Source organism: Nocardiopsis sp. CNT312, from assembly GCF_000515115.1.
GTDB lineage: Bacteria > Actinomycetota > Actinomycetes > Streptosporangiales > Streptosporangiaceae > Nocardiopsis.
The window spans coordinates 110,721-168,267 of sequence record NZ_AZXF01000005.1 but is presented as its reverse complement, the minus strand read 5'-3'; the positions used below and the strand labels follow the sequence as shown (position 1 = coordinate 168,267).

55 protein-coding genes (2 of these 55 only partly in view) are annotated in these 57,547 nt (G+C 70.0%); 45 read left to right on the top strand and 10 right to left on the bottom strand.

Annotated elements, in window-relative coordinates; genetic code table 11:
• From lysX to B042_RS0100875, 7 genes are all read left to right on the top strand, one after another.
• A protein-coding gene (gene lysX, locus B042_RS0100905) for a bifunctional lysylphosphatidylglycerol synthetase/lysine--tRNA ligase LysX (protein ID WP_028646636.1) crosses the window boundary here: on the top strand, nucleotides 1–646 show its end. 851 nt of this gene lie to the left of the window's left edge; only the last 646 of its 1,497 coding nucleotides appear in the window; its start codon lies off the left edge, out of view; its stop codon occupies nucleotides 644–646.
• Nucleotides 647–1,277: 631 nt separating this feature from the next.
• Entirely contained in the window at nucleotides 1,278–1,601 is a 324-nt protein-coding gene (locus B042_RS0100900) for a LuxR C-terminal-related transcriptional regulator (RefSeq protein WP_028646635.1), read from the top strand.
• Nucleotides 1,602–1,725: 124 nt separating this feature from the next.
• Nucleotides 1,726–2,298, top strand: coding sequence for an amino-acid N-acetyltransferase (locus B042_RS0100895; protein WP_028646634.1), 573 nt, complete (start codon nucleotides 1,726–1,728; stop codon nucleotides 2,296–2,298).
• Between the two features lie 408 nt (nucleotides 2,299–2,706).
• Complete coding sequence (locus B042_RS0100890) at nucleotides 2,707–2,982, top strand: hypothetical protein (protein ID WP_028646633.1); 276 nt, start codon at nucleotides 2,707–2,709, stop codon at nucleotides 2,980–2,982.
• A 209-nt stretch (nucleotides 2,983–3,191) separates the two neighbouring features.
• Entirely contained in the window at nucleotides 3,192–3,530 is a 339-nt protein-coding gene (locus B042_RS0100885; protein ID WP_028646632.1) for an Lsr2 family protein, read from the top strand.
• 734 nt (nucleotides 3,531–4,264) lie between these two features.
• The gene (locus B042_RS0100880; RefSeq protein WP_081748527.1) at nucleotides 4,265–6,775 is read left to right on the top strand and encodes an ATP-dependent Clp protease ATP-binding subunit; all 2,511 of its coding nucleotides are present in this window, start codon (nucleotides 4,265–4,267) and stop codon (nucleotides 6,773–6,775) included.
• 102 nt (nucleotides 6,776–6,877) lie between these two features.
• The gene (locus tag B042_RS0100875; RefSeq protein WP_197024140.1) at nucleotides 6,878–7,669 is read left to right on the top strand and encodes a DUF3105 domain-containing protein; all 792 of its coding nucleotides are present in this window, start codon (nucleotides 6,878–6,880) and stop codon (nucleotides 7,667–7,669) included.
• Nucleotides 7,670–7,725: 56 nt separating this feature from the next.
• On the opposite strand, the gene B042_RS0100870 is transcribed toward B042_RS0100875, so the two are convergent.
• Nucleotides 7,726–8,601 (bottom strand): A/G-specific adenine glycosylase, encoded by an 876-nt coding sequence (locus tag B042_RS0100870; protein WP_028646629.1) that lies wholly within the window; start codon nucleotides 8,599–8,601, stop codon nucleotides 7,726–7,728.
• A 63-nt stretch (nucleotides 8,602–8,664) separates the two neighbouring features.
• On the opposite strand from B042_RS0100870, the gene B042_RS0100865 reads away from it, so the two are divergent.
• A complete protein-coding gene (locus tag B042_RS0100865; protein WP_036553514.1) occupies nucleotides 8,665–9,441 on the top strand; it encodes a hypothetical protein in 777 nt (258 codons plus the stop codon).
• Between the two features lie 110 nt (nucleotides 9,442–9,551).
• Nucleotides 9,552–10,010, top strand: coding sequence for an SSI family serine proteinase inhibitor (locus B042_RS21545; protein ID WP_051415372.1), 459 nt, complete (start codon nucleotides 9,552–9,554; stop codon nucleotides 10,008–10,010).
• Nucleotides 10,011–10,016: 6 nt separating this feature from the next.
• On the opposite strand, the gene radA is transcribed toward B042_RS21545, so the two are convergent.
• The gene (gene radA, locus B042_RS0100855) at nucleotides 10,017–11,384 is read right to left on the bottom strand and encodes a DNA repair protein RadA (RefSeq protein WP_028646627.1); all 1,368 of its coding nucleotides are present in this window, start codon (nucleotides 11,382–11,384) and stop codon (nucleotides 10,017–10,019) included.
• Nucleotides 11,385–11,543: 159 nt separating this feature from the next.
• Between radA and B042_RS0100850 the strand changes: the two genes are divergently transcribed.
• The 12 genes from B042_RS0100850 to ccsB all read left to right on the top strand — a co-directional run bounded on the left by B042_RS0100850 (nucleotide 11,544) and on the right by ccsB (nucleotide 24,213).
• A complete protein-coding gene (locus tag B042_RS0100850) occupies nucleotides 11,544–12,449 on the top strand; it encodes an SGNH/GDSL hydrolase family protein (RefSeq protein ID WP_028646626.1) in 906 nt (301 codons plus the stop codon).
• A gap of 227 nt (nucleotides 12,450–12,676) precedes the next feature.
• Nucleotides 12,677–13,240, top strand: coding sequence for a C40 family peptidase (locus B042_RS0100845; protein WP_028646625.1), 564 nt, complete (start codon nucleotides 12,677–12,679; stop codon nucleotides 13,238–13,240).
• Nucleotides 13,241–13,325: 85 nt separating this feature from the next.
• The gene (locus tag B042_RS0100840; protein ID WP_028646624.1) at nucleotides 13,326–14,270 is read left to right on the top strand and encodes a sugar phosphate isomerase/epimerase; all 945 of its coding nucleotides are present in this window, start codon (nucleotides 13,326–13,328) and stop codon (nucleotides 14,268–14,270) included.
• An 89-nt stretch (nucleotides 14,271–14,359) separates the two neighbouring features.
• Entirely contained in the window at nucleotides 14,360–15,154 is a 795-nt protein-coding gene (gene proC, locus B042_RS0100835) for a pyrroline-5-carboxylate reductase (RefSeq protein WP_028646623.1), read from the top strand.
• 488 nt (nucleotides 15,155–15,642) lie between these two features.
• A complete protein-coding gene (locus B042_RS0100830; protein ID WP_028646622.1) occupies nucleotides 15,643–17,163 on the top strand; it encodes a hypothetical protein in 1,521 nt (506 codons plus the stop codon).
• Nucleotides 17,164–17,310: 147 nt separating this feature from the next.
• Nucleotides 17,311–18,471, top strand: coding sequence for an acetoin utilization protein AcuC (locus tag B042_RS0100825; RefSeq protein WP_028646621.1), 1,161 nt, complete (start codon nucleotides 17,311–17,313; stop codon nucleotides 18,469–18,471).
• Nucleotides 18,472–18,626: 155 nt separating this feature from the next.
• Complete coding sequence (locus tag B042_RS0100820) at nucleotides 18,627–19,424, top strand: phosphatase (protein ID WP_028646620.1); 798 nt, start codon at nucleotides 18,627–18,629, stop codon at nucleotides 19,422–19,424.
• Nucleotides 19,425–19,679: 255 nt separating this feature from the next.
• Nucleotides 19,680–19,883 (top strand): helix-turn-helix domain-containing protein, encoded by a 204-nt coding sequence (locus B042_RS0100815; RefSeq protein WP_028646619.1) that lies wholly within the window; start codon nucleotides 19,680–19,682, stop codon nucleotides 19,881–19,883.
• Between the two features lie 220 nt (nucleotides 19,884–20,103).
• On the top strand, nucleotides 20,104–20,829 hold the full coding sequence (locus tag B042_RS0100810) for a TlpA disulfide reductase family protein (protein ID WP_051415370.1): 726 nt from the start codon (nucleotides 20,104–20,106) through the stop codon (nucleotides 20,827–20,829).
• Nucleotides 20,829–21,620: a cytochrome c biogenesis CcdA family protein gene (locus B042_RS0100805; protein WP_028646617.1), complete on the top strand. Its 792-nt coding sequence runs from the start codon at nucleotides 20,829–20,831 to the stop codon at nucleotides 21,618–21,620. The genes B042_RS0100810 and B042_RS0100805 overlap by 1 nt, the downstream gene beginning before the upstream one ends.
• Nucleotides 21,620–23,221 carry a cytochrome c biogenesis protein ResB gene (locus tag B042_RS0100800; protein WP_028646616.1) on the top strand — a complete coding sequence of 534 codons (1,602 nt, stop codon included), beginning with the start codon at nucleotides 21,620–21,622 and terminating at the stop codon, nucleotides 23,219–23,221. Before B042_RS0100805 ends, B042_RS0100800 begins: the two co-directional genes overlap by 1 nt.
• Nucleotides 23,218–24,213, top strand: a complete 996-nt coding sequence (gene ccsB, locus B042_RS0100795; protein WP_028646615.1) for a c-type cytochrome biogenesis protein CcsB — start codon at nucleotides 23,218–23,220, stop codon at nucleotides 24,211–24,213. The genes B042_RS0100800 and ccsB overlap by 4 nt, the downstream gene beginning before the upstream one ends.
• 266 nt (nucleotides 24,214–24,479) lie before the next feature.
• Here ccsB and B042_RS0100790 read toward each other — a convergent pair whose 3' ends face one another.
• Both B042_RS0100790 and B042_RS0100785 read right to left on the bottom strand, forming a co-directional pair.
• The gene (locus tag B042_RS0100790; RefSeq protein WP_028646614.1) at nucleotides 24,480–24,827 is read right to left on the bottom strand and encodes a PLD nuclease N-terminal domain-containing protein; all 348 of its coding nucleotides are present in this window, start codon (nucleotides 24,825–24,827) and stop codon (nucleotides 24,480–24,482) included.
• 133 nt (nucleotides 24,828–24,960) lie between these two features.
• Nucleotides 24,961–25,161 carry a BldC family transcriptional regulator gene (locus tag B042_RS0100785; RefSeq protein WP_028646613.1) on the bottom strand — a complete coding sequence of 67 codons (201 nt, stop codon included), beginning with the start codon at nucleotides 25,159–25,161 and terminating at the stop codon, nucleotides 24,961–24,963.
• 433 nt (nucleotides 25,162–25,594) lie between these two features.
• On the opposite strand from B042_RS0100785, the gene B042_RS0100780 reads away from it, so the two are divergent.
• Nucleotides 25,595–25,948 carry a DUF4229 domain-containing protein gene (locus tag B042_RS0100780; RefSeq protein WP_028646612.1) on the top strand — a complete coding sequence of 118 codons (354 nt, stop codon included), beginning with the start codon at nucleotides 25,595–25,597 and terminating at the stop codon, nucleotides 25,946–25,948.
• 69 nt (nucleotides 25,949–26,017) lie between these two features.
• On the opposite strand, the gene B042_RS0100775 is transcribed toward B042_RS0100780, so the two are convergent.
• The 3 genes from B042_RS0100775 to B042_RS0100765 all read right to left on the bottom strand — a co-directional run bounded on the left by B042_RS0100775 (nucleotide 26,018) and on the right by B042_RS0100765 (nucleotide 28,606).
• Entirely contained in the window at nucleotides 26,018–27,226 is a 1,209-nt protein-coding gene (locus B042_RS0100775) for an FAD-dependent monooxygenase (protein ID WP_028646611.1), read from the bottom strand.
• 256 nt (nucleotides 27,227–27,482) lie between these two features.
• Entirely contained in the window at nucleotides 27,483–27,812 is a 330-nt protein-coding gene (locus B042_RS0100770; protein ID WP_028646610.1) for an antibiotic biosynthesis monooxygenase, read from the bottom strand.
• A 398-nt stretch (nucleotides 27,813–28,210) separates the two neighbouring features.
• Nucleotides 28,211–28,606, bottom strand: a complete 396-nt coding sequence (locus B042_RS0100765; protein ID WP_028646609.1) for a VOC family protein — start codon at nucleotides 28,604–28,606, stop codon at nucleotides 28,211–28,213.
• 624 nt (nucleotides 28,607–29,230) lie between these two features.
• On the opposite strand from B042_RS0100765, the gene B042_RS26905 reads away from it, so the two are divergent.
• The 8 genes from B042_RS26905 (at nucleotide 29,231) to B042_RS0100725 (ending at nucleotide 37,719) form a co-directional block, all read left to right on the top strand.
• A complete protein-coding gene (locus tag B042_RS26905) occupies nucleotides 29,231–30,148 on the top strand; it encodes a ParB/RepB/Spo0J family partition protein (RefSeq protein ID WP_304412541.1) in 918 nt (305 codons plus the stop codon).
• Nucleotides 30,149–30,226: 78 nt separating this feature from the next.
• Nucleotides 30,227–30,715, top strand: coding sequence for a PhzA/PhzB family protein (locus B042_RS0100755; RefSeq protein ID WP_028646607.1), 489 nt, complete (start codon nucleotides 30,227–30,229; stop codon nucleotides 30,713–30,715).
• Between the two features lie 83 nt (nucleotides 30,716–30,798).
• The gene (locus B042_RS21540) at nucleotides 30,799–31,998 is read left to right on the top strand and encodes a 3-deoxy-7-phosphoheptulonate synthase (RefSeq protein ID WP_036553510.1); all 1,200 of its coding nucleotides are present in this window, start codon (nucleotides 30,799–30,801) and stop codon (nucleotides 31,996–31,998) included.
• Nucleotides 31,999–32,006: 8 nt separating this feature from the next.
• A complete protein-coding gene (locus B042_RS0100745; RefSeq protein ID WP_028646606.1) occupies nucleotides 32,007–32,633 on the top strand; it encodes an isochorismatase family protein in 627 nt (208 codons plus the stop codon).
• Entirely contained in the window at nucleotides 32,630–34,546 is a 1,917-nt protein-coding gene (locus tag B042_RS0100740) for an anthranilate synthase family protein (protein WP_028646605.1), read from the top strand. Before B042_RS0100745 ends, B042_RS0100740 begins: the two co-directional genes overlap by 4 nt.
• The gene (locus tag B042_RS0100735) at nucleotides 34,543–35,409 is read left to right on the top strand and encodes a PhzF family phenazine biosynthesis protein (RefSeq protein ID WP_028646604.1); all 867 of its coding nucleotides are present in this window, start codon (nucleotides 34,543–34,545) and stop codon (nucleotides 35,407–35,409) included. The genes B042_RS0100740 and B042_RS0100735 overlap by 4 nt, the downstream gene beginning before the upstream one ends.
• Nucleotides 35,410–35,419: 10 nt before the next feature.
• On the top strand, nucleotides 35,420–36,049 hold the full coding sequence (phzG, locus tag B042_RS0100730; protein WP_028646603.1) for a phenazine biosynthesis FMN-dependent oxidase PhzG: 630 nt from the start codon (nucleotides 35,420–35,422) through the stop codon (nucleotides 36,047–36,049).
• A 44-nt stretch (nucleotides 36,050–36,093) separates the two neighbouring features.
• Complete coding sequence (locus B042_RS0100725) at nucleotides 36,094–37,719, top strand: NAD(P)/FAD-dependent oxidoreductase (RefSeq protein ID WP_028646602.1); 1,626 nt, start codon at nucleotides 36,094–36,096, stop codon at nucleotides 37,717–37,719.
• Between the two features lie 60 nt (nucleotides 37,720–37,779).
• Here B042_RS0100725 and B042_RS0100720 read toward each other — a convergent pair whose 3' ends face one another.
• From B042_RS0100720 to B042_RS0100710, 3 genes are all read right to left on the bottom strand, one after another.
• Nucleotides 37,780–38,481 (bottom strand): FMN-dependent NADH-azoreductase, encoded by a 702-nt coding sequence (locus B042_RS0100720; RefSeq protein ID WP_028646601.1) that lies wholly within the window; start codon nucleotides 38,479–38,481, stop codon nucleotides 37,780–37,782.
• A 107-nt stretch (nucleotides 38,482–38,588) separates the two neighbouring features.
• On the bottom strand, nucleotides 38,589–39,482 hold the full coding sequence (locus B042_RS0100715; protein WP_028646600.1) for a sigma-70 family RNA polymerase sigma factor: 894 nt from the start codon (nucleotides 39,480–39,482) through the stop codon (nucleotides 38,589–38,591).
• 134 nt (nucleotides 39,483–39,616) lie between these two features.
• A complete protein-coding gene (locus B042_RS0100710; RefSeq protein ID WP_028646599.1) occupies nucleotides 39,617–40,888 on the bottom strand; it encodes a delta-60 repeat domain-containing protein in 1,272 nt (423 codons plus the stop codon).
• Between the two features lie 498 nt (nucleotides 40,889–41,386).
• Between B042_RS0100710 and B042_RS0100700 the strand changes: the two genes are divergently transcribed.
• From B042_RS0100700 to B042_RS0100630, 15 genes are all read left to right on the top strand, one after another.
• On the top strand, nucleotides 41,387–42,097 hold the full coding sequence (locus B042_RS0100700; RefSeq protein WP_028646598.1) for a demethylmenaquinone methyltransferase: 711 nt from the start codon (nucleotides 41,387–41,389) through the stop codon (nucleotides 42,095–42,097).
• A 399-nt stretch (nucleotides 42,098–42,496) separates the two neighbouring features.
• A complete protein-coding gene (locus tag B042_RS0100695; protein WP_028646597.1) occupies nucleotides 42,497–43,801 on the top strand; it encodes a geranylgeranyl reductase family protein in 1,305 nt (434 codons plus the stop codon).
• Between the two features lie 128 nt (nucleotides 43,802–43,929).
• Nucleotides 43,930–44,289, top strand: coding sequence for an NADH-quinone oxidoreductase subunit A (locus tag B042_RS0100690; protein ID WP_028646596.1), 360 nt, complete (start codon nucleotides 43,930–43,932; stop codon nucleotides 44,287–44,289).
• 52 nt (nucleotides 44,290–44,341) lie between these two features.
• Nucleotides 44,342–44,887, top strand: coding sequence for an NADH-quinone oxidoreductase subunit B family protein (locus tag B042_RS0100685; RefSeq protein ID WP_028646595.1), 546 nt, complete (start codon nucleotides 44,342–44,344; stop codon nucleotides 44,885–44,887).
• Between the two features lie 5 nt (nucleotides 44,888–44,892).
• Nucleotides 44,893–45,636: an NADH-quinone oxidoreductase subunit C gene (locus B042_RS0100680; protein ID WP_028646594.1), complete on the top strand. Its 744-nt coding sequence runs from the start codon at nucleotides 44,893–44,895 to the stop codon at nucleotides 45,634–45,636.
• A 43-nt stretch (nucleotides 45,637–45,679) separates the two neighbouring features.
• Nucleotides 45,680–46,975, top strand: a complete 1,296-nt coding sequence (locus B042_RS0100675) for an NADH-quinone oxidoreductase subunit D (protein WP_028646593.1) — start codon at nucleotides 45,680–45,682, stop codon at nucleotides 46,973–46,975.
• On the top strand, nucleotides 46,972–47,718 hold the full coding sequence (nuoE, locus tag B042_RS0100670; protein WP_028646592.1) for an NADH-quinone oxidoreductase subunit NuoE: 747 nt from the start codon (nucleotides 46,972–46,974) through the stop codon (nucleotides 47,716–47,718). Before B042_RS0100675 ends, nuoE begins: the two co-directional genes overlap by 4 nt.
• Nucleotides 47,715–49,040 carry an NADH-quinone oxidoreductase subunit NuoF gene (gene nuoF, locus B042_RS0100665; RefSeq protein WP_028646591.1) on the top strand — a complete coding sequence of 442 codons (1,326 nt, stop codon included), beginning with the start codon at nucleotides 47,715–47,717 and terminating at the stop codon, nucleotides 49,038–49,040. Before nuoE ends, nuoF begins: the two co-directional genes overlap by 4 nt.
• Entirely contained in the window at nucleotides 49,037–51,499 is a 2,463-nt protein-coding gene (locus B042_RS0100660; protein ID WP_028646590.1) for an NADH-quinone oxidoreductase subunit G, read from the top strand. Before nuoF ends, B042_RS0100660 begins: the two co-directional genes overlap by 4 nt.
• Entirely contained in the window at nucleotides 51,496–52,866 is a 1,371-nt protein-coding gene (gene nuoH, locus B042_RS0100655) for an NADH-quinone oxidoreductase subunit NuoH (protein WP_028646589.1), read from the top strand. The genes B042_RS0100660 and nuoH overlap by 4 nt, the downstream gene beginning before the upstream one ends.
• Entirely contained in the window at nucleotides 52,859–53,398 is a 540-nt protein-coding gene (nuoI, locus tag B042_RS0100650) for an NADH-quinone oxidoreductase subunit NuoI (protein ID WP_028646588.1), read from the top strand. Before nuoH ends, nuoI begins: the two co-directional genes overlap by 8 nt.
• Complete coding sequence (locus B042_RS0100645) at nucleotides 53,395–54,324, top strand: NADH-quinone oxidoreductase subunit J (protein ID WP_028646587.1); 930 nt, start codon at nucleotides 53,395–53,397, stop codon at nucleotides 54,322–54,324. The genes nuoI and B042_RS0100645 overlap by 4 nt, the downstream gene beginning before the upstream one ends.
• Complete coding sequence (nuoK, locus tag B042_RS0100640) at nucleotides 54,312–54,611, top strand: NADH-quinone oxidoreductase subunit NuoK (protein ID WP_028646586.1); 300 nt, start codon at nucleotides 54,312–54,314, stop codon at nucleotides 54,609–54,611. Before B042_RS0100645 ends, nuoK begins: the two co-directional genes overlap by 13 nt.
• 14 nt (nucleotides 54,612–54,625) lie before the next feature.
• Entirely contained in the window at nucleotides 54,626–56,569 is a 1,944-nt protein-coding gene (nuoL, locus tag B042_RS0100635; RefSeq protein ID WP_028646585.1) for an NADH-quinone oxidoreductase subunit L, read from the top strand.
• 3 nt (nucleotides 56,570–56,572) lie between these two features.
• Nucleotides 56,573–57,547, top strand: the 5' portion of a protein-coding gene (locus B042_RS0100630; protein ID WP_028646584.1) for an NADH-quinone oxidoreductase subunit M. It continues 561 nt past the right edge of the window; the window shows 975 of its 1,536 coding nt (coding positions 1–975); the start codon lies at nucleotides 56,573–56,575; its stop codon lies off the right edge, out of view.

Sequence of the window (57,547 nt, the reverse complement as noted above, 5' to 3'; positions counted from 1 at the left end):
CGTCATGGCGAACATCACCCGAGAGCTCATCCAGGACGCGGCGCGGGCCGTGTTCGGCACCACGGTGATCGAGCGCGACGGCCAGAGCTTCGACCTGTCGGGGGAGTGGCCGCAGGTCACCCTCTACGGCACCGTGTCCGAGGCGCTGGGCACCGAGGTCACCCCGCGTACCCCGGCGGAGGAGCTCCGACGCCTGGCCGAGAAGCGGGGCATCGAGTTCGACCGGGGCTGGGGGCCGGGCAAGCTGGCCGAGCACCTCTTCGAGGAGCTGGTGGAGCACACCCTCGTCCAGCCCACGTTCGTCAGGGACTTCCCGCTGGAGACGAGCCCGCTCACCCGCCAGCACCGCGAGGACCCGCTGCTGACCGAGAAGTGGGACCTGATCGGCTTCGGTATGGAGCTGGGCACGGGATACTCGGAACTGGTGGACCCTGTGGAGCAGCGCCGCCGCCTCACCGAGCAGTCGCTGATGGCGGCCGAGGGCGACCCGGAGGCCATGCAGTTGGACGAGGACTTCCTCCGCGCCCTGGAGTACGGTATGCCGCCGTCGGGCGGGGTGGGGGTCGGTATCGACCGGCTTCTGATGGCCTTCACCGGAAAGAACATCCGGGAGACCGTCCTCTTTCCGATCGTCAAGGACGAGTGATCCGGGACGGGTCTCGGGGAGACTAACGGCCCGAACGGCCGGGCGGGGGCGCCGCGTGCCGACGCGGCGCCCCCGCGCGCCTTCCGGAGTGTGGCGTCCGACACTGTGCCGGGTCCGTCACCGAGCGAACCGGTCCGAACGCGCCGCCCCACCGGGATATCTCTGGCGATACTGTTGCGTTTCCCGTGCGGGGGTGTTTCCCAGGTCACTAGCGTGTGAAGTGGGTGGTCGACGCAGGGTGGTGCGCCGCAGGTCGGTTCCCTGCATCCCCTCGGCCACCGAAGAGGGCTCGGTTGCTACACATGGTGATTTGCCAGGTCTTGACGGTATCCGTGCCGACGCCTAGCGTGCACATGCGGACCTTGGTCCGTGATCATCGAAGTGGATCGGATCCGACAGCGAACGAGGGAGGCCGCACCGCGGTCTGAGAATCCCGTACGTACGCGCACTCCTCGCCGCGGCCTGACCGTCCCGGGCCGCCAGGAGCCGGTGCGTGCGACTCGTGTGCCCCTGCCCCGCCCCCTGTGCCAGAGGGGGCCGACGGCGGCAGACGGGGTTCGCGCCCTTTGGGGCATCCGGTCCGCCCAGGTGAGGAGGTTGTTCCGCACTCACATGGATGAGGGAGGACGGAGTGGAACAGGCCGTACTCGCACGACGCGACGTCGAGGACCAGGACGTTCTACAGGAGCGGGAGCACCGGCCGGGTGTGGTCCCCTTGCAGGGCGGCTCGCGTGACGCGGCGCTCAACGGCGTCTACGCCCCGCCCGAACTGGACCGCGAGGACCTGGAGCTGCTCGCGGAGATCGCCACCGGTGTCACCACCGAGGTGGCCGCACGGCACCTCGAACTCAGTGCCCGGACTCTGCGTCGCCGTATCCGCAACATCTGCGACGTGCTCGGGGTGAACACGTCCATCGAGGCGGTCGTGTGGGCGGCCCGCCGCCACCTGATCTGAACCGCGGAGCCCCGGGCCGCCGGGGTCCCGCGTGGGGCCCACCCGGTCTGGGCGGGCGGACCGCACCCACCGGAAGGTGTTCCGGTGGGTGCGTGGACCCGGTGAGGCGTAGTCTGGTGCGGCTATGTCCGTTCGCCATGTCCGAGTGCGTCGAGCCAGAACGCGCGACGTATTCCATATCCGCCGTCTCGTCGACACGTACACGGTCGATCGCCGTGTGCTCTCCAAGAGCACGGTCAACCTCTACGAGGACGTCCAGGAGTTCTGGGTGGCCGAGACGGAGGCCGACGCGCTGCCACCGGACCCGTCGGCGGCTGCGACGGAGGGCGGGCCGGCTCCACGGGTCGTGGGATGCGGTGCCCTGCACGTCCTCTGGGAGGACCTCGCTGAGGTGCGCACCGTCGCGGTCGACCCCTCTTTGCGCGGATTCGGGGTCGGTCACCGAATCGTGACCGAGTTGCTCGACACAGCGCGTGAGTTGGGGGTCCGCCGTGTGTTCTGTCTGACATTCGAGACCGGATTCTTCGCCAAACATGGCTTTGCCCCTATCCAAGGAACCCCGGTGTCGGCCCGGGTGTACGAGGAACTCCTCCGCTCCTACGACGAGGGTGTCGCCGAATTCCTGGATCTGGAGAGGGTTAAGCCCAACACCCTCGGGAACACGCGGATGCTCGTGCACCTGGACGACGGTCCCTGAAGCGCCTTGCCTAAAGGCTTTCGGACCGTCTTGGGCCGGAGTTCCCGATACCTCGTGTGTCGGCGCGAGTGTTCGGGTACGCCGAGTGACGCGGTTATACGCACCGCGCGGTATGCCGGTGCAACAAGCGGGGTAATGTGGAGTCGCCGGATCGAGTTCGGACGGGCAGCTACCAGGGGTCGCGATTCGGGTTCGCTGTGCGGACCATGGCTGGAGAGCAGCGGAGGATCCGAACACGCCGGCAGGGATTCGGGGGCGGCCACGGGCCCCGGGCCGAACCACCGGCACGCGATGGTGAAGCCGGGTATACGTTTGCACGCCGACTCAGCGGCCTCCCTGGGAGCCGGACCCGACCCTGAGTCGGTTATTTACTGCAATAAGTGACAAGCAGGAAGGGTGGCCGCTTCGATGGGTGACCTCATCTCGTCCGTGGTTCCCGCCGGGTTGATCGACGTATTGTCCGCGCTGATCCCCCCGGTGGTCGTCGCGTCCGTCTTCTCCGCCTTCGTCATCAAGCTGCTGCGCCGTGAGATGGCGCCGCGCAGGATGGACGGAAGTCGGGTCTCGGATAACGCAGCCGAGGCGAAGGGCGACGTGAACGCCTCCGGCGGCTCTGGTGCCGCGACGGTGGACGGTACGCCGATTGTCGGGAGCGGGAACACCGCCGAATCCGACAGCCGTTGATACGGTACTCGCCGAGTCGGGCGCCCAGGGGCCGATCGGGCCGCCACCGCCGGTGATCGCCGCCCGCTTCCGGCGGCCGATCCCCCTCCGAAACCCTCCGGTGACCGGAAGGCCGATTACTGGCGCGCCGAGGAATTGTCTTTTGCGCACTCGCGAGATAGCTTTATATTCAGGTGCGAAGGCACCGCTCTTCCGAAAGGTTTGAATCCATGGCACAGAAGGTCCAGGTTTTCCTGGTCGATGACCTCGACGGCGGCGAGGCCGAGGAGACGGTGACGTTCGGTCTGGACGGCTCCGTGTACGAAATCGACCTCAGCGCGGGTAATGCCGCCAAGCTTCGTGAGGCCCTTACACCCTTCGTCGACGCCGCCCGTAAGGCTCCGGCCAAGTCACCGCGCGGTACCGCCCGCAAGGGAAGTCGGAATGCGCCCAGCCGTGAGCGCAGCGCCGAGATTCGGGCGTGGGCCAAGGCGGCCGGCAAGCCCGTCAATGAGCGTGGCCGCATCCCGGCGAAGATCGTTGCCGAATATGAGGCAGTCAAGGGCTAGTACACCGACGGAGTCCGGGTTAGCCGAAATGTTGTGAGTTCTTGATCTGATGAAGGCCGCCGTCTTCGGTGGGCCGACCCGAACCTGAAGTCCTCGGACCCTCGGAACGCCGGGAGTCCGTGTGACGCGGGGATATGAGGGGATAGCCGGGAGTGCATCGGAACTCATAGTGAGGGGCCCGGCGAGAGGGTGCCTGGCGCTCGGGGCGGCGGGTGGAGAACGCCGCGCGCATGATCGCGTGGCGGCGGGGGGTGTGCCGTCGTCGAGAGGGTCCGGTACGGCCTCGCGGTCCCCGTTCTCGCGGAGGCCCTCCCTTCCGCCCCGTGTTTCTGGGCGGAACCGTGCCTCCCCTTCCGCGGCCCTATGTCGGCCCGTTCACAACTCCACATCCGCGTGTTCGCTCAGAGCCGATTTCCGGGCTTGCACAGGTGCGGTCCGGGGCTCCTGTGATGGATGGGAGCCTTGGACCGTTCGCCTTCGGCGTACAGGGAAATCTAGCGCCCTGATTAGTAGTTGGATGTTGGGTGAACGCCCTATCGTCGGGGAAAGTCTCTGGCACGGACGGCTGCGGCCGACCGGTCGGAGAGGTGTCCGGCCGGTCGGCAGCCAGCCGCCCGGCAGGACGGGTGCGGCAGTGCTCCCCGGGGCGGTTATCCCTGTGGGGCCGATATGCGGAAAAGTTGGGTCGGCGAGTACCGTCCCTGCCTGACCGCTCTGTAGAGGAGCGACGAGACATGTTCGAGAGGTTTACCGACCGCGCGCGGCGAGTGGTTGTCCTGGCCCAGGAAGAGGCCAGGATGCTCAACCACAACTACATCGGTACGGAGCACATCCTGCTCGGCCTCATCCACGAGGGTGAGGGTGTCGCCGCCAAGGCCCTGGAGAGTCTTGGTATCAGCCTCGAAGCGGTTCGGCAGCAGGTCGAGGAGATCATCGGCCAGGGGCAGCAGGCGCCTTCGGGGCACATCCCCTTCACCCCGCGCGCCAAGAAGGTCCTGGAGCTGTCGCTGCGCGAGGCGCTGCAACTCGGCCACAACTACATCGGTACGGAGCACATCCTGCTCGGCCTGATCCGCGAGGGCGAGGGCGTGGCCGCCCAGGTCCTGGTCAAGCTCGGTGCCGACCTGAACCGTGTCCGCCAGCAGGTCATCCAGCTGCTGCACGGGTACCAGGGCAAGGAGCCCCAGGCCACCGGGGCGTCCACAGAGTCCACCCCGTCCACGTCGCTGGTGCTGGACCAGTTCGGTCGCAACCTGACCCAGGCCGCCCGGGAGAGCAAGCTCGACCCGGTCATCGGCCGGGACAAGGAGATCGAGCGCGTGATGCAGGTGCTCTCCCGGCGGACCAAGAACAACCCGGTGCTCATCGGTGAGCCCGGCGTCGGTAAGACGGCGGTCGTCGAGGGCCTGGCACAGAAGATCGTCAAGGGGGAGATCCCCGAGACGCTCAAGGACAAGCAGCTCTACACCCTCGACCTGGGCGCACTGGTCGCGGGCAGCCGCTACCGCGGTGACTTCGAGGAACGCCTGAAGAAGGTGCTCAAGGAGATCCGCACACGCGGGGACATCATCCTGTTCATCGACGAGTTGCACACGCTGGTCGGTGCGGGCGCAGCCGAGGGTGCCATAGACGCCGCCTCCATCCTCAAGCCCATGCTGGCCCGGGGTGAGCTGCAGACCATCGGTGCGACCACGCTCGACGAGTACCGCAAGTACCTGGAGAAGGACGCCGCGCTGGAGCGCCGCTTCCAGCCGATCCAGGTGGACGAGCCGACCACCAAGCACGCCATCGAGATCCTCAAGGGGCTGCGCGACCGCTACGAGGCCCACCACCGCGTGTCGATCACCGACAGCGCCCTGGTGGCCGCCGCGCAGTTGGCCGACCGCTACATCAGCGACCGGTTCCTGCCGGACAAGGCGATCGACCTCATCGACGAGGCCGGCTCCCGGATGCGCATCCGCCGGATGACCGCTCCGCCGGACCTGCGCGAGTTCGACGAGAAGATCGCCGACGTGCGCCGGGAGAAGGAGTCCGCGATCGACGCGCAGGACTTCGAGAAGGCCGCGTCCCTGCGCGATGACGAGAAGCAGTTGCTGAACAAGAAGGCGCAGCGGGAGAAGGAGTGGAAGGCCGGCGACATGGACGTCGTGGCCGAGGTCGACGAGGAGCTCATCGCCGAGGTCCTGGCAGCCTCCACCGGCATCCCGGTCTTCAAGCTCACCGAGGCCGAGAGCTCCCGGCTGCTGCGTATGGAGGACGAGCTGCACCGGCGGGTCATCGGCCAGGAGGACGCCATCAAGGCGCTCTCACAGGCGATCCGCCGCACCCGTGCGGGTCTGAAGGACCCCAAGCGTCCCGGTGGTTCGTTCATCTTCGCCGGCCCGTCCGGTGTGGGTAAGACCGAGCTGTCCAAGACGCTGGCCGAGTTCCTGTTCGGGGACGAGGACGCGCTCATCCAGTTGGACATGAGCGAGTTCATGGAGAAGCACACCGTCTCCCGGCTCTTCGGCTCCCCGCCCGGATACGTGGGCTACGAGGAGGGCGGCCAGCTCACCGAGAAGGTGCGGCGCAAGCCGTTCTCGGTGGTGCTGTTCGACGAGATCGAGAAGGCCCACAACGACATCTTCAACTCGCTCCTCCAGGTGCTGGAAGAAGGCCGTCTCACCGATGCCCAGGGTCGCAACGTCGACTTCAAGAACACGGTCATCATCATGACCACCAACCTGGGCACCCGGGACATCTCCAAGGGCGTGGCGATGGGCTTCGCCAAGGAGGACGACGCCCAGACCAACTACGAGCGGATGAAGGCCAAGGTCAACGAGGAGCTCAAGCAGAACTTCCGGCCGGAGTTCCTCAACCGTGTGGACGACGTCATCGTCTTCCACCAGCTCACCGAGTCGGAGATCTTCCAGATCGTGGACCTGATGATCACGAGCCTGGACAGCCGCCTCAAGGAGAAGGACATGGGGATCGAGCTGCGCCCCGCCGCCAAGAAGGTGCTGTCCGAGCGCGGGTTCGACCCGGTGCTGGGAGCGCGGCCGCTGCGCCGCACGATCCAGCGGGAGATCGAGGACCAACTGTCCGAGAAGATCCTGTTCGGCGACCTCAAGTCGGGCCAGATCGTGGTGATCGACGCCGAGGGGGAGGGCACCGACGCCAAGTTCACCTTCAAGGGCGTGCCCAAGCCCGCGGAGGTTCCGGACACGCCCGCGGTCGAGGGCTCGGCCGCCGGCAAGGGCGAGTAGGGCGCCGACCGCTCCGCGGACCGGACGGCGTGTGAGGGGGTGTCCCGCAGGGGCGCCCCCTCCGCTGTGCGGGTACGCGGTGCCCGGTTCTAGGATTCTCGGATGAGCCATCCCCAGGAACCGCAGGGGCCCGGTCTGCCGCCCCAGTCGGCCGTCGGACCGCCGCAAGGCGGCCCTGCGCAGCACCCCCACGGGCCGCCGCTCCACTACGGGCCGCAGGGCGTCCCACCGCCCGGGTACGGGCCACCCGCCTATGTCTCGCCGCACCGGAAGAAGGGTGTCGGTGCCGGAACCGGCGTCGGCCTAATCGTCGGTGCCGCAGTGCTGGCGGTCGCGCTCCTCGTCGGCACCGCGGCGGTTCTCGTGCACCTGAGCGGGGAGGGGAGTGGAGGAGGCCTGGCAGACGGTTCCACGGGCGAGGTCAGCGAGTACGGGGGCCTGTCCCAGTCTCACGTGGCCGACGGTGTCACGGTCGACTACGCCGTGTTCCCGCCGGTGGGGGGCGACCACTACAACCGCTGGCAGAACTGCGGGGTCTACACCGAGCCCGTCATGAACGAGACGGCCGTGCACTCCCTGGAACACGGGGCCGTGTGGGTGACCTACGATCCCGCCGCCGTGGCGGCGGCCGGGGCGACCCTCCTGGAGGGCCTCCACTCTCCGGGCTCCTACGTCATTGTCAGCCCGGTGGAGGAGGGCATGCCCGTACCGGTGGCGGCGTCGGCCTGGGGCGTGCAGCTCCGGCTCGACACCCCCGACACGGCGGCTCTGGGGGACTTCCTCCGGGAGCACGAACAGGGGCCGAACACGCCCGAACCCGGTGCCCCGTGTACCGGAGGCTTCGGTGGGACCGCCGCGGACTTCCGGGCGGCCTTCGAGGGAACCGCCGTGTGACGCCGTCGACGGCGTCACACGGCGGGGTGCGCGACAGCCCCTCGACCCTCCCGGGGTCAGCCCGGGAGGGCGTAGCGGCCGTCGTCGAGGGGGTCTACGAGCCCGTCGGCCACGAGGGCGTCGAGGGCCCGTTCACGCTGGACGCCCTCGTTCCAGACGGCGTCCAGCGCCTCCTTGGGCACCGGTCCGGCGGACTCGCGCAGCACGGCCAGCAGTCGCCCGCGCACCTGCCGGTCGGTGCCGGCGTAGCGCTGCCCCCGCCGGGGCGGCCCGTCGTGGGCGGGCTTTCCAGCCAGCTTCCAGGCGCACTGGTGTGCGATCGGGCAGTCCGCGCAGGCGGGGGTGCGGGCGGTGCACACGAGCGCGCCCAGTTCCATGACGGCCACGCCCCACCGGGCGGCCACCGACGGTTCGGTGGGAAGGAGGGACTCGGCGAGCGCGGTCTCCGCCTTGGTCTGGGTTTTCGGTGGGTACTGGATGCCGGTTTCGGCTCGGGCGAGAACGCGGCGCACGTTGGTGTCCAGAATCGCGTGCCTCTGACCGAAGGCGAAGCTCGCGACGGCCGCGGCCGTGTAGGCGCCCACACCCGGAAGTGACAGCAAGGTCCCGTGGTCCTCCGGAACCTCGCCGCCGTACCGTTCGGTGATCGCCACCGCGCAGGCGTGCAACCGGAGTGCGCGGCGGGGGTAGCCGAGCCGGTTCCACATGCGCACGGCTTCCCCGGAGGGTTCTTCGGCCAGGTCGGCGGGGGAGGGCCACCGCTCCATCCAGGAGCGCCAAGCAGGTAGGACCCGGACGACCGGTGTCTGTTGGAGCATGATCTCACTGACCAGGACGGACCAGGGCGAGGCGTCGGGAGTACGCCAGGGCAGGTCACGTGCGTGGGATTCGTACCATGCCAGAACCGTGGTGCTGTAAGGGTTATCGCTCATCTTTAACGGGAAATCGGCGGGTTGGGTGGGTGTGCGGCCCGAGAAACCGCAATACTACGGGCCATGGCGTCAAGTACCGGACATCCAGGAGCCGTCAGCCGCGAGATCTACTGGAGGAGGCGTGTGTTCGTCCTCGTGGGGGTCCTGTTGGTGTTGGCGGTGATCGCTGTCGCCTGCCTACCCTCGGCCGGGGACGAGACCGATCCCACCACGGCCCAGGCGGGTGCGGGGGAGGCGGCGGACGTCTCCCCTTCCCCCAGTCTCTCACCCGAGGATCTCACCGGGAACGAAAGCGGAGAACCCGAGGACGAGGCCTCCGCAGGGGAGGAGGACCCCGAGGGCTCCGAGGGCTCCTCCAGTGACGGGGATTCCGAGGGGGCCTCCGACGGGGAGGGGCCCCGGGAGGGTTCCGGCGGACCGGCGGTTCCCCAGCGGGCCGGTGACCCGTGCAGGCCCCAGGACGTCGTGGTGACGTTCGAGTTCGAGGAGGAGCGGCAGGTCTACGGATCGGGGCAGGAGCCCGGGTTCCGGATCACCGTGGTCAACACCGAGGAGCAGACCTGCACCGTGGACGTGGGCCCCGAGGCCATGGAGATCCGCATCCATTCCGGAGACGACCGGATCTTCTCCACGGCCGACTGCCTCGGCAAGGGTGCCGCCTCCGACGAGCAGCGGATCAGCCGGGGCGTGCCCTACGAGCACACGTTCACCTGGGGGCGGGAGCGCTCCTTCACCGACTGCCGTGACGCCATCGGCACCCGGCCGGGCTGGTACCGCGCCAACCTGCACGGGGACTACACAGACGGCACCGGGGAACTCGTGTTCCAACTCAAGGCGTGAGCCGGGACCGGCGCGCTCCCGGCTCGCCGACACGGGGCGCGGGTCCCGGGACCCGCGCCCCGGCACGGTTACGCTCTGTGCTCTGGTCCACGAGTTTTCCGGGAGTACCTGTGAAGCGATGGGGAATCGTCCTGGCCGGAGCCCTCGCCCCGGCTCTCGCGCTGCCACTCTCCGCCCCCGCACAAGCGGACGAGAGCGAACGGCGCACCTCCTACCGGATCCAGATCGAGCGGCAGGCCACGGGCCAGACGAAGGAGGTGACCCTGTTCTGCGGCCCGGACGGCGGCACCCACCCCGACCCGGCTGGTGCGTGCACGCTCATCGAGGAGTTCGGCTCGATCGCCGACGTGGACGTCCGGAACGGGTTCTGCCCGGCCGTCCACGATCCCATGACCGCCAAGGCCTGGGGGGCTGAGCACTACCGGCAGGACTTCTCCAACCTGTGCCTGCTCCTGGACGCCAAGGGCGCGGTCTTCGATCTCTGGAGCGGGGGGAACCGTGCCGGGGACCAGGAGACGGAGGGGACGGCCGAACGCGGTGACGCGTGGGTCAGGGGCTACCCCGGCTAGAGTCGGTCAGTCGCCCTTGGAGCGTTTGGAGCGGCGCGCCACCCAGGCGAGCGCTTCGGAGAGCTCCTCGACCTCGTGTGTGCGGATGCCCGGCACCGGGTCGCCGAAGTGCTTGGGGACGACCGCTTCGACGAAGCCCAGGCGCTGGGCCTCCGCCACTCGGCGCCGCACCCCGGTCACGGTCCGGATGTCGCCCGCCAGCCCCACTTCGCCGATCGCGACGAACCCGCGCGGCAGGGGCACGTCGTTGTTGGAGCTTCCGGCGGCCAGGGCCAGGGCGAGGTCCACGGCCGGCTCGCCCAGCCGCACGCCGCCCACGGTGGAGGCGTACACGTCCATGTTGGCCAGCCGCATGCCCGTTCGCTTCTCCAGGACGGCGAGGATCATGTTCACCCGCGAGGTGTCCAGACCCGACGTGGCCCGGCGGGGTGCGGGCAGCGGGGTGGGCGCTACCAGCGCCTGGACCTCGGTGATGAGCGGGCGACGCCCCTCCAGCGTGACCGTCACACACGTGCCGGGGACGGGGTCGGTACGTTCGGTGAGGAAGAGGCCGCTGGGGTCGGGGAGGCCGACGATACCGCTGTCGGTCAGTTCGAAGCAGCCGATCTCGTCGGTGGGCCCGTAGCGGTTCTTCACGGCGCGGAGCAGGCGCAACTGTGAGTGGCGCTCGCCCTCGAAGTGCAGCACCACGTCCACCAGGTGTTCCAGCAGGCGCGGACCGGCGATGGAACCGTCCTTGGTGACGTGCCCCACCAGGACGGCGGCGATCCCGCGTTCTTTGGCGATCTGGATGAGCGCCCCCGTCACTTGGCGGACCTGGGTGACCCCGCCGGGGACACCGGAGACGTCGGGGGAGACCATCGTCTGGACCGAGTCGACGATGAGCAGGCGGGGACCGACCGCGTCGACGTGGCTGACCAGGGAGGCGATCGAGGTCTCGGCGGCGAGGAACAGCTTGTCGGAGAGCGCGCCGAGCCGCTCCGCGCGCAGCCGGACCTGGCCCGCGGACTCCTCGCCGGTGACGTAGAGCACCGGGCCCTGGGCGGCGCGCTCGGCGGCCACCTCCAGCAGCAGGGTCGACTTGCCGACCCCCGGCTCGCCCGCGAGCAGCACCACACCGCCGGGGACGGCACCGCCGCCGAGGACCCGGTCGAGTTCGTCGACACCGGTGGGCACGGCCTCGGCGCTCTCCACGCTGATCTCGGTGATGGGGCGGGCCCGGGAGGTCACGGGTGCCGCGGCGACGGCCGCCGGGGCCGGGGCGCCTGCCTCCTCGACGGTTCCCCAGGACTGGCACTCCCCGCAGCGGCCCACCCACTTGAAGGTGGTCCACCCGCACTCGGTGCACTGGAACGTGGACTTCGCTTTGGCCATGTCCGACACGCTAACCGGTCGGTGGGACAGGCGGGGACGGCCTGTGGACAGGCCGGGGAGCGGGGAAGTTACTCGCGGGTCAGCACCCTTGTCACGCAGGACGTGCGGGAGAATGCGTTCCGTCACCCTCGCAGTCCCCCGTTTCGGAGAGGAACCCGCGTGCCCCGCACCGACCGCAGTACGGCCGTGTCCGAAAACCGCTACCCGCGCTCCTTCCACGTCGTCGTCTCGCTCTCGGCCGCCCTGTGCCTGACCTCCTCGCCGGTGTTCGCCGACGAGGGGACCGAGTTCGAGAGCTACACGGCCCTGGGCGACTCGTTCACCTCGGGGCCGCTGATCCCTCCGCAGGCACCGGGTGCCGATCCCCGCTGCCTGCGGTCCTCGGCCAACTACCCGAACCTGGTGGCCGACGCGCTGGGTGTCGCCGAGTTCACCGACGCGAGCTGCTCCGGGGCGGTCATCGCCGACCTGAGCGGTCCCCAGTACACGGAACTCGCCGACGTGCCCGCGCAGTTCGACGCGCTCGACACCGGCACCGACCTGGTGACGATCGGGATCGGCGGCAATGACCTGGGTTTCTCCGAGGTGTTCGCCGAGTGCGCCAAGAGGAGCCTGCGCAACCCGCTGGGGAACCCGTGCGAGGACCGCTACGGCGACGAACTCGACCGCAGGGTCGAGGCGTTGCGGGGACGTGTGGCGGGGGTCTACGCCGAGGTCGGTGAGCGCAGCCCCGGGGCCGTGGTCGTCGGTGTCGGCTACCTCCAGATCCTCCCGGAGAGCCGGGGATGCTGGCCCACCGCACCCATCGCCTGGGGTGACGTCTCCTACCTGGATGGGGTCCAGGCCGCGTTCAACCGGATGCTGGAGGAGGAGGCGAGGGCTGCCGGAGCCGTGTTCGTCGACGTCTTCGAACGCGGCCACGACGTCTGTGCGCCCGCCTCCGAGCGCTGGGTGGAGGGGCTGGTCCCGGAGAACGCGGCGGCACCGGTGCACCCGAACGAGGCGGGAATGGCTGCCGTCTCCGAGCGCGTCCTGGCGGAGTTGGGGGCCGGGGCCCGCGCGTAGCCGGTTCGGGAGGATGATCCCGATGTCCGCAGGGGTGGACTTTTGCTACCCGATGAGTTGTATGTCCGCGTTGTGCGCCGGGTTTTACTGTTTGCATACGCGACTTTGGCTACGCATGGTTATGAAATCGTAGCCAAAAGTGACGAAGGGTGATGCGTTGGTTGCAGCACTCCGCGCTGAGGCGCAGGGGAGCACCATGCACCCGACCGAAGGGGAGAACCTTCGTCATGCTGCAGTCGTGTGATCACGAGCAAACCCGGGCCTGCCGTCCCTCCGACCCCGGGCGGCAGGCCTCGCCCACGCGGCCCACACGGCCCCGTCGGCGTACGCTCGCCGCCACCGCGGCGGCCACCGCGCTCCTCCTGACGGCGGTGCTCGCGCCCGCCCCGGCCCTCGCCGCGGCGGTGCCCGACCGGCTCCAGCCGGCCCTGCCCTCGTCGGTGGCTGAGACCGTCATCGGCGCCGCGCAGTCGAAGATCGGGGTGCCCTACGGCTGGGGAGGCACCGGGCCGCGCTCCTTCGACTGCTCCGGACTCGTCCAGTGGTCCTTCCGCCAGGCCGGGATCACCCTTCCCCGGGTCGCCCACGACCAGGCCGCGTCGGGCACCCGCATCCCCTACTCCAGCGCCCGCCGCGGGGACATCCTCTACTGGTCCAACCGCTCGGGGTACGTCTACCACGTCGGCATCTACCTTGGCGGAGGCCGGATGATCGACGCCCCGAAGACGGGCGACCACGTCCGCGAGCGCGACGTGACGATGAACCGCCTCGGCGGAGCCGTGCGGCTTTGAACACGGCCGGCGGCGGGGGGCACGGCACGCCGTGCCCCCCGCCGCGGGCGGCGCTCCGGCCCGCGGAGCGCATACTCTGGGTTCCGTGAGCCCTATCGAGGTCCCAGACGCGCCCGTCGTCCTGTCGACGGCGTCGGTCTACCCGGAGAAGACCCCGGCCGCCTTCGAGATCGCCGCGCGGCTCGGGTACGACGGTGTGGAGGTGCTGGTCTCCTCCGACCCCGCCAGCCAGGACATCGACCTCCTGCGGCGTCTCTCGGACTACCACAGGATGCCGGTCACCGCCGTCCACTCCCCCTGCCTGGTCCTCACTCAGCGGGTGTGGGGCCGCGACCCCTGGGGCAAACTCGTCAAGTCCAAGGAGATGGCCGAGGCCCTGGGGGCGAAGGCGATCGTGGTCCACCCGGCCTTCCGCTGGCAGCGCGAGTACGCCAAGGGGTTCGAGACCGGCATCGCCCGCATGCAGGAGGAGACCGACGTCGTCTTCGCCGTGGAGAACATGTACCCGGTGCGCGTACGCGACCGCGAGGTGGTGCCCTACGCGCCCAGTTGGAACCCTCTTGACCGCGACTACGCCGACGTCACGCTCGACCTCTCCCACACGGCGATGTCCGGTTCCGACGCCATGGACATGGCCAGGCGTCTTGGCGATCGGCTCTCACACGTCCATGTCGCCGACGGGGTCGGCGGCCAGAACCTCGACGAACACCTCATCCCCGGCCGCGGACGCCAACCCGTCGCCGAACTCCTGGAGCACCTGGCGGCGACCGGCTACAACGGCCAGCTCGTCCTGGAGGTGAGCACCCGCAAGGCCCCCGATCGCCGGACCCGCATGCGCGAACTGGCCGAGGCCCTGGCCTTCACCCGCCTGCACTTCGCGGGGCCCGCTGGCGGCACCGGGTGCCCGGACCGGCGCGAACGCGTCGCCACGGCTCGGCGCGGGCCCGCCGCGCCGCCCCGGCACTTCACCGTCGACCCCGAGGGCAGGGCCGAGGACACGGACGGGGCGGAGGGGCCCGGCCACCCCTGAACCGGGTCTTCACCGCCTGGGACGGGCGGTGTGCGGCGGTCCGTCCGGGCCGTTAGCGTGGAGGTGACCCGGAGAGAGGACACACCTTCATGATCGCGATCATCGGCGCTGGGAAGATGGGCGAGGCGCTTCTCGCCGGGATGCTGGCCGAGGGCCACGGGCCGGAGCGCGTCCTGGTCACCGAACCGCGGACGGAACACGCCGAGGAGCTTCGGCGCCACTACGGGATCGATGTGGTCACGGCCGCAGACGCGGCCAAGCGCGCGGACACGCTGATCCTGGCGCTCAAGCCCCAGGACCTGCCGTCCCTACTGGACGACATCGCGCCGCACGTGTCCCCGGACCTCCTCGTCATCTCGGTGGCGGCGGGGCTGACCACCGCCGTCCTGGAGGCGCACCTGCCCTCCGGCGTGCCCGTCGTACGGGCGATGCCGAACACGCCCGCGCTCATGGGCAAGGGCATGACCGCCATCGCGGGCGGCACCGGGGCCGGAGCTGAGCACCTGGACCGCGCCGAGGGCCTGCTGGGCTCGGTCGGCGACGTCATACGGGTCGGCGAACAGCACATGGACACCGTCACTGCGCTCTCCGGAAGCGGCCCGGCCTACTTCTACTTCATCGCGGAGACCATGGTGGAGGCGGGCGTGGCGATGGGTATGCCGCGCGCCACCGCCCTGCGGCTGGTCCAGCGGACGATGACCGGTGCGGGTGCGATGCTCACGGACTCCGGGGAGCACCCCGTCGTGCTGCGGGAGGCCGTCACCTCGCCGGGCGGCACCACCGCCGCGGCGCTCAGGGAGCTGGAGCGCCACGGTGTGCGCGCCGCCTTCACCGACGCTATCGAGGCGGCGCGCGACCGCAGCAGGGCGCTGTCGGGGGGCTGATCCGGGGAAACCGATGTGGCCGGATCTGGCCGCGGGCGGGGACGTGGATCGTCACGAGCGCCGGATATGGTGCGAGGCAGGGACATGTCTTCCCTTATCGGCCTCGTTGTACGAGACCCTCCCGCCCCCCGACCCCCGCAGGGTGCTCCATGACCTCACCTCCTCCGTTCGACCCTTCGCAGTCCCAGCCCGACGAAGGGGCCGCGCAGCAGCCGTCGGGGCCCCAACCTTCGCCGGGGCCTCCGCAGCCCCAGGGCCCGCCGCCCGGGCCACAGCCCCACTCGGGCCCCCAGCAGCCGGGCCCGCCTCAGTACATGCCCCCGCACGGCCAGCGGCCGCCGGGGCCGCCGCCCGGGCCGCCGGGTCCCTACGGGCCGCCGCCTCCGAGTGGGGAGCCGCCGCGGGGACAATTCGCCGCGCCGCCGCCGGGCGCTGTCGGCATGGGACCCCCGCCCGGTGGGATGCCTCCGGGCATGCCGCCCGGCGGAATGCCGCCCGGGCCGTTCGGTTCCCCTCCGCCGCCGGGTCCGCCTCGGATGGGGTTGTTCTCGTCACCTTCGGGTGTGCGTGCGGCGCTGCTCAACCTGTCCGGTCTGGGGGTCGGGTACGCGTATCTGAAGCGGTGGCTGTTCTTCGGTGTGGCGCTGGCCGTGACGGTGGGTCTGCTGGTGGGTGCGGCGCTGCATGGTGCGGCCGATCACCTGTTGGTCTGGGTTCCGGTGCTGCTGGTGTGGTTCGTGGCCGCGTCGGTGCACGGGCTGTTCGCCGGTCGTGCCCGTGATGAGCGGACGGTGGCCTCGGGTGGTCGGCCCGCGCGCAGGGGTGTGCCGGTGTGGGCGGCGGCGGGTGTGGCCGTGGCTGTGCTGGCCGCTTTCGTGGCGGTGTGGCAGGTGGGGGAGTGGCGGTTGCGGGTGGCCGACGCGGCGCACGCTCGTGGTGAGTGTGGTGAGGCGGTGGGTCTTTACGGGCAGGTGGAGGCCGGGTTCCAGTTGTCGATGAACCCCTCGTTGATCGAGCGCGCCCGTGACGGTGTCGAGGCCTGCGGCCTGCTGACCCGCGCCCAGGACCAGGTCGCCTCCGAGTACTACGACCAGGCCCTGGACACCTACAGCACCTACTTCGACCACCCGGCCTCCCGATGGGAGGACACCGACGGCGAGGTGGCGGGCACCTACTTCTCCTACGCGCGGACCGTGGCGGACACGGCCGCCGAGTCCTACACCGGGGTCGTCACGGACGAGATCCGCGAGGGCTTCCAGAGGGCCTACGAGATCTACAGCACCATCCCCGAGGACTACTCCGGCACGGAGGTCGCCGGCCAGGTGCCCGAGGCGCTGGTGTCCCTCTACGACCTGGGGACCGGGGACTACGCGGAGGAGCGCTGGTGCGCGGCCTTCGACCAGATCGAGGCGTTCGCCGGCCTGGACTGGTCGGCCGCGCCCGAGGTGGCCGACCGTATCGACGCCGAGGCTCCGGACGCAGCCCTCAAGTGCGGCTGGGCCGAGGTCGAGGACGGCTCCGCCGACACGGCGCAGCAGATGGCCGACTTCCTCGCGGAGGAGTACCCCGGCCACGAGGCTGAGGACGTGGAGGACCTGGCCCGCCACGTGGGTGCCGCCCACCTCGAAGAGGAGATGGACGCGCTCACCGCCATCGGCGAGAGCGACTTCGACCCGGTGCCGATCGGTGGCGGGAGCGGTGACAAGACCATCCTGGAGATCACCAACGACAGCCAGTACGAGATGCGGTTCCTGTACGTCGGCGAGGACGGTGTCCACGACGAAGTCACCACCCCGGCCTGTGACGACTGCGAGGAGTACAGCTCGCAGCCGACCGGCAACTCCTGCTTCGAACGGGGCGGGGAGGTCATGCGGCTGGAGCTGGAACCGGGTGAGTATCGCGTACTGCTCACCCGGGGCGGTTCGCTCTCCGTGCCGCTGCACGGCACTGTGAACTTCAGAGCCGGGGACACCTACGACCTCTGCTACTACGTCACCACCCAGCAGTAGCGGTGTGCGCTCCGGGGCGGCGGGGGAGGTTCCTCCCCGCCGCCCGGCGTTTCTCCACCGGGTCGGCTGTGCGTACTGTGTGCGGTAGAGCACGCTTACCTGGACGGGGGTCGGGACATGGGAGGGCGCACGCCCTGTTCGCTGCGGGTGGCCTGGGACGACGGACTCACCGCCTACGACTTCGGACCCCAGCACCCCCTGGCGCCCATCCGCGTGGAGCTGACCATGGCGCTCAGCCGCGAGCTGGGAGTCCTCGACGAGCCCGGGGTCGCGCTCATCGACGTCGAGCCCGCATCCGACGAACTCCTCCAGCTCGTGCACGACCCCGCCTACGTGGCCGCCGTCAGACGGGCGGGCAAGACGCTGCGTCCCGACGACGAGCACATGCTCGGCACGGCGGACAACCCGGTCTTCCCGGATATGCACGACGCGGCCGCGCTCATCTCCGGTGCCTCGGTCGCCGCGGCCCGGGCCGTGTGGAACGGCGAGGCCGCGCACGCCGCCAACGTCGCGGGCGGGCTCCACCACGCCATGCGCGGCAACGCCTGGGGCTTTTGCGTGTACAACGACCCCGCGATCGCCATTGCGTGGATGCTGGAGCAGGGAGCCAAGCGGATCGCCTACGTGGACGTGGACGTCCACCACGGCGACGGGGTGCAGCGGGCCTTCTACGACGATCCGCGCGTGCTCACCATCAGCCTCCACGAGTCGCCCGCCACCCTCTTCCCCGGCACCGGGCACCCCTTCGAGACCGGAGGCCGCGGGGCCGAGGGGTACGCGGTCAACGTCGCCCTCCCGGCCGGGACCGGTGACACCGGCTGGCACCGCGCCTTCGAGGCCGTCGTCCCGCCGCTGCTGCACGAGTTCCAGCCCGAGGTCCTAGTGACCCAGCAGGGCTGCGACACCCACGCCCTGGACCCCCTGGCCAACCTCACGCTGAGCCTCGACGGCCAGCGCCGGGCCTACGAGGAACTGCACACGCTCGCGCAGAAGACGGCGGGCGGCCGGTGGCTGCTGTTCGGCGGGGGCGGCTACGGCCTGGTGCACGTCGTGCCCCGGGCGTGGACCCACCTGTTGGCGGAGGCGGCCGGGGCACCGGTCGACCCCCAGGCGGCGACCCCGCCGGCCTGGCGCGAGTTCGCCCGAGAGCGGACCGGTGAGACGGCTCCGCTGTACATGACTGACGGCCGCGAGGTGGAGTTCGCCCGGTTCGAGGAGGGCTACGATCCGGGCGACCCGGTCGACAGGGCCATCAACGCGACCCGCACCGCCGTCTTCCCCAGCCACGGGATCGATCCGAGCCTTTGACGCCTGTCCCTTGATCAAGGGGGAGAACACCTCCAACGCGGGTGTAGCGCGTCGAGTGGGTAGGAAGAGGTTGAAAACCGGGCGAACGGGAGCAGGCGTCGTGGTGGCCGCACGGCGTGGCGCGTGCTCGCCGCGCATATGAGGAAGGGGAACACGTGACGCCGCCGACACGCGCTGAACTCATCACCCATCTGGTGCGAACGGGGATTGCGGGGCATGTCGACACCCCCAGACAGAACAACCTCCGGCACTACCGCCGACTCGTCCAAGGGGACCCCTACCACCGGTTCGGCCTGACCTTCTCCCAGGACTGGAGCTTCTCCGAGGTCCTCTCCCTGATGAACAAGCGCTGCGGTGTGGTGGACGACGAGGAGCACGTGTGGGGGATCGACACCATCGACCCCGACCTGACGGCGGACGCCCTCGAAGGCGTGGCCGACAGGTTCGCCCTGGCCGCCGAGCGCCGTGAGCGCGTCATGTTCGCCACCGGCCACCCGCTCAAGCTCAGGGAGACCTACCGGGTGTGGAAGGACGCCCTCGCCGCGCGCGGATGCCCCGTCGTGACCGCCGCCGCGGGGTTCAGATACGAACTGGACACCGAACGGCCCCCCAACCGCCGGATCGTGGAGTGGAAAGACGGTGTCGCCATTGTGACCGACGGTCACATTCCGCGTCACAGCCATCACCCGTTCGCGATGCGCGCCATCCTTGACGACCTCTCCTCGCGTGGCGAACCGTGGCCGCAGTTGGTCATCGCCGATCACGGGTTCGCCGGTGCCGCGGCGGAGTCCGGAGTCCCCACCGTCGGCTTCGCGGACTGCAACGACCCCGCTCTGTTTCTCGCCGAACACGAGGGGAAAGTGCTGGTCACCGTGCCTTTGGACGACGGGTACGAGACCGAGGATTACGTTCCCCTGCGTGATTACGTTCTCGCTCGGGCGGGGCTTATGTGACCAGGGTCGACCATTTATACCCACCCTTAAACATCCTTGGCGCCTTCGCACGGGGGCGGCGCGGAAGAGAGGCCAAACGCTCTTTCGCTCCGACGGACTCCGCTCTACTCTGAAATACGGACGTGTCAGTAGTGACGGCATGACACACCGGCGTGGTGGTGGGACGGGCGCGCACCGGGGCCGCCCATCCACAGGGCTTCCGCGTCGGATGGAACGACAGACAATGCTCACGTCCGGAAATGAGGGCGTCGGAAGATGAACGGGAGCAAGCCTCCTCTCGACGAGGTCAGGTTTCTGACTGTGGCGGAGGTCGCCGAGATCATGCGTGTGTCCAAGATGACGGTTTACCGAATGGTGCACTCAGGGGTTCTCCCCGCGATTCGTGTGGGGCGTTCCTACCGGGTCCCTGAGCGCGCCGTTCACGACTATCTCCGTGAGGCCTTCGTCGAGGCCGGCTGACGACGGAGGGGCCGACCGGGACGGGACCACGCACCCGCACCCCGGTCAGCCGACGGCCCCCGGGGCGGTGATCCTCCTCCTTCATCGCCCCGCACGGGGTCTTCGTGCCGCTGTGCGGCACGCGCTTCGACCGGGGCGCCCGAACCGGGCCCAGGGCATCTACTACACTTTGTCGTTGTTGTAGTCCGCCCTGTTCACGCCCCTTTCGCGAGGTTTCCCGATGCCCAGTGCCAGAGTCGGTGCGCGGCGCAGTCCGCCGCGAACCGTGGTGACGCTGATCGCCGCCGTGCTCGTTCTCTCCGGCTGCGGCGGGGGCAACGAGATCCAGAGCGGCGAGGGCGAGCGCTTCATCTCCGGTGACGGCAGCGCCACCGTGTTCGACACCGCCGACCGGACCGAGGCACCCGAGGTCGCCGGCACCACCCTGGAGGGCGACGGCCTCTCGCTGGACGACTACGAGGGCGGGATCCTCGTCCTCAACGTCTGGGCTAGTTGGTGCGGCCCCTGCCGCGCCGAGCAGCCCGTGCTGGACGAGGTGCACACCGAGTACGCCGACTTGGGGGTCGACTTCCTCGGGGTGAACATGAAGGACGACGACACCGCGGCGCTTGCCTACACCGCCGCCCAGGAGGTGGGCTACCCCAGCCTCTTCGACTACCCGGGCGAGGTCGCCCAGGCCTTCCGCGACACCGTGCCGCCCAGGGCCATCCCCAGCACCATCGTCATCGATCCCGACGGCCGTATCGCCGCCAGAGTGATCGGCCCCACCACCTACGGCCAGCTCACCGGGCTGCTCGACCCGCTGGTGGTCGAGTTCGGCCTCGGAGACCCCGCGGAGCGTCCACGCGTGGCCGACGAAGAGGCGGCGGCCTCCGACACCGGGGACCCCGGGCAGGCCGGTTCCCCCTCTGCGCCTGGGGGCGGCTCCGGCGGAGGTGGTGGCTGATGGGCCCGATCGACAGTACCGTCCTCTCCGGCTCCCTGCTCCTCGCCGTGCCGCTCGCACTGGCGGCCGGGCTCGTGTCCTTCCTGTCGCCGTGCGTCCTGCCCCTGGTCCCCGGCTACCTGTCCTACGTGACGGGCATGAGCGGCACCCAGGTGCGCGAGCGCGCCGCCGTCGGGGGCACGGCCGTCGACACCGACACGGCGCTGGCCTCGCGCCGCTGGACGATGGTCACGGGCAGCGCGCTGTTCATCGCCGGGTTCACCCTCGTGTTCGTGGCGGTCGGCGGTTTCGTCGGCTGGCTCGGTGATTTCTTCCTCGACCACACCGAGTCCATGACCCGGGTTCTGGGCGTGCTGACCGTCGTCCTCGGACTGGCCTTCATGGGCCTCCTGCCCGGGTTCGGGCGCGAGTTCCGGTTCCACCGCCTGCCGAGCGCGGGCCTGGCCGGGGCGCCGCTGCTCGGAGTGCTGTTCGGCCTGGGATGGACGCCGTGCATCGGTCCGACCCTGGCCGCGGTGCAGACCCTGGCCTTCGTGGAGGGCGGCGCGGGACGGGGCATGCTGCTCTCCCTCTTCTACTGTGTCGGCCTGGGCCTTCCGTTCGTCCTGGCCGCGCTGCTCTACCGCAAGGCGCTGGGCGTGTTCGCCCGGCTCAAACGCCACACCCGGACGGTCACCGTGGTCGGGGGTGCCATGCTGGTCCTGGTCGGCCTGCTGATGGTGACCGGCCTCTGGAACGGCATGACCACCGCGATACAGGGCTGGGCCGGCGGCTTCCAGACGGTGATCTGATGACCACGACCACGACCGGCGCGTCCGCCGGAGCGAGCACCGGGCCGGAACGCTCCCAAGGACCGGGGGGGCTGGGCCCTCTCGGGTGGCTTCGCTGGGCCTGGCGGAGCCTGACCTCGATGCGCACCGCCCTGATCCTGCTGTTCCTCCTGGCCGTGGGAGCCATTCCCGGGTCGATCCTGCCGCAGAACGTCGTCAGCGTCGACGAGGTCGCCACCTACTTCCGCGAGCACCCGGAACTGGCGCCGTGGCTCGACCGGTTCTACCTGTTCGACGTCTTCTCCTCGCCCTGGTACGCGGCGATCTACCTGCTGCTGTTCGTCTCACTGGCGGGCTGTGTGATCCCCCGGGCCCTCACCCACGCCCGTGCCATGGGGGCCCGCCCCGTGCGCACGCCGCGCCACCTGGGCCGCATGCCCTACTCGGCCCGGTTCACCACCGGGGCGAGTCCGGAGACCGTCCTGGAACGGGCCCGCGGCTCCCTGAGGGGCTACCGGACCGAACGGTACGGCGACTCGGTCGCCAGCGAGACCGGATACCTGCGGGAAGCCGGGAACGTCCTGTTCCACCTGGCGCTCCTGGGGCTGCTGCTGGCCCTGGCGGCGGGCTCCTTCTTCGGCTACCGGGGCAACATGCTCGTTGTCGAGGGAGACGGGTTCGCCAACACCCTGCCCTCCTACGATGCCTTCTACCCCGGGCACTGGACCGACGTCGACGACCTCCAGCCCTTCACACTGCACCTGGACGACTTCGAGGCCACCTTCATCGAGGAGGGCGACCTGCGCGGCCAGGCCGCCTCCTATGTCGCGGACATGGCCTACACCGAGGCCCCCGGTGCCGAGGAGGGGCGGCACCGGTTGGAGGTCAACCACCCGCTCACCGTGGACGGCGTGCAGGTCTACCTGCTCGGCCACGGGTACGCGCCGGAGTTCACCGTCCGCGACGCCGATGGCGAGGTGGTCTTCGACCAGGCGGTACCGTTCCTGTACAGGGAGACGGCGAGCTTCACCTCCGACGGTGTCGTCAAGGTGCCCGACACCGGAGGCGAACAGCTCGGATTCGTCGGAGTCTTCCTGCCGACCGCCGCCGACGACGGGGACGGCGGCCTGGTCTCCACGTTCCCGGGCGCGGAGGACCCGGTGGTCACCCTGGAGGGATACCGGGGCGACCTGGGACTGGTCGAGCCGCAGTCCGTCTACCAGCTCAGGACCGGCGGCATGGAGGAACTCGGCTCCTCGCCCGCGCTGCGGATCGGCGACACCTGGAATCTGCCGGACGGGGCCGGGTCGATCACCTTCTCCGGCCTGAGCGAGTACGTCAGCCTCCAGACCAACCGCGACGCGGCCCGACCGTTCGCCCTCGGATCCGCCGTCACCGCCGTCGCCGGTCTGCTCGTCACCCTGTTCGTCCGGCCGCGCCGCGTGTGGGTGCGTGCCACCGGGGACGCCGACGGCCGCACGGTCGTGGAGGTTGCCGGGCTCGGCAAGACCGAGGTCGCGGGTGACAACGCCGCGTTCCACGACATCACCACCCGGCTCGCGGAGCGGCTGCGAGGCGAGGATCCAGAACCCCGACCAACGAGACCAGGGAGTGAGCGGTGACGTACACCCTCTCCGCACCGGCGAACGACGCGATGGCGTCGGCCAGCGACACGCTGATCATCGGCATGATCGTCGCGTACGCGGCCGCGCTGTTCCTCTTCGCGATCGAGGCCGCCTACGGCCGCCGCACCAAGCTGAAGGCGGGGCGGCTCATGCCCGTCGCGGCCGGGTCCGCGGAGTCCGGGGCCGGCGACGGCATCGAGGTGAGGGTCCGCACGCACGAGGGCGAGGCCCGGGCTTCCCAGAGCGTCCTGGGCCGGATCGCCCTCGGTGTGACGGCGGCCGGCTTCCTGATGAGCGTCGCCCAGATCGTCACCCGCGGCCTCGCTGCCGAACGCTGGCCGTGGGGCAACATGTTCGAGTTCATCGTGGCCCTGTGCCTGGTGGCGGTCGCCGGGCTGCTGTTCGCCTCCCTGCGCTTCCAGGCCCGTTTCCTGGGTGCCTTCGTCCTGGTCCCGGTGCTCCTGCTGCTCGGTATCGGTGTCCGGTGGCTGTACGTGGAGCCCGGTCCGCTCATCCCGGCGCTGCACTCCTACTGGGTGCCCATCCATGTCACCGCGCTTATCGTCGCGGGCGGCGCGTTCATGGTCTCCGGCGCGGCCGGGACCACCTACCTGGTCTCACACCGCACCGAGGCCAAGCGGTCCCGCGGCGAGGAGGTCACCGGTATCGCCGGACGCCTGCCCAGCCCGGAACTGCTGGACCGGATCTCCCACCGTTTCATCCTGTTCGCGTTCCCGCTGTGGACGTTCGGCATCATCGCGGGGGCCATCTGGGCCGACGAGGCCTGGGGCCGGTTCTGGGGCTGGGACCCCAAGGAGGTGTGGTCGTTCATCTCCTGGCTGATCTACGCCGCATACCTGCACGCCCGCGCCACCGGCGGCTGGCGCGGTCCGAAGGCCACCTGGATCAACGTCCTCGGCTTCGCGACCGTCATGTTCAACTTCTTCGCCGTGAACTACGTCTTCAGCGGGCTGCACTCCTACGCTTAGTTCACAGTCCCTCGCAGGCCCGTCCGTCGCCCGCCACCGCCCTCAGCCGGCGCCTGGCGGCGCGGTTCTTTTCCTGTGTTCTCGGCCGCCCCGGGGCCAGATGTCCTTCATCCCCGCCCGCGCCTTCCCCGCTCCGGCTCGGAGCGCCGTGCAGAACACTGGCGGCGCCCTCGCTCTGCTCCAGGCCGTGGTCTGTCGGCCGGACGGGTGCGGGACGTGAAGGTGGGGCCGCACCCAGGGTGCGGCCCCACCTTCACGTCCCGCCGTTATTCGTCGGGATCGATACGGCGGTCGAGCCGCCTCAGGAACTCGGGGTCGTCGTCCGGCCCGAGCGGATGCGGGCTGCCCGAGGGCCGGGTGAAGTCCGACGGGTCAAGGTCGTCGGTATCCATCGTCGTGGTGGACGTGCCGCCGTGGACCGGGGCCACCTGGCGGGGCCGTCCCAGGAAGAGCCAGAGAAGCGAACCGAACGGCATGAACACCGCGATGACGACCAGCCAGAGGACCTTCGGCAGGATCCGTACCTGCTGCTTGGGAGTGGTGAGCGCATCGCAGAACGCGTACACCCACAGAACGATCGTCACGAAAGTGATCAGGCCACCGAGCCACACCATGCCCCCAGGGTACTCCGGCCTGTCGACTCCTGACAGCCGGGAACCGGCTCGGTTCTCGGAGGCCGGCCGCGAGGGGGACCGACTGAGGACGGCGGGGCGTCCCCATCGTGTCCCTGGCTTGTCGGAAGCCTGATCAGCGGGTGGTCTCGCTCGGCTCCCCCAGGAGGAGCGCGCGGACCTCGGACTCGCGGAACCTCCGGTGTCCGCCGGGCGTCCTGATGCTGCTGATCCGCCCGGAGGCGGCCCAGCGAGTGACGGTCTTGGGATCAACCCGGAAGAGTGAGGCCACTTCCCCGGGGGTCAACAGGCGTTCGCTTGCTCGTTCCACCTTCACATTCCCCCAATCCTGCCCGCCTCGGACTGCCGGGGGCGGCGGGCGTTTGATCCCCTAGTGTGCACGAGTTGGTCCGTTTCCTCCCTAGTTTTCGGAGAAATTACGTTGCTGGGGGGAGGAGTACGGGATATGTGACCGGAACGTGATGTCCGGGCCTTGCTGTCGGGATTGGGAACATCCCATGATCGCCCCGACCAACGGCCAAGCTGTTCCGATCACCTGAGAGGAGACACACGCCACCCAGGTATGGGTCTCCTCCGGTACGCCCTTAACCTGGAGTACAAGGGCTGATGAGCGCCGTCCGATCGGCTCGGCCGACCCTCCGGTGACACTGTCAGGAAGGTTACCGGCCCCTTTGGTGGAGCCAGAACCGGGCGCCGACAGGCGTTGCCACCAATCTAGTCCAGGTAATCGTCTGTTGTGAGGCTTTTCGATGCGTAGCTGGCTGATTTATACCGCTGCCCGCCTCGGGCTGTTCGCGGCGGCCTTCGGGGTGGTCTATCTGTTCGGCGCACGGGCGTGGGTGGCCCTGGTGCTGGCCTGGCTCGTCAGCGGCCTCGCCTCCTACGTCCTCCTGTCCGGACTGCGCGACAGGATGTCCACCGCGGCCGTGGGCCGGCTGGAGCGGCGCCGGTCCGGGGTCGGAGACCTCCTGGAGGAGGGCGCGACACGCGAGGACCACCTCCAGGAGGCGCACGGGGCTGCGGAGCACTCCGGGAGCGGCGCTGAGCCCGACGAAGGGCGAAGCCCGGGCGATCAGGCGCGCGCCCCGTCCGCAGACGCGTGACGGCCGCTTACGCCCCTCTCGGCGCCGCGGACCGGTCGCACGGCCGGGAAGCGGCGGGGCGCGCGGGTGTCAGCCTCCGGAGGGCTGCCGCTCGACGGCCGCGCGGTACGCGCCGGTGACCGTCGCGATGTCAGCGCTCTTCTCCTCGTCGGTTTTCCCGGCCATCGCGCGCTCGGAGCGGTCCATCCGCCGGTTGGCATGGACGATCGCGTTCGTCACGGGTAGGCGGAGCGCCTCGTACCTTCGTAGGGCGCTCTCCGTGTCGGCTCCGCGGTCCAGCTCCGCAGCCAGCGCAGCGGCGTCGATGACGGCCTGTGAAGCACCGTTGGCCCCGATGGGGTACATCAGGTGGGCGGCGTCGCCGAGGAGGGTCACCCCGCCCTCGCCCCAACGGGGCAGCGGATCACGGTCGACCATGGGGTACCGGAGGATCCGCCCGGCCCGGGTGAACACGTCCGGCACGTTCAGCCATCCGAAGTCCCAGTGCCTGTAGTGGGGTACCAGCTCCTCCGGTCGGCCCGGCCGCTCCCGGCCCTGCCGGGGGTCGGGAACGGGGACCAGGCACACCCAGTTCAGCAGGGCCCGGCCCTCGGCGGCATGCCGTGCGGAGACCGGGTAGGCGACGAGCCGCGCGGAGTCCTCGTCGTTGGCCACGATCATGGTGTGGCCGTCCAGGAACTCGTCCATTTCGGTCAGACCGCGCCACAAGTGGACCCCGCCCTCGGAGAGAGCGCCGTGCCCCGGATGGAGTTGTGCGCGCACTGCCGAGTGCATGCCGTCGGCGCCCACCAGCACGTCCGTGTCGAGGGAGAGGGGGATCGCGTCGGGGGCGAGGCGGGCGTGGACACGGACGCCTCGCCCCCGGTGCTCGAAAGCCTCCACTGAGGTTCCGGTACGGACCGCACCGGGCCCGAGGCGGCTGCGGACCGCCTCCAGCAGCAGGATCTGGAGTTCCCCGCGGTGGATGGAGTACTGCGGGGCCGTGTGTCCCGCGCCGAGGCCCCGGGCTTCCGTCCACAGCGTGGTCCCCGTGTGGTCGAGGTAGCGGTGTTCGCGTGTGGGGATACCGGTCGCCGCGAGGGGGCCGCCCAAGCCGAGGGAGGCCAGTTCGGCGACGGCGGCCGGCTGGATGTTGATGCCGACCCCGAGGGGGCGGATGTCGTCGGCCGTTTCGAGGACGGTGGCACCGATCCCCCGGGAGTGCAGCGCCAGGGCGGTGGTGAGGCCCCCGATCCCCGCGCCGGCGATGACGACGTCGGTGGTGTCGGCTGTGGCCATCGATCGTGTCGGGCGTGGCGAACCGGTCCTTCGGGGCCGGCAGGACACGCCCTCCTCCTCTCGGGTGGTGTGGGCGTCGCCGTCCGCGCACCGGAGCGGGCGGACACGCTTGTGGCTGATGCCCTGGACGGCGCTGCGGGCGGCCAGGGCACCGGCCGAGGCTCGGACCGCCCGGCCGGTGCGGACTCCGGGCTTTCCCGGGGGTGGTGCGGGTCAGGCCGACCCGTACCGGGCCGGCCGGGGCCGTGCGCCTGCCTCAGGCGCGGTGCACCGAGGCCACGCCGTAGAGGCCGGGTGCGGCGGACGCGGCCAGCGCACCAGCCTTCTTCGCGTAGCCCTGCGCACGCGGGTCCGCCATGGTCGCCTGGACGTCCTCGGGGCTGTTCCACTGCGCATAGTTGACCACCCGGTTCCCGTCCTTGCTGGGCAGGACGGTGGCCGAGACGAAGCCGGGGCGGGCGCTCATGACCTCCTCGATGCCCTCGTTGAGGATGTCGACGAGGGCCTGCTGGTCGGAGGGGTCGACCTCGAAGACGTTGATGAAGGTCACGAGTCCGTCGTCAGCGCGAATAACAGTTTCACTCATGACTCAGAATCTAACACCTGTGAAGTCGTCAGCGCATCGTTTTCGCGATTTTCTAGTCTACTTTTTCTCGGGTTCTAAAAATGGATTCAAGGCATAGGTGAAGAATAGATGACCCGAGTGTTGATCCTTTTCTCGGTTTCATCTTTCCCTGAGGCTGCGCGGATCAGGTCCGAGGCTCCTTGACCTCTCCTGTAGACCCTCCTTCGGGGTGGTGGCTGCGGATTCCGTCGTGTGTCCGCAGTGTGTTCCTGTCGGTGGACTTCCCGGTTTCAAGGTGTGAGATCTGCGGGTTCGGATGGTCTGGCGAAGACCCGTTTGAGAAGGACGTGCGGCTCGGGCGGTGAGCTCTGCGCCGGCCGGTGTGCAACTGGGGAAAACGTTCGGTTGTGCTCCGGCCGCTACCGCCCTCCCTCGACCAGTCCGTAGAGGTTGCCGTCCCAGCCGCGGACCTGTGCCCACCGGCCGCCGGGCCGCCAGGGGGTCTCCTGCGGTGCGACCACGATCCCGGCTCCACGGGCACGGACCCGGGCACACGTGGTGTCGAGGTCCTCGCACTGGAACCAGCCCTGGGACATCCGCCCCGTCTGCTCGCGCATCCTGTCGAGGACGTCGGCCCCGATGAGGGCCACCGCCACGCTGGTCTGGGCCCCCGGCAGGCGGACCTCCACCCATCGGCCGCCGTCCCCCCGGGGGACATCGACCTCCATCTCGAAGTCGAACACGCTCGTCAGGAAGTCCAGGGTCCTGCCCCGGTCGCTCGTGTAGACGACGGAGAGTCGGGGGTGGATGAGCATCGGGCCTCCTCTCGCAGAGTTCTCGGGTGCGGGGCCGCGGGTCGGCCCTCATCCCTATGACGGACGGCGGTGCGCGAAGGTGACCGCCATTGCGGTACTCCGGAGGTGGGTGCGGATAAGGGTGTCCCCTGATGCTTCTGTGACGTATTCCCCTCTGGAAAAGACGAAAGTGTGAGGGGCGGCGAGCAGGGTGCGTCGACGCTTTCCACTCCTGCTGGACGGATCTCAAGGTGCCGGGAAGTTTCGGTTTTCCCAGGTCGAAGCCGAAATTTCCGTTCCATTTCGTCTTGGGGGCCGTGAACTTGTGCACTTGCGCTTCCGGGGGATCTGTCTTTTCATTGGTGGCCGGTGTTCGCTTCGGGTCGGTCGGCGGTGTTTCCTCCACTCGCCGTTTGGGAGCGCGCCCTTGTGGATGCGGTTTCCGGGCTGTGCTCCTGCCATGGCCTGGAACCACTCCTGTCTCCACAGCCACTGCGCGAAGGGAAAATTCTTGCCGTGATCACACACACCGAGGCCCCTGTACGTGTGGCAGAGGGCAGAGGGAAAGGACTCCGCGGAGACGTGGAGACCCTGATACGCGGCCTACCCCGGCGAACCATTCCGATATCCGAGGTCGGAGCCGCGATGTCCGCACGCGAACAGGTGGAGGACCCGGCACACGTGCGCCTTCTCGTGGAGGCGGGGGGCCTGATCGACCCGATCATCGTGCACCGCCGGACCATGCGTGTCATCGACGGTGCCCACAGGATGCGTGCGGCTGTGTTGAGGGGGTTTGTTGAGATACCGGTTCGTTTCTTCGATGGAAGTGACGAGGACGCTTTTGTCCTCGCCGTCCAACTCAACGTGAGGCACGGTCTCCCGCTCACGCTCAAGGAGCGCAAGACCGCGGCGGAGCGCATCATCGGATCCCACCCGCAGTGGTCTGACCGGGCGATCGCGGAGAGGGTGGGGCTCAACGCCAAGACGGTGGGACGAATCCGCCGGGAATCGGAGTCCCTCGGGCCGGAGCACGCCGCCCGCATCGGGCGGGACGGGAGGATCAGGCCGGTCAACAGCGCCGAGGGGCGGTTGGTCGCCGCGGAACTGCTCACCGCGGACCCGCGGATGTCGCTGCGTGAGGTGTCCCGAAGGACCAGGCTGTCGGTCGGTACCGTCCGCGACGTCCGCAAGCGCGTCGAACGCGGGAGCAGTCCCGTCCCCGAACGGCTGCGCGGCCGTGCGCCCTGGACCGGCTCCAGCGCCCCCGACGCCGAGCGGGAACCGGACACCGGCACCGCCGAGCCGCGCCCCCGGACCGAGCCCGCGACGGCGGAGGCGGTCCGCAAGCTGGCCAGGGACCCCTCTCTGAGAGCGACGGAGACTGGGCGGGCCCTGCTGCGCGTCCTCATGGTGACCGAGATGAACCGGGACCGGTGGGAGGAGCTCGCCAAGGCGGTCCCGGGCCACTGCGTGCCCCTCATCAGGTCCGTCGTTCTCCAGCGCTCCCAGGACCTGAGACAGCTGGCGGACATGGTGCCCTGCGAACCCGAAGGCCACGGCTGATCCTCCGTGCGCCCCGCCCGTACCCGGTGCCGTGCCCGCACCGGCTCCACAGAAGAAGCGAGAAAGGAAGGCCCGATCGTGTCCGAGAACCACGGATTCCCCGGCGACGAGGAACAGAACGAGACCAGGCGGCGCAACAGAGCGGTCGTCGAGCGGTACATGGACTGCAAGGGCCAGGACCGCCTCGAACGCCACCTGCTGTTCACCGAGGACGGGGTCGGCGGCCTCTGGACCAACGACACCGGTGAGCCCATCGTTATCCGCGGACGGGACCGCCTGGCCGAACACGCGGTCTGGTCACTGGCGTGCTTTCCCGACTGGGTCTGGACCAACGTGGAGGTCTTCGAGACCCAGGACCCGGACTTCTTCTGGGTCGAGTGCGATGGCGAGGGCCTGATCCGGTTCGAAGGCTATCCCGAGGGCCACTACCGGAACCACTTCCTGCACTCCTTCCACTTCGAGAACGGAAGGATCCGGCAGCAGCGCGAGTTCATGAACCCCTTCGAGCAGCTCCGGGCCCTGGGAATCCCCGCCCCGACGATCAGGCGCGAGGGCATCCCCACCTGACCGCGCGCCGCTGCCCGGGGCTCGGCGGACAGGGCGTTCTCCGCGGGTGCCCGTGCCCGCACAGCGAACTGAGAGAGAGACCGGTGAACAACGTAACGCTGAACATCCGGGCCGAGGAGGCCCGGCAACAGCCCGACTGGACCGACACCGCGCAGGTGCAGCGGGTGCGGGAGGCCCTGGCCATGCGCAGCCCTCTCGTCAGGGCCGAGGACGTCACGGCTCTGCGCTCGCTGCTGGCGGAGGTCGCGGCCGGGCGGTCCCTCGTCGTGCAGGCCGGGGACTGCGCGGAGAACCCCGTGGAATCCACCCGAGAACACGTCCAGGAGAAGTCCGCCCTGCTCGACGTGCTGGCCGGTACGCTCCGCATGGCCGAACGCAGGCCGGTGCTGCGAGTCGGCCGCATCGGCGGCCAGTTCGCCAAGCCCCGCTCCAACGCGACGGAGGATGTGGGGGGCCTGGCCCTCCCGGTGTTCCGGGGTCATCTGGTGAACGGCTCTTCGCCGACCTTCGAGAGCCGCCGCCCCGACCCACTGCGCCTCCTGACCGGGTACATGGCGGCCGGCGACATCATGGAACACCTGGGCTGGTGTGGTTCCTCCATCCGCTCGGCCAACGACCCGCCGGTGTGGACGAGCCACGAGGCCCTCCTCCTCGACTACGAGCTCCCCCTCGTACGCCACGACACCGCACTGACCGACCGTCCGGTTCTCGGCTCCACCCATTGGCCGTGGATCGGCGATCGGACCCGGCAGGTGGACGGCCCCCACGTCTCCCTGCTGGCGGAGGTCGACAATCCCGTCGCCTGCAAGGTCGGGCCCGCGGCGGACCGGGAGGAACTGCTCGCCCTCTGCGAACGGCTCGATCCCGGACGGGAACCCGGACGGCTGACCCTGATCGCCCGGATGGGTGCGGGCCGCGTCGCCGACCGCCTGCCACCGCTCGTGCGGAGCGTGGCAGGGGCGGGGCACCCCGTCATATGGCTCTGCGACCCCATGCACGGCAACACGGTCACCACTGGGGACGGCCACAAGTCCCGTGTGGTGGAAACACTCGAACGGGAGGTCCGCCTGTTCCCGGGCCTGGTCGAAGAGGCGGGAGGGGTCCCCGGGGGACTGCACCTGGAGACCACCCCCGAAGACGTCACCGAGTGCGCCGACGACGAGAGCGGGCTGGCCCGTGTGGGGGAGCGGTACACGAGCTTCTGCGACCCCCGGCTCACCGTCGGCCAGGCGGTCTCCGTGGTCTCCGCGTGGAGCCGGCCGAACGGAGGTCCCCAACGGTGAGGACCCCCATGGCCCCCGGCATCCCCCAGATCGAGCCCTACACGCTTCCCACCGTCTCGGACCTGCCGGCCAACACCGCTTCCTGGACACCCGATCCCGACCGTGCGGTGCTCCTCGTCCACGACATGCAGCGCTTCTTCCTCAAGCCCCTCCCCGAGAGCCTCCGCAGCGGCCTGATCGGCAATACGGCAGCACTGCGTGACCGCGCCGCCCGGCTCGGCGTTCCAGTGGGGTACACGGCCCAGCCCGGTGGCATGAGCGAGGAGCAGAGAGGACTCCTCAAAGATTTCTGGGGACCCGGTATGCGCAGGACACCCGAGGACCGGCAGGTGGTCGACGAGCTGGCGCCGGTGCCGGGCGACTGGGTGCTCGACAAGTGGCGCTACAGCGCTTTCCACCGCTCCGAGCTCCTGGAGCTGATCCGGCGGAGCGGCCGGGACCAGTTGATCATATGCGGGGTGTACGCCCACGTCGGGGTGTTGATGACCGCCAACGACGCCTTCGCCCACGACCTTCAGACCTTCCTGGTCGCCGATGCCGTGGCCGACTTCACTGAGGAGGAGCACCTCATGGCCCTGAGATACGCCGCCCGGCGTTGCGCGGTCGTCCTCGACACGGCGGAGGTGCTGGTATGAGCGTCCGCGACGGCACCCCCTCCGGGGAAGGACCACGCCCTTTCGACACGGTGCTGAGCCCGGGGCAGCCGCCCTTCGCACTCCTGTTCCGTCCCGGGGCGGGCGGTCCGGGGCTGCTCGACGTCCTGGTGGGGGAGGTGGATTCCGTTCCCTGGGTCTCCGACATCCGAGCGCCCGGGCCCGAACCCTCGGAGCCCGGGGCCGACGGTGCGGGGCGTGCGTGCCACGAGGTCCTGGCACTGATCCCCTACCGGCAGATCACCGAACGCGGGTTCGAGTGCGTCGACGACGGGGAGCCGCTGATCACGATGGCTGTGGTGGCGCAGGAGACGGTCACCGTGGCCGAGGCACTGACACGGCTCCCCGACCTGCCGGTCCACCTGTTCGACGAGGGGTTCGACACCGGTGACGACGAGTACGCGGAGACCGTCCGCACGGTCGTCAAGGAGGCGATCGGAACAGGTGAGGGCGCCAACTTCGTCATCAAGCGGTCCTTCGTCGCCAGGATCGACGACTACACGGTGCACCGCGCCCTGTCCGTCTTCCGGCGACTGCTGGAGGTCGAGGTGGGGTCGTACTGGACCTTCATCATCCACACAGGGACGCGGACCTTCGTGGGCGCCACACCGGAGCGGCACATCACCCTGCGGGACGGCCGCGCCACGATGAACCCCATCAGCGGTACGTACCGCTACCCCGCCTCCGGCCCCACGGTTTCGGAGGTCATGGACTTCCTGTCCGACCGGAAGGAGTCCGACGAGCTCTACATGGTCCTGGACGAGGAGCTCAAGATGATGACGCGGATCTGCGCCCCAGGTGTCCGGGTCAGCGGCCCACACCTCAAACAGATGGCCCGGCTGGCCCACACCGAGTACTTCATCACCGGGGAGACGGACCGCGACGTCCGCGGCATACTCCGTGACACCCTGCTCGCGCCCACCGTCACCGGCAGCCCGCTGGAGAACGCCTGCCGGGTGATCCGCAGGCACGAACCCGGGGGGAGGGGCTACTACAGCGGGGTGGCCGCCCTCATCGGACGCGATGACTTCGGAAGACGGACCCTCGACTCCTCCATCCTCATCCGCACCGCCGATATCGACGCCCGCGGCCGGCTCTCCATCGGGGTCGGCTCCACGCTCGTCCGCCATTCCGATCCGGACTCCGAGGTCGAGGAGACCCGGGCCAAGGCGGCCGGGCTGCTGGCCGCGGTGAGGGGCGGCACCGACCGGCTCGGCTCACGCCCGGAGGTGCGCGACGCTCTGCGGCGCCGCAACGCCGGCATCGCGGGTTTCTGGCTGGACGACACGGCGGCGGCCTCCGCCTTTCCGGAGCTCACAGGGCGCAGGGTGCTGGTCGTCGACGCGGAGGACACCTTCACGGCGATGCTCGACCACCAGTTGCGCCGCATGGGCATGTCGGTGACGGTGCGCCGCTACGACGAGGTCCCGTCCTTGGACGGCCACGACCTCGTCGTCATGGGACCCGGGCCCGGTGACCCCCGCGACACACGGGCCCCGAGGATCGCCCGCATCACCACGGCTGTGGACGCCCTCCTGGCCGATCGCCGGCCCTTCCTGGCGGTCTGCCTGAGCCACCAGGTCCTGAGCGGGCGCCTGGGGTTCGGGCTCCACCGCCGCGACTCGCCCAACCAGGGCGTCCAACAGGAGATCGACCTCTTCGGGGACCGGCAAAGGGTGGGTTTCTACAACACCTTCGTGGCCCGGTCACCGGTGGACGTGCTCAGCGCCGACGGCCTCGGGCAGATCGAGGTCTGCCGGGACCCCGGATCCGGCGAGGTGCACGCGTTGCGCGGCCCCCGCTTCGCCTCGTTGCAGTTCCACGCCGAGTCCGTGCTCACCCAGAACGGTCCGCACATCATCGGCTCATCTCTCAGGAGGGTGCTCAGCCCATGACGGGACCGCGCGCGGAAACGGACCGGACACACCCCTATGTCGTCGTCGACGCCTTCACCGACACCCCGTTGCGGGGCAACCCCGTTGCCGTCTTCTTCGACGCGGACGACCTCACGGCAGAGTGCATGCAGGCGATCGGCAAGGAGATGAACCTGTCGGAGGTCACCTTCGTGCTCTCGCCCCGACAGGGTGGTGACGCACGCGTGCGCATCTTCACCCCGGTCAACGAACTCCCCTTCGCCGGGCACCCCCTCCTCGGAACGGCCATCGCCCTGGGCGGGGCCGTGGAGGGCGACCACCTCCGGCTGGAGACGCGGGTGGGCGTCATCGACTTCGTGCTCGACCGTGTCGACGGCCGGGTCCGCGGCGCGGAGATGGAGCAGCCCGTCCCCACGTGGGAGGTGTTCGACCGTGCCGACGCACTGGTGGCCGCCCTCGGCGCGCCGCCCCCGGAAGCGCCTGTGGAGATCTACGTCAACGGGCCCCGGCACGTCTTCGTCGGGCTGGAGAGCTTCGAAGCGCTCTCCGCGCTGCGGCCTGACCACCGCGCGCTGGCGGAGTTCGAGGACATGGCGGCCAACTGCTACGCGGGATCGGGAACGCACTGGCGGAGCCGGATGTTCTCCCCCGCCTACGGAGTGACCGAGGACGCGGCGACGGGCTCGGCGGCCGGGCCGCTCGCCGTCCATCTCGCCCGCCACGGCCGCGCGGAGTTCGGTCGGTGGATCGACATCCACCAGGGCCTCGATATGGGACGGCCGTCGCTGATGCGGGCCCTGGCCGAGGGAAGCGGGGACCGCGTCGACGCCGTCCGCGTCAGGGGCGGGGGCGTCACCGTGGCCCGAGGAACGATCTGTGTCTGAGAGGACGGGCGTGAGCAGCAGGTTCGAGACACTGACAGGTGAGATGGAGTGGGGCTTCCCCGAGTACGGGGAGCCGCCGGCCGAACCCATGGGGCTGGTCCGTGCCTGGATCGCCTCGGCGGAGGAGCGCGGAGTCCGGGAGCCGCGGGCCCTCGCCTTGGCCACCGCCGACGCTCGCGGGCGCGCCTCCAACCGGATGGTCGCCGTGGTGGAGGCCTCCGAACAGGGCCTGGTCTTCTCCACCCACAGCACCAGCCGCAAGGGGAGGCAGATCGCCGAGACCGGCTGGGCCTCGGGAGTCCTGTACTGGCGGGAGGCCGCACGGCAACTGGTCCTCTCCGGACCGGTGGCACCCCTGCCCGAGACCGAGTCACAGCGGATGTGGGACTCCCGGCCCGTCCCCCTGCACTCCATGACGGCGGTCTCCCACCAGAGCGACCCGCTCGAGGACCCCGCCCGGTTGGGTGCCGAGGCCCGGCGCCTGGGCGGGAGACCCCTGCCCCGGCCGGAACGGTTCGTCGGCTATCTCCTGGAACCGGCGGAGGTCGAGTTCTGGTCCGCCGACCCCGAACGCCTGCACCGCAGGCTCCGCTACGACCTGACACCCCATGGCTGGACCACGACCCGTCTACAGCCCTGACCCCGCTCAGCCCCTTCACCCCCCACTCACCGAGGTAGGTTCCCGTGACCGCTGAGAAGAGCACCGACCTGGACGCGATCGTCGTGGGTGCCGGTTTCGCCGGCATCTACATGCTGCACAAGCTCCGCAACGAACTGGGCCTCTCCGTCCGCGCCTTCGACCGGGCGGGCGGGGTCGGCGGCACCTGGTACTGGAACCGGTACCCGGGCGCCATGTCCGACAGCGAGGGGTTCATCTACCAGTACTCCTTCGACCGGGACCTCCTGCGCGAGTGGACCTGGAACAAGCGCTACCTGACGCGTGACGAGATCCTGGGGTATCTGGAGTCCGTCGTTGAACGGTACGACCTGGGCCGGGACATCCGTCTGCACACGAGCGTCGAGTCCATCGTCCTGGACGAGGAGTCGGGTGTCTGGACGGTGGCCACCGGTGACGGAGCACAGGTGACCGCCCGCTACGTCGTCACCGCGCTGGGTCCGCTGTCGACCTCCCACTTCCCCGACATCCCCGGAAGGGACGACTTCGGGGGACGCCTGGTCCACACCGGGGCCTGGCCCGAGGACCTCGACGTCGAGGGCAAGCGGGTCGGCGTCATCGGCACCGGTTCGACGGGTACCCAGTTCGTCTGCGCGGCTGCCAAGACCGCGGCGCATCTGACGGTCTTCCAGCGGACACCGCAGTACAACGTCCCCTCGGGCAACCACCCGCTCGACGAGGAGTACTTCTCCCGTCTCCGGGAGGACTACGACAGGATCTGGGAGCAGGCGAAGAGCTCGGTGGTCGCCTGCGGCTTCGAGGAGAGCCGCACCCCCGCCATGAGCGTCTCCGAGGAGGAGCGCCACCGCGTCTTCCAGGAGAGCTGGGACCGGGGCAACGGGTTCCGGTTCATGTTCGGCACCTTCTCCGACATCATCTTCAACCCTGAGGCCAACGAGGCCGCCGCCGAGTTCATCAGGGCGAAGATCCGGGAGACCGTGAAGGACCCCGAGACCGCCCGCAGACTCCAGCCCACCGACTACTACGCCAAGCGGCCGATCTGCAACGAGGACTACTACGAGAGCTTCAACCGGGACAACGTCTCCCTGGTCAGTCTCAGGGAGACACCCATCCGGGAGATCACACCCACCGGGGCCGTCACCGAGGACGGCACCGAACACGAACTCGACGTGCTGGTCTTCGCGACCGGTTTCGAGGCCGTCGAGGGCAGTTACCGACTGCTGGACGTCCGGGGCAGGGGCGGCGAGTCCATCGAGGAGCACTGGGGGCAGAGGCCGTCGAGCCACCTGGGCATGAGTGTGTCGGGGTTTCCCAACCTGTTCATGGTCTACGGTCCGTGCAGTGTCTTCAGCAACCTGCCGACGGCCATCGAGACCCAGGTCGAGTGGATCTCCGAACTCATCGGGACGATGGAGGAGCGCGGCCTGGCCCGTGCCGAGACCACGCGGGAGGCCGAGGAGTCCTGGACGGCCGTGTGCGAGGAGATCGCCGGCCACTCCCTGTTCCCGAAGGTCGACTCCTGGATCTTCGGCGCCAACATTCCCGGGAGGGAGCGGCGGGTCCTGTTCTACTTCGCGGGACTGCACTCCTACCGTCGGAGGCTGCGTGAGATCGCCGAGGCCGGATACGAGGGCTTGGTTTTCGAGGGGGAGCGCTCTACGGCTCCGGCCTGAGCCTCCAGGCCGGTGAGCGGCGTGCACCGTGTCCCGCCCGGCGCACGCCGTGCTCGCCGTTCACCGGATTTGCGCGGGGCGGGCCGCCAGCTGTTCGGGCAGGGCGGCCATGAGGGACTCCGCCCTCGCACGGGAGAGCGCGGCCATCTCCTGGAACCGGTGCAGTTCGGGGACGTCTCCCGCCCGCGTCATCTCGGTGTGGACGAAGTACAGGTCCTCCTCGGCGATGCCGAGTCCACCGAAGTACGCCCGGAGGTAGGGGGTCTGGAAGTCGAAGCGCTCCCGGGGCGTCCCCGGACCATAGCCGCCGCCCCGGGTGGTGACCACGACCACCCTGGTTCCCCGCAGCAGCGGTTCACCGCTGTCGGCACCGGTGAACGCCCCGGGAAAGGTGATCCGGTCGATCCATCCCTTGAGTGAGGCGGGGATGGTGAAGTTGTACATCGGTGCGCCGATCAGGACGACGTCGGCCTTCAGTAGCTCCGTGATGAGCGGGCGCGTCAGTGTCCACTCCCGCCGCTCCGCCGTGCTCCGGGCCAGGGCGTCCACCGTCTCGTGCGAGACGGTGCCGTGGCGCTCCACCTTCTGTGCGAAGGAGCAGTAGACGGGGCCGACCGTCGGCACCGGATGGGTGGCGAGGTTCCGGTACCGGTAGCCCTCCGTACCGGACAGGCGACGCCACCGCCGGGCGAAGAGAGCGGTCAGTTGTCGGCTCAGAGAGTCGCCGGAATGGCTCGAATCCAGGTGGAGCAGGGAGTTCATGATCGCCTCCGTCGGTTCCTCGTGCGGTGTGCTCGACCGCCTCCTACCCCTCATGACGGAGAGCGGTGGCCGGAGGTGACCGGAGGAGTGCCCCCGGGCGCGGTGGGTCAGACCGACACGGGCTCCGCCAGTGAGAGATCCAGGCTTTGGAGTCGCTGTGGGTCGCCGACCACGTCGATCCGGGTGATCCGGCCACCGTCGACCGTGATCCGCAGCGCGAACAGTAGGCGCCCCCGGGGCGCCACGACGGCGCCGACCGCGCCGTCCACGAGGGCCGTGCGGGCGAAGCACGCACGGTGGGCGTTGCCCGCGGTCTCCTTCGCGACCTCCGCGGCTCCGCGCAGTTCGGCCGGCTCGCCCCCGCGCAGTACGTTTCGGTCGGCACGCCGAACGACGCCGGGTGCCAGGACCTCCACGAGGCCGTCGAGGTCGCCGGCGCGCGAGGCGACGAGGAAGGCGTCGACGGCCTTGCGCTGCCGGGCGAGGTCGTGCCCAGGAGCGGCGGCCGTCCCCTGGAGCCTGTGCCGGGCGCGGCTCGCCATCTTCTTGGCGGCGGCCGGTGTGCGGTCCAGGATCTCGGCGATCTCCGCGAAGGGGACGGCGAACAGGTCGTGCAGGACGAAGGCGAGGCGTTCGCCGGGGCCCAGGCGGTCGAGGACCACGAGGAGGGCGAGCCCGACCGAGTCGGCCAGGACGGCCTCGCTCTCGGGGTCGTCGGCCTCACCCCGGGGAGCGGGCGGGTCGATGCCGTCGAGACCGGTGCACGCCTCGTATCGGCTCCTGCGGGAACGGAGCATGTCCAGACAGATCCGACCGACGATCGTGGTGAGCCAGCCCGGCATATTGGCGACCTTGCTGGAGTCCGCCCGGGAGACCCGCAGCCACGCCTCCTGTACCGCGTCGTCCGCCTCGTCCGCCGAGCCGAGGATGCGGAAGGCGACCCCTCGCAGGTGGCGACGGGAACGCTCGAACTGCTCGACCAGATCGGAGTCCGCGCCCATCGTGTACCTCTTCCTCGACTCGGGGCCGTGTGTCATCCTCTGTGTCCAGAAGATCGCCAACCGTCATAGGGCAGGGTATGCGTGCGGCCGGAACCGCCTCCACGGGGGTGGGGACGGCTCGGCGCTGCGGGCGCTCACGCGGATGGGAACAGGCCGATGCGGGCGTGGTACTCCCCGCCGAGATCCTCGGTGTCGCTGCCCACGTACAGGCCCGCGTCGGTGACGAGCAGCGCCTCCACACCGTGGCCGCGGGTGCGCCCCGGGTTCCAGGGCAGGGCGCGGCCGGTCACCGGGTCGAGGGCGGCGATCCCCTTGCGCTCTACGGCTCCCGGCCCCGCCGCGTGGTCTCCGGACTCGTTGTCCATCCAGCGCTGGTGCCCGCCCACGTAGACCGCGGAGAACGTGGCCTCGACCGCGTACACGGCGTCCCCACCGGTCTTGTTGACCCAGGTCGGCTGGGTGCCGGGCCGGTCGACCGTCTCGAAGCGCGCGGCCGACTTGCACAGCCCGGGCTTGATCTCGGGGCCGCCCGCGGTCACGACGGTGAAGAAGGAGCCGTCGGGGGAGAAGGCCATCTCCCGCATGTAGGTGTGCATCCGGTCGTAGTCGCAGTCGGGCCGGTAGGCCGTGGTGGACCACGGGCTGAGCGTGCCGTCGAAGGTGTCGATCATCGCGATCTGGTGGCGTTCCCGACCGTCGACCTCGGTGAACGGGCCGTTGATGAGCAGCCGGGTGCCGCCGGGGCTCAGAGCGAGGTCCTGCACGCGCAGGGTGCCGCGCCTGGGGGCGGAGATCCGGGGCGCGAATCCGGGGTCGACCTGGCCGGTGCGCGTGTCGAGCCGTGCCAGGCCCACGCGTTCCCAGCCGTCGATCCCGGTGAACGTGCCGCCGACGTAGAGCAGGCCGCCGTGTTCGGCGACACGGTGGACGGAACCGTTCTCCAGAGCGGCGTCGAAACCCGGAACGGTCTCCCCGTCGTCGAGGGACAGCAGAGCCAGCCCCCGGTGCTCCTCCCCGTTGACCCGGAGGAAGCTCCCGCCGACGACCACCGAGCCGCCCGGCCCCTCGGCGAGCGATCGGACGGTGCCGGAGACCTCCGGGACGAAGTCCTCCAGGATGCGGCCCGTGCCGTGCTCGAAAGCGAAGACGTTGTGTACGTCGTGGGTGTCGTCCCGGTCGGCTTCGGCCACCCGGGTGAAGTCGCCGGCGACCACGACGGTGTCGCCCACGCGGGCGATGTCCTTGACCCTTCCGTCCATGACGTGGGGCGTCCACGGCGCGGGCCGTTCGCTCACCACGCCGTGGAGAGGTGGGGCGGAGTGCGGTGCGGCCACTGCGGGCGCAGTGGTGAGTGCGAGCGTCATGCCCAGGGAGGCCAGGGCGGCCAGCGGTCGAGTGTGCTCCACAGCGGACTCTCCTCAGGGTCTGCGACCGGGCGCCGATGACACCGAAGTATCGCAAAGAGTCTGATGTTCGTCACACAGAGTAACTTATCTGGGGGTGGGTGGACACATGACGTGTCGGGCACCTCAGGAACGGCGGCCGGAGAAGGCCCCCGCACGGAAGTTCCGCGGCGGCCGTACGCCCCTCCCGCTCCTCGTTCCGCGCCGTCGCGACGGCCCGACCGGTTCGGCGGCGCGTGGAGCACCGCCAGGCCGGCCCTCAGCCGGTGGCGCATCGCGGCGGAGGCAGGAGGGGATCCTCCTCCGCCACGGGGCCGGCGGGGCAGCCTTCGGGCTCCTCCGGCGGGCCCTGCCCGCCCACGGGGTCCACAGGGCCGAACTTCACGCCGGCCCACCTCTCGCCCGCACGGTCCGCGCCCATGGGACGGCCCCGCCGGTGATCGGTTCACGCCGGGCGCGGACCGGTCCCGGAGGGCGGTTGCGGCCCCTTAGTCTTGTGCCATGACCCGCCCCAGACTCGACAAGAAGCCCCAGGACGTCGCGGCGATGTTCGACGGCATCGCCGCCAGATACGACCTCGTCAACGACGTCGTCTCCCTCGGCCGGGACCGCGCCTGGCGGCGGGCCGTGGTGGACGCGGTGGACGCCTACAGCGGGGAGCTGGTCTTGGACCTGGCCGCCGGCACGGGCACGTCCTCGGAGTCCTTCGTGCGCAAGGGGGCGCGGGTCATCGCCTGCGACTTCTCACTGGGCATGCTGCGCGCGGGCGTCGAGCGGCGCGGCGGTGCCTCCACGGGCGGGGTCACCTTCGTGGCGGGCGACGCACTCAGCCTGCCCTTCGCCGACGCCACCTTCGACGCGGTGACGATCTCCTTCGGTCTGCGCAACGTCAACGACGTCGACCAGGCGCTGCGCGAGCTGCTGCGGGTGACCAGGCCCGGGGGGCGTCTGGTCATCTGTGAGTTCAGCCATATCCCGGTGCCGGTGGTGGACCGGGTCTACTCCACCTACCTCATGGCGGCCCTGCCCAAGATCGCGGGTGCGGTCACGGGGCGCGGCGAGGCCTACGACTACCTGTCCGAGTCGATCATGGCCTGGCCCACCCAGCCCGAACTGGCGCGCATCCTACAAGGCGCCGGGTGGTCGCGGGTCGCCTGGCGCAACCTGACCCTGGGGACGGTGGCCCTGCACCGCGCCTTCAAGGAGGGGTAGCCCGCCCCGGAGCGAAGATCCCTGGAGCCCCGAGGAGTCCCCGGACGCCTCGGGGCTCTTCGCTGTGCCGCCGCCTTGCGGGAGTGGAAAGCCGTCCCTGAGCTGGGTGCCCTTCGGAGGGTGACGGCTTCTGAGGACAATGCGCTGTCTGTGGCCTTATGGGTGAATATTGACAAGCGGTCTCGAATACCCCCTCGGGGGTCGCCTCCCGGCCCTCGGAGGGTCTAGACTGCGGAAAAGAGCTTTGTGAAGTGCTTCACAAGGGTGCGAGGTTCATCCCACAGTCCACAAAATGGACATTTTGGACGGGGTGGGCTTCGTACGATCCACGCCGTGAGCAGGCCGAACCCGCACCGGGCCCGCCGCGGCGCACCGCGCGAGTAGTCGAGGACCCCACCCGTGAGCGAGACAGCCACCTCCTCCCCTAGAGGCCGGGAGCGGACCGAGTACGACGCCGACGTCATCGTCGTCGGCGCCGGCCCCTCGGGCTCCACGACCGCCTACTACCTTGCCCAGTCCGGACTGGACGTCCTCCTCCTGGAGAAGACCTCCTTCCCCCGCGAGAAGGTCTGCGGAGACGGACTGACCCCCCGCGCCGTGAAGCAGCTCACGGCCATGGGCATCGGCTTCGAGGACGAGGGGTGGGTCAAGAACCACGGACTGCGCATCATCGGGGCAGGGGTCCGCATGGACCTGCCGTGGCCCGACCTCGCGGCCTACCCCGGGTTCGGCCTGGTCCGCACCCGCTACGACTTCGACCAGATCCTGGTCGACCGCGCGGTCTCCGCCGGGGCCAAGCTGCTGGAGCGCACCACCGTCACCGGCCCCCTCATGGACGAGCGCAGCAACCGCATCGTCGGCGTGCACGCCAAGGACGCCGACCGCGAACCCCTGCTCTTCCGTGCGCCGCTCGTGGTCGCCGCCGACGGCAACTCCTCCCGGCTGTCCGTGGCCATGGGCATCCGCAAGCGCGACGACCGCCCGATGGGCGTGGCCGTGCGCACCTACTTCGAGAGCCCCCGCCACGACGACGACTACCTGGAGTCCTGGCTGGAGTTGTGGGACCGCAGCGGGGATAAGGACGTCCTCCTCCCCGGGTACGGCTGGGTCTTCGGCGTTGGCGACGGCACCTGCAACATCGGCCTGGGCATCCTCAACTCCACAGCCTCCTTCCAGGACGTCGACTACCGCAAGCTCCTGCGCCGGTGGACCGAGAGCATGCCCGAGGAGTGGGGCTTCACCGAGGGCAACCAGCGGGGCGCCATCCGCGGTGCCGCCCTGCCCATGGGGTTCAACCGGGTCCCCCACTACTCGCGCGGGCTCATGCTCGTGGGCGACGCCGGAGGCATGGTCAACCCCTTCAACGGCGAGGGCATCGCCTACGCCATGGAGGCCGGCCACATCGCCGCCGACGTGATCGTCCAGGCGCACGGCCGCACCACCCAGCAGACCCGTGAACGCGCCCTGCTGCGCTACCCCGACGTGCTCGCCGACGCCTACGGCGGCTACTACACGCTCGGGCGCTACTTCGTGAAGCTCCTCGGACAGCCCGAGTTCATGAAGTACGCGACCCGTTACGGCCTGCGCCAGCGCACGCTCATGAAGTTCGCGCTGAAGATGCTCGCCAACCTCACCGAACCGACCCAGGGCGACGCCATGGACCGGGTCATCAACGGCCTGTCGCGCATCGCCCCCGCCGCCTAGAGCGGGGCCGGACGGCACTGGAAGGACACGAGTCGGCCGTCTCGACGGCCGGGACACGAGATGGGCCCTCGCTAGTGAAAGCAATCACAAGCCACGGACTTCCCGACCAGCCAGAAGGAAAGTGACGGATGGAGCTCTACACACCGCTCTTCGTGCTTGGCGGGATCGGCGCCGCGTTCGTCGTGGTGTCGATGGTGGTTGGGGCGGTCATCGGCCCCAAGCGCTACAACCGGGCCAAGATGCAGGCCTACGAGTGCGGCATCGAACCCACCCCGCAACCGGCGGGCGGCGGCCGGTTCACGGTCAAGTACTACATGACGGCCATGATGTTCATCGTCTTCGACATCGAGATCATCTTCCTCATCCCCTGGGCCGTGCACTTCGACGCCCTGGGCTGGTTCGGACTGGTCGCGATCGTCCTCTTCCTGGTGAACGTCTCCATCGCCTACGCCTACGAGTGGCGCCGCGGGGGGCTCGAATGGGACTGACCCCGCAGCCGCCCCGCACCACAACCCCGCGCACCGAGGAGGTCCGTCGCTGATGGGACTCGAAGAGAAACTGCCGAGCGGCGTCATCCTGACCACCGTGGAACAGGTCGTCGGGCTCGCCCGCAAGAGTTCGATGTGGCCCGCCACGTTCGGCCTGGCCTGCTGTGCCATCGAGATGATGTCCGTGGGCGGCCCCCACTACGACCTGGCCCGTTTCGGCATGGAGAAGTTCGGTGCCACCCCCCGACAGGCCGACCTCATGGTCGTCGCCGGCCGGGTCAGCCAGAAGATGGCACCCGTCCTGCGCCAGATCTACGACCAGATGCCCGAACCCAAGTGGGTCATCGCCATGGGCGTGTGCGCCTCCAGCGGCGGCATGTTCAACAACTACGCGATCGTCCAGGGCGTGGACCACATCGTCCCCGTCGACATGTACCTGCCCGGCTGCCCGCCCCGGCCGGAGATGTTCCTGGACGCCGTGCTCAAGCTGCACGACAAGGTGCAGAACACCAAGCTCGGCGTGCACCGGGAGCGGGAGATCGAGGAGACCGAGGAGCGCATGCTCCGCAGTTCGCTGCCGCTGGTGACCAAGGACTGACGAATATGAGCACCGACAACGAGGCCGACCGCCCGGACACGGAGCACCTCCCGGAACTGCGGGGCCGCGAGCGCCTGGCCGCCCCCGTCAAACGGACCGGCATGTTCGGCACCGCGACGACCGGCGACACCTCCGGCTACGGCGGGCTCCGGGTCCGCGAACGCGCGCCGCTGGCGAGCACGCGGCCCTTCACCGATCCCGACGACCCGCGCACCGCCGACTTCGACCGGGTCGCCGACGCACTGGAGGCCGCCCTCGGTGCGACCGGCGATGAGTCCTCGGTGGAGCGGGTCGCCGTCGACCGGGGGGAGATCACCTTCCACGTGCGACGCGAGGCGCTCACCGCCGTCGCCCGGGTCCTGCGCGACGACCCCGCACTGCGCTACGAGCTGTGCACCGGAGTGGCCGGCGTCCACTTCCCCGACGACACCGGCCGGGAGCTGCACGCCGTCTACCACTTCCGCTCCATCACGCACAACAGCGAGATCCGCGTCGAGACCGCCTGCCCCGACGCCGACCCGCACGTGCCCTCGATCGTCTCCGTCTACCCGACCAACGACTGGCACGAACGCGAGGCCTGGGACTTCTTCGGGATCGTCTTCGATGGGCACCCGGCCCTGACCCGGATCCAGATGCCCGACGACTGGCACGGCCACCCCCAGCGCAAGGACTACCCGCTGGGTGGTGTCCCGGTCGAGTACCGGGGGGCGACCGTGCCCCCGCCGGACGAGCGGAGGTCCTACCAGTGAGCCACCGGACCGTGACGCGCCGCGCGCAAGAGGGAGGGACGGCATGACCGTCACCGAGGACTACATCGACGCCTCCGGCGGGGACTGGGACGAGGTTATCGAGAAGGCGCAGGCCACGAGCGCCGAACGCCTCGTCGTCAACATGGGGCCCCAGCACCCGTCCACACACGGCGTCCTGCGGCTGATCCTGACCCTGGACGGCGAGACCGTCACCGAGGCCCGGGTCGGCATCGGCTACCTGCACACCGGGATCGAGAAGAACCTGGAGTACCGGACGTGGACGCAGGGCACCACGTTCGTCACCCGGATGGACTACCTGACGCCGCTGTTCAACGAGGCGGCGTACTGCCTGTCCGTGGAGAAGCTGCTCGGCATCGACGACCGCATCCCCGAACGGGCCAGCGTCATCCGCGTGATGCTGATGGAGCTCAACCGCATGGCCTCGCACTTCGTCGCGATGGCCACCTTCGGTATGGAGCTCGGCGCGACCACGGTCATGACCAACGGCTTCCGCGAGCGCGAGATGATCCTCGACATCTTCGAGCTCGTCACCGGCCTGCGGATGAACCACGCCTACGTCCGCCCCGGCGGCGTGGCCCAGGACCTGCCGCCCGGCACCGTCGGCAAGGTCCGGGAGCTGCTCAAGGAGATGCCCAAACGCATCACCACCATGCGCAAGCTTCTGGACGAGAACCCCGTCTACCTGGCGCGCACCAAGGACGTGGCCTATCTCAACCTGCCCGGCTGCATGGCCCTGGGCGTGACCGGGCCGCTGCTGCGCGCCTCCGGCCTGGCCTGGGACCTGCGCAAGGCCAAGCCCTACTGCGGGTACGAGGGCTACGAGTTCGACGTGCCGGTCTCCGACGGCGGCGACGTGTACGCGCGCTACCGCGTGCGCATCGCCGAGATGGAGGAGAGCCTGAAGATCGTCGAGCAGTGCCTGGACAAGCTCGCCCCCGGCCCGGTGATGATCGAGGACGCCAAGATCGGGTGGCCCGCCAAGCTGGCGCTGGGCCCCGACGGGATGGGCAACTCCCCGGACCACATCGCACACATCATGAGCGGCTCCATGGAGGCGCTCATCCACCACTTCAAGCTGGTCACCGAGGGCTTCCGGGTGCCCGCGGGCCAGGCGTACGCGGCCGTCGAGAGCGCCAAGGGCGAACTCGGGTGCTACGCGGTCAGCGACGGGGGCACCCGCCCCTACCGCGTGCACTTCCGCGACCCCTCGTTCACGCACCTGCAGGCCGTCGCCGCCATGTGCGAGGGCGGAACCGTGGCGGACGTCGTCGCGGCCGTGGCCAGTATCGACCCGGTGATGGGAGGCGTGGACCGGTGACCGAGCACAACACACCCGGCAGCGGGGAGAGCGGACCCGACCGGTTCCCCGACGAGGTGGCCGCGCGTCTGGAACAGGACGCCAAGGAGCTGATCAGCCGCTACCCCAAGGAGCGCTCGGCCCTGCTGCCGCTGCTGCACCTGGTCCAGGCCGAGGAGGGGCACGTCAGCCGGGCCGGGATGCGCTTCTGCGCGGACCAGCTCGGCATCACCCTCGCCGAGGTGAACGCGGTGGCCACCTTCTACACCATGTACCGGCGCCGCCCCGGCGGCGACTACCAGGTGGGCGTGTGCACCAACACCCTGTGTGCGGTGATGGGCGGCGACGAGATCTTCTCCGCCCTCAAGGAGCACCTGGACGTGGGCAACAACGAGACGACCGAGGACGGCAAGGTCACGCTGGAGCACGTCGAGTGCAACGCGGCCTGTGACTTCGCGCCCGTCGTGATGGTCAACTGGGAGTTCTTCGACAACCAGACGCCCGAGAGCGCCAAACGGCTGGTCGACGACCTGCGGCTGGGCAGGGACGTCGCCCCCACACGCGGCCCCGACAGCCTGTGCACCTGGAAGCAGGCCTCGCGGGTGCTGGCCGGGTTCGAGGACGGCCGCGCCGGCGAGGGCGTCCAGGCGGCCGAGCCGTCCCTGGCCGGGTTGAAGCTCGCCCGTGAACGCGGCTGGACCGCGCCCGATCCGGCGCACCTTCCCACTCCCGACACCGCACAGAGCGAGGAGGGGAACCAGTGACCACCCTGACCCCGATCCTGTCCGAGCACTGGGACCGGCCCGACTCCTACACCTACGAGGGCTACCGGGCCACCGGCGGGTACGACGCCCTGCGCAAGGCGCTGGCCATGGAGCCCGACGCCATCGTCGACGCGGTGAAGCAGTCCGGACTGCGCGGCCGCGGCGGCGCCGGGTTCCCCACCGGGATGAAGTGGGGCTTCCTCCCGGCCGACAACCCCAATCCCCGCTATCTCGTCGTCAACGCCGACGAGTCCGAGCCGGGGACCTGCAAGGACATCCCGCTCATGCTCGCCAACCCGCACTTGCTGGTGGAGGGGGTGGCGATCGCCTCCTACGCGATCAGGTCCAGCCAGGCGTTCATCTACGTGCGCGGTGAGGTCGTCCACGTCATCCGTCGCCTGCGCCGGGCCGTCGCCGAGGCCTACGAGGCCGGACTGCTCGGCAGGAACATCCTGGGCACCGGCTTCGACCTCGACGTCGTCGTGCACGCCGGAGCGGGCGCCTACATCTGCGGCGAGGAGACGGCCCTGCTGGACTCCCTGGAGGGCTACCGGGGCCAGCCCCGCCTCAAACCGCCCTTCCCCGCGGTCGCCGGGCTCTACGCCTCACCGACCGTGGTCAACAACGTCGAGTCCATCGCCAGCGTCCCGGGCATCGTCGCCAACGGCGCCGAGTGGTTCACGTCCATGGGCACCGAGAAGTCCGCCGGGTTCGGCTTCTTCTCCCTGTCCGGGCACGTCACGAACCCGGGCCAGTACGAGGCGCCGCTCGGCATCACCCTGCGCGAACTCCTCGACATGGCGGGCGGGATTCGCGCCGGGCACCGGCTCAAGTTCTGGACCCCGGGCGGCTCCTCCACGCCGATCTTCACCGAGGAGCACCTCGACACCCCGCTCGACTTCGAGTCGGTGGGCGCAGCCGGGTCCATGCTCGGCACCCGCGCCCTCCAGATCTTCGACGAGACCACCTGCGTGGTCCGGGCCGTCGGCCGCTGGATCGCCTTCTACGCCCACGAGTCCTGCGGCAAGTGCACACCCTGCCGCGAGGGCAACTTCTGGATGGTCCAGGTCCTGGACCGCCTGGAGCGCGGCGAGGGCACCGAGGCCGACCTCGACAAGCTCCTGGACATCTGCGACAACCTGCTCGGCCGGTCCTTCTGCGCCCTCGGCGACGGCGCGACCAGCCCGGTCATGTCCTCCATCAAGTACTTCCGACAGGAGTACATCGACCACGTGGAGAAGGGCGGCTGCCCCTTCGACCACTCCAAGGCCACCCTCTGGGGGGACCGGCCGACCCAGAAGGAAAGGGGAGGGAACCAGTGACCGTCACGTCCAACTCCTCCGGTGGGGCGGCCCCGGCCCCGCCACCGGAGGACCTGGTCACCGTCACTATCGACGGATTCGAGATCCGGGTGCCCAAGGGCACGCTGCTGATCCGGGCCGCCGAACTGCTGGGCATCCAGATCCCGCGGTTCTGCGACCACCCGCTGCTCGACCCCGTCGGGGCCTGCCGCCAGTGCCTGGTGGAGATCCCCGACATGGGCAACGGCCGGGGGATGCCCAAACCGCAGGCCTCCTGCACCATCACCGTCATGGAGGGCATGGTGGTCAGGACCCACCTCACCTCCGAGGTGGCGGAGAAGGCCCAGCGCGGCATCATGGAGTTCCTCCTGATCAACCACCCGCTGGACTGCCCGGTCTGCGACAAGGGCGGCGAGTGCCCCCTCCAGAACCAGGCGATGTCCAACGGGCAGGGCGAGACCCGCTTCGTCGACGTCAAACGCACCTTCCCCAAGCCGATCGCGCTCTCCAGCGAGGTGCTGCTCGACCGCGAGCGCTGCATTCAGTGCGCCCGCTGCACCCGCTTCGCCGCGCAGATCGCCGGGGACCCGCTCATCGAGCTCATGGAGCGCGGCGCGCAGGAGCAGGTCGGCATCGCCGAGGGGGAGGCCTTCGACTCCTACTTCTCCGGCAACACCGTGCAGATCTGCCCGGTCGGCGCGCTCACCGGTGCCGCCTACCGCTTCCGCTCACGCCCCTTCGACCTGGTCTCCACACCCAGCGTGTGCGAGCACTGCGCGGGCGGCTGCGCCCAGCGCACCGACCACCGGCGCGGCAAGGTCACCCGACGCCTCGCCGGGGACGACCCGCAGGTCAACGAGGAGTGGAACTGCGACAAGGGCCGGTGGGCGTTCACCTACGCCACCCAGGCCGACCGGCTCACCCGGCCGCTGGTCCGTGACGAGGACTCCCGGGCCCTGGAGACGGCCTCCTGGCCCGAGGCCGTGGGCCTGGCAGCGCGCGGCCTGGCCGCGGCGCGCGGCAGGGTCGGCGTTCTGGTAGGCGGCCGCCTCACCTACGAGGACGCCTACGCCTACGCCAAGTTCGCCCGCCTAGCCCTGGGCACCAACGACGTGGACGCCCGCGCCCGCGCCCACTCCGAGGAGGAGGCCGACTTCCTGGCCGCGCGCGTGGCGGGGACCCCCGTCGGGGTGGACTTCACCGCGCTGGAGCAGGCGCCCGCCGTGCTCCTGGCCGGGATCGAGCCCGAGGACGAGTCCCCGAGCATGTTCCTGCGGCTGCGCAAGGGCTACCGCAGGAACGGCACCCGCGTCTTCGCCCTCGCCTCGCACAGCACCCTGGGGCTGGCCAAGACCCACGGCACGCTCGTCCGCTCGCTGCCCGGCGACGAGGCGCGCGTCCTCAACGCCCTGGAGACCGAGAGCCCCGAGACGGCCGAGCAGATGAACCGCGACGGGGCGGTCCTCGTCGTCGGCGAACGGCTCGCCGCCGTCCCCGGTGCCCTGACCGCCGCCCTGGCCCTGGCCCACCGGACCGGGGCGCGCCTGGTGTGGGTGCCGCGCCGCGCCGGCGAGCGCGGGGCGGTCGACGCCGGGGCGCTGCCCGGACTGCTGCCGGGCGGACGCCCCGTGGCCGACCCCGAGGCACGCGCCGAGGTGGCGCGCGCGTGGAACACGTCCGCGCTGCCGGAACGGCCGGGCCGCGACACCTCCGCGATCATCGAGGCCGCCGCGGCGGGAGAGCTCGACGCCCTGGTCATCGCCGGGGTGGAGCTCGACGACCTGCCCGACCCCGAGGCCGCGCGCGCCGCGCTGGCCAGGGTCCCGTTCATCGTCAGCCTCGAACTGCGGGCCAGCGAGGTCACCGACCGCGCCGACGTGGTGCTGCCGGTCGCCGCGGTCGCCGAGAAGTCCGGCACCTTCGTCAACTGGGAGGGCCGCCACCGGCCCTTCGGCGACGCGCTCAAGGTGCCCGGTGCCCTGTCCGACCTGCGGGTGCTCGCGGCGGTCGCCGACGCGATGGACGTCCACCTGGGCCTGCCCGACGCCGCCAGCGCCTACCGGGAACTGCTCGAACTGGGCGCGTGGACCGGTCGGCGGCACAGGGAGCCCGCGGTCCGCCCCGCGCCGGTCCTCGAACCCGGACCGGGCCAGGCGCTTCTGTCGACCTGGCGCCAACTGCTGGGCACCGGCCGGATGGAGGACGGCGAGCCGTTCCTGGCCGGCACGGCCCGCCGGGCCCGCGCCCACCTCTCCCGCGCCACGGCCGCCGAGATCGGGGTCCCCGACGGCGGAGAGCTCCGCGTCACCGGCACCCGCGGCTCCGTGACCGTGCCCGTCATCGTCACCGACATCGCCGACCGGACCGTGTGGCTGCCCGCCAACGCCGACGGCTGCGACGTGCCGCGCGACCTCGGCGGGCGCGCGGGGGAGACGGTCGTCGTGTCCCCGAACACCACCGACACCGGGAGGCAGTCGTGACCCCCGCCGTCCTCGAACCGCCCGCGGCACTCCTGGCCTCGGAGGCCCACCTGGAGGCCTTCGGGCAGGACCCCTGGTGGATCACGACCATCAAGGCGCTGGCGATCTTCGTCTTCCTGATGGTGTGCGTGCTGATGATGATCATGGCCGACCGCAAGGTCATGGGCCGGATGCAGCAGCGGCACGGGCCCAACCGCATGGGCCCCTTCGGTCTCCTCCAGTCGCTCTTCGACGGGATCAAGCTCTCCCTCAAGGAGGACCTGATCCCGCGCGGGGTGGACCGGTTCGTCTACATCGCCGCACCGATGATCGCGGCCGTGCCCGCCTTCATCGCGTTCTCGGTCATCCCGATCGGTCCCGAGGTGAACCTCTTCGGCGTCGTCACTCCGCTCCAGCTCACCGACCTTCCCATCGCCGCCCTCGTGGTCCTGGCCACCGCGGCGCTGGGCGTCTACGGGTTCGTGCTCGGCGGATGGGCCTCGCAGTCGCCCTACGCCCTGCTGGGCGGCCTGCGCGCCTCCGCGCAGGTGATCAGCTACGAGATCGCCATGGGGCTGTCGTTCGTGGCGGTCTTCATCATGTCCGGCACGCTCACCACCTCCGGGATCGTCGACGCCCAGCGCGGACTGTGGTTCGCGGTGCTGCTCGCGCCGTCGTTCCTCATCTACCTCGTGACGATGGTCGGGGAGACCAACCGGCTCCCCTTCGACCTGGCAGAGGGCGAGGGCGAGATCGTCGGCGGCTTCATGACCGAGTACGGATCCATGAAGTTCACGATGTTCTTCCTCGCCGAGTACGTGAACATGTGCACCGTCGCGGCGGTGTCCGTCACCCTCTTCCTCGGCGGCTGGCTCGCGCCGCCCGGAGTCGCCCTGCTCCTGCCGGGGGCCAACGAGGGCTGGTGGCCCGCCCTGTGGTGGCTGCTCAAGTTCGTCTGCGTCATGTTCCTGTTCATCTGGGCGCGCGGCAGCCTGCCCCGTGTCCGCTACGACCAGTTGATGAAGCTCGGCTGGAAGGTGCTCATCCCCGTCCAGCTCGTCTGGATCACCGCCGTCGCCGTCGTGCGGATGCTCGTCCTGGAGGACGCCTCCCCGGTGGTCGTCACCGCGGTCGTCGCGGCCTTCACCGCGGCCACCGTCGCGGCGTTCTGGGCCTGGCTGCGCCACGCCCGCAGGGAACGGGCCGAGGCGGCGGCCGAACGCGCGCACAACGCGCGCCGCGCCCACGAGGACGCCGCCTTCGGCGGCTTCCCGGTGCCCCCGAGTACGGCCGCGCACTACGGAAGCAGCGTGCTCGCCGAACCGCCGCGGACGGCCACGGCCGCGGCCGGAAGCAACAAGAAGGGTGAGGAGGTCAACGGTGCTTGAATGGCTCAACCCGGTCAAGGGGTTCGGTGTCACCTTCCACACCATGTTCACGAAGGTGCCCACCGTCGAGTATCCGGAGGTCAAGCGCCCCACGGCGCCGCGCTTCCACGGCCGACACCAGTTGAACAGGTGGGCCGACGGTCTGGAGAAGTGCATCGGGTGCGAACTGTGCGCCTGGGCCTGCCCGGCCGACGCCATCTACGTCGAGGCCGGTGACAACAGCGAGGACGAGAGGTACTCGCCCGGCGAACGCTACGGGCGCGTCTACCAGATCAACTACCTGAGGTGCATCCTGTGCGGGCTGTGCGTGGAGGCCTGCCCCACCCGCGCCCTGACCATGACCAACGAGTACGAGCTGGCCGACGACAGCAGGCAGAGCCTGATCTGGACCAAGGAGCAGCTGCTCGCCCCGCTCAAGGAGGAGATGGAGGCGCCGCCGCACCCGATGCGCCTCGGTGAGACCGAGGAGGACTACTACGCCACCGGCCGCGGCCAGCACGGTTCGCAGGAGACGACGGAGGCCACACGTTGACCTCCCACCTCGTCACCAGCGCACCCGCACTGTCGGGTACCGGCGGCTCGGGTGAGGCCGTCGCCTTCTGGATCCTGGGCACCCTGGTCGTCCTCGGCGCCCTGGGCGTGGTCTTCTCCCGCAAGGCCGTGCACTCGGCGCTGTCGATGGCCCTGGCCATGGTCGGCCTCGCCGTCTTCTACGGCATCAACGAGGCGCCGTTCCTCATGGTCGTCCAGATCGTCGTCTACACCGGCGCCGTCCTGATGCTGTTCCTGTTCGTGCTGATGCTCGTCGGCGTCAGCGCGGCCGACTCCCTCGTGGAGACGCTCAGCGGGCAGCGCCTCCTCACCGCCGTGGTCGCCCTGTGCTTCGTCGGGGCCCTGGCCACCGGCATCGGCCGCATCGTCGTGGACGAACCCGTGGGCATCGCCGCGGGCGCGGCCGCCGCGGGGGGCAGCATCCCGTGGATCGCCAACGAACTGCTGCTGCGCTACGTCGTGGCCTTCGAGGCCACCGGCGCACTGCTCATCACGGCGGTCCTGGGAGCACTGGTCCTGGCGCACACCGCGCGGACGAAGAAGCGCCGCACCCAGCGGGAGATCTCCGAGGACCGCATCCGCGGCGACCACCCGACACCGCTGCCCGGCCCCGGCACCTACGCCCGGCACAACGCGATCGACATGCCCGCGCTGCTGCCGGACGGCACGGTCGCCACCCTCTCCCTCAACCCCGTGCTCACCGCGCGCGACCCCGAGTTCCAGTCGGGCGTGCCCGGCGAGGTCCGGGCCGGCCGTCCGCCGCTCCCGGGCGGGGCGTCGGACTCGGCCCTGTCCAAGGAGGGCGTGCTGCCCCGGGCCGACGGTGACGGAGCCGAACCGGACGGGGAGACCGACGGAGACCGCGACGGCAACGGTCAGGAGGTCGAGTCCACGTGGACCCGATGAACTACATCGTCCTGGCGGCGCTGATCTTCACCATCGGCGCGGTCGGCGTGCTCATCCGGCGCAACGCGATCATCGTCTTCATGTGCGTGGAGCTCATGCTCAACGCCTGCAACCTGGCGTTCGTCTCGTTCGCCCGGCTGCACGGGGACATCGAGGGCCAGGTGATCGCCTTCTTCGTCATGGTGGTCGCCGCCGCCGAGGTGGTCGTCGGGCTGGCGATCATCATGCAGATCTTCCGAACCCGCAGGTCCGCGTCGCTCGATGACGCGAACCTGCTCAAGCACTAGAAGGCGACGTGGAAGTGACACCTCACACCAACCTCGCCGCCGAACCCGCGGTGGCGGTCGCGGCCGACGGAGCGGTGCTGTCGAACGCCTGGCTGCTGATCGCCCTCCCGCTGGCCGGGGCGGCGCTCCTGCTGCTGGGCGGACGGCGCACCGACTCCTGGGGCCCCTGGCTCGCCACGGCCCTGCCGGTGGCCTCCTTCGCCTGGGCCCTGCTGATCCTGTTCGAACTCCTGGGCAGGGGCGCCGCGGACCGCGCCGTCGCGGTCCCCGTCTACGAGTGGTTCTCCTCGGGCGGCGTCGCCGCCGGGGCCGACCTGCTGATCGACCCCCTGTCGATCACCTTCGCCCTGCTCATCACCTTCGTCGGATCGCTGATCCACATCTACTCCGTCGGCTACATGGCCGAGGACCCGAGGCGGCGGCGGTTCTTCGCCTACCTCAACCTGTTCGTCGCCGCCATGCTCACGCTGGTGCTGGCCGACAACTTCGTCCTGCTCTTCCTCGGCTGGGAGGGCGTCGGCCTGGCGTCCTACCTGCTCATCGGGTTCTGGCAGGACAAGACCTCCGCGGCCGTCGCGGCGAAGAAGGCGTTCCTGATCAACAGGGTGGGCGACATCGGCCTGCTCGTGGCGATCATGATCATGTTCACCACCGTCGGCGCGGTCGGCTTCAGCGACGTGTTCGCCGAGGTCCCCGCCATGGGCGACGGCGTCCTCCTCGCCATCGGCCTCCTCCTGCTCCTGGGGGCGTGCGGAAAGTCCGCGCAGCTCCCGCTCCAGGCGTGGCTCCTCGACGCGATGGAGGGCCCCACCCCGGTGTCGGCCCTCATCCACGCGGCGACCATGGTCACCGCGGGCGTGTACCTGGTGGTGCGCGCCGGCCCGATCTTCGAGGGCGCCCCCGCCGCACAGACCGCCGTCACGGTGGTCGGAGCCGCCACGATGCTGGCGGGCGGCGTCATCGCCTCGGCCAAGGACGACATCAAGAAGTCCCTCGCCGGGTCGACGATGAGCCAGATCGGCATGATGGTCCTGGCCGCCGGGCTCGGCCCGATCGGCTACGTGGCCGCCATCGCCCACCTGGTCACCCACGGCTTCTTCAAGGCCGGACTGTTCCTGGGCGCCGGCTCGGTCATGCACGCCATGAACGACGGTGTGGACATGCGCCGCTACGGCGGACTGCGCAAGGCCATGCCGATCACGTTCGCCACGTTCGGCCTCGGCTACCTCGCCATCATCGGCTTCCCGTTCCTGTCGGGCTGGTGGACCAAGGAGAGCATCATCTCCGCCGCCTTCGACCTCGGCGGCACCACGGGCACCGTGCTCGGCGTCTCGGTCATCGTCGGCGCCGCACTGACCGCGTTCTACATGTCGCGGATGGTCTTCATGACCTTCTTCGGCGAGAAGCGCTGGGACGAGGGCGTGCACCCGCACGAGTCCCCGGCGGTCATGACCGCGCCGATGGTCGTGCTGGCGCTCGGCTCGGTCGCCCTGGGCGGCTTCCTCATGTTCGGTGACCGGTTCGCGGGCTTCCTCGCCCCGGCCGTGGCCGCCCAGCCGCACCACTTCGACGTGGCGCACGCCTTCACCAGCCCCTACGGGATCGCGGCGCTGGCCGTGCTGGTCCTCGGCGTGGCCGCGGCCTGGCTGGTGTACCTGCGCAGGCCGGTCGCCCGCGTGGCCCCGGCGGGCAACCTCGTCACGGTCGCGGCCGCGAGGGAGCTCTACGGCAACGAGATCAACGAGGAACTGCTCATGAAGCCCGGACAGGTCCTCACCAAGGTCCTGGTCAAGGTGGAGGACAAGGTCATCGACGGCGTGGTCGAGGGGCTCGGCATGGGTGTGCGCGACTCCTCACGGGGGCTCGGCCGGTCCCAGACCGGGTTCGCCCGCACCTACGCGCTCACGATGCTCTTCGGCGCCGTGATCGTCGCCGCGACGCTGGTTGTGAGGTTCTAGACCATGATCCCCTGGCTCACACTCGCCATCGCCCTGCCCGCGGTCGGCGCACTCGTCCTGTGGGCGCTCCCGCGCGCCTCGGCCGAAACCGCCAAGCGCACCGCGCTGGGCTTCTCCCTGGCCACGCTGCTCGTGGCCGCGGGCATGGCGCTGTCGTTCGACGTCTCGGCTGCGGGACGGCTCCAGTTCGAGGAGGTCCACCCCTGGATCCCCTACTTCGGGGTCAACTACGCGGTGGGCGTCGACGGGATCGCGCTGGCGCTGATCCTGATGTCGGTCGTCCTGGTCCCGCTGGTCGTCCTGGCCGGCTGGAACGAGCACGACGACCGTCCCGACGGAGGGCGCGGCTACCTGGCGCTCGTCCTCCTTCTGGAGGCGATGATGGTCGGCGTCTTCGCCGCCACTGACGTCTTCCTGTTCTACGTGTTCTTCGAGGCCATGCTGATCCCGGTCTACTTCATGATCGGGCGGTACGGGCGCGGGGACGACCGCGCCCGCGCGGCCGTGAAGTTCCTGCTGTACAGCCTCGCGGGCGGCCTGGTCATGCTGGTCGCCGTGATCGGGGTGTACGTCTACGGCGGCACGTTCCTCTGGTCCGACCTGGTCGGGGAGGGCGGCGCGCTGAGCGCGTTGTCGCCGGAGACCGCGCGGTGGCTGTTCCTCGGCTTCTTCGTCGCCTTCGCGATCAAGGCGCCGATGTGGCCCGTGCACACCTGGCTGCCGTCGGCGGCCGGGGCCTCCCGGCCCGGAACCGCCGTCCTTCTCGTGGGCGTGCTGGACAAGGTCGGCACCTACGGGATGCTCCGTTACTGCATGGAGCTGTTCCCGGGCGCCGTCTCCTGGTTCGTGTGGCCCGTGGTGGGGCTCAGCCTGGTGAGCATCGTCTACGGTGCCGTCCTGGCCATCGGCCAGACCGACATGATGCGGCTGGTCGCCTACACCTCGGTGTCGCACTTCGGGTTCATCACCCTGGGCATC

Coding starts and splice junctions, on each gene's coding strand:
- B042_RS0100880 (WP_081748527.1), top strand. CDS start 4,265: ATGTTCGAGAGGTTTACCGACCGCGCGCGGCGAGTGGTTGTCCTGGCC.
- B042_RS0100720 (WP_028646601.1), bottom strand. CDS start 38,481: ATGAACTCCCTGCTCCACCTGGATTCGAGCCATTCCGGCGACTCTCTG.
- B042_RS0100740 (WP_028646605.1), top strand. CDS start 32,630: ATGAGCGTCCGCGACGGCACCCCCTCCGGGGAAGGACCACGCCCTTTC.
- B042_RS0100685 (WP_028646595.1), top strand. CDS start 44,342: ATGGGACTCGAAGAGAAACTGCCGAGCGGCGTCATCCTGACCACCGTG.
- B042_RS0100745 (WP_028646606.1), top strand. CDS start 32,007: ATGGCCCCCGGCATCCCCCAGATCGAGCCCTACACGCTTCCCACCGTC.
- B042_RS0100715 (WP_028646600.1), bottom strand. CDS start 39,482: ATGGGCGCGGACTCCGATCTGGTCGAGCAGTTCGAGCGTTCCCGTCGC.
- B042_RS0100890 (WP_028646633.1), top strand. CDS start 2,707: ATGGGTGACCTCATCTCGTCCGTGGTTCCCGCCGGGTTGATCGACGTA.
- B042_RS0100865 (WP_036553514.1), top strand. CDS start 8,665: ATGGCGTCAAGTACCGGACATCCAGGAGCCGTCAGCCGCGAGATCTAC.
- B042_RS0100680 (WP_028646594.1), top strand. CDS start 44,893: ATGAGCACCGACAACGAGGCCGACCGCCCGGACACGGAGCACCTCCCG.
- B042_RS0100775 (WP_028646611.1), bottom strand. CDS start 27,226: ATGGCCACAGCCGACACCACCGACGTCGTCATCGCCGGCGCGGGGATC.
- B042_RS0100815 (WP_028646619.1), top strand. CDS start 19,680: ATGAACGGGAGCAAGCCTCCTCTCGACGAGGTCAGGTTTCTGACTGTG.
- B042_RS0100770 (WP_028646610.1), bottom strand. CDS start 27,812: ATGAGTGAAACTGTTATTCGCGCTGACGACGGACTCGTGACCTTCATC.
- B042_RS0100700 (WP_028646598.1), top strand. CDS start 41,387: ATGACCCGCCCCAGACTCGACAAGAAGCCCCAGGACGTCGCGGCGATG.
- B042_RS0100790 (WP_028646614.1), bottom strand. CDS start 24,827: ATGGTGTGGCTCGGTGGCCTGATCACTTTCGTGACGATCGTTCTGTGG.
- radA (WP_028646627.1), bottom strand. CDS start 11,384: ATGGCCAAAGCGAAGTCCACGTTCCAGTGCACCGAGTGCGGGTGGACC.
- B042_RS0100895 (WP_028646634.1), top strand. CDS start 1,726: ATGTCCGTTCGCCATGTCCGAGTGCGTCGAGCCAGAACGCGCGACGTA.
- B042_RS0100805 (WP_028646617.1), top strand. CDS start 20,829: ATGGGCCCGATCGACAGTACCGTCCTCTCCGGCTCCCTGCTCCTCGCC.
- B042_RS0100675 (WP_028646593.1), top strand. CDS start 45,680: ATGACCGTCACCGAGGACTACATCGACGCCTCCGGCGGGGACTGGGAC.
- B042_RS0100800 (WP_028646616.1), top strand. CDS start 21,620: ATGACCACGACCACGACCGGCGCGTCCGCCGGAGCGAGCACCGGGCCG.
- B042_RS0100765 (WP_028646609.1), bottom strand. CDS start 28,606: ATGCTCATCCACCCCCGACTCTCCGTCGTCTACACGAGCGACCGGGGC.
- B042_RS0100690 (WP_028646596.1), top strand. CDS start 43,930: ATGGAGCTCTACACACCGCTCTTCGTGCTTGGCGGGATCGGCGCCGCG.
- proC (WP_028646623.1), top strand. CDS start 14,360: ATGATCGCGATCATCGGCGCTGGGAAGATGGGCGAGGCGCTTCTCGCC.
- B042_RS0100810 (WP_051415370.1), top strand. CDS start 20,104: ATGCCCAGTGCCAGAGTCGGTGCGCGGCGCAGTCCGCCGCGAACCGTG.
- B042_RS0100885 (WP_028646632.1), top strand. CDS start 3,192: ATGGCACAGAAGGTCCAGGTTTTCCTGGTCGATGACCTCGACGGCGGC.
- B042_RS0100780 (WP_028646612.1), top strand. CDS start 25,595: ATGCGTAGCTGGCTGATTTATACCGCTGCCCGCCTCGGGCTGTTCGCG.
- B042_RS0100870 (WP_028646629.1), bottom strand. CDS start 8,601: ATGAGCGATAACCCTTACAGCACCACGGTTCTGGCATGGTACGAATCC.
- B042_RS26905 (WP_304412541.1), top strand. CDS start 29,231: ATGTCCGCACGCGAACAGGTGGAGGACCCGGCACACGTGCGCCTTCTC.
- B042_RS0100735 (WP_028646604.1), top strand. CDS start 34,543: ATGACGGGACCGCGCGCGGAAACGGACCGGACACACCCCTATGTCGTC.
- B042_RS0100875 (WP_197024140.1), top strand. CDS start 6,878: ATGAGCCATCCCCAGGAACCGCAGGGGCCCGGTCTGCCGCCCCAGTCG.
- B042_RS0100830 (WP_028646622.1), top strand. CDS start 15,643: ATGCCGCCCGGGCCGTTCGGTTCCCCTCCGCCGCCGGGTCCGCCTCGG.
- B042_RS0100845 (WP_028646625.1), top strand. CDS start 12,677: ATGCTGCAGTCGTGTGATCACGAGCAAACCCGGGCCTGCCGTCCCTCC.